Raw genomic sequence first — 55402 nt, forward strand, 5'->3', positions numbered from 1 at the left:
GTATCCGAAAATCCGTCATAGTAATATGAAAATGGACGTCGGGTGCTTAGCCTACGTGATGAACACCGTCGGTAATATCTTCTCCGGGCAGGTGGTAGGTGAAACGGCAAAGACACTATCGGAACGGTTCGGTAAGGTGTTGCAGAAACGGCAGTCTATCTCCATCAACCGGCAGGATGTGTCCACGTCCATCAACACGCAGATGGACGCGCTTATCCCGCCCAGCAAGATTTCAGGGCTTACGCAGGGTATGTTTGTCGGTTCGGTGTCCGACAACTTCAACGAGCGCATCGAGCAGAAGATTTTCCACTGCGAGATTGTGGTGGATGCCGAGAAGGTGAAGCGGGAGGAAAGTGCCTACAAGAAAATACCTGTCATTACTGACTTCACGGACGAGGACGGAAACGACCGCATGAAGGATACGGTGCAGGCGAACTACCGGCGCATCAAGGAAGAGGTGAAGCAGATTGTGCAGGAGGAATTGGAGCGCATCGCGGGTGACGACAACCTGAAGCATTTGTTGCAGCAGAAGTAAATAAAAAAATGAAGAAAGGCTTACCATAAACCTTTCTTCATTTTTTTAGAACTTAAGCATTATCCATACTTACTAAGATTCCGTTTTCCAAAATTTTTTGCAATGGAATTTTCTTTAAGATTTCTTGATAAGTGCTATAGAAGTCATTATCAAGTCCTATATAAACAATATTGTCATGTAATTCTTCTATAACACTAATATGTGAATGCAATTTGCACTTTTTATCAGAACAATCTGATACGATACTTTTAATTCGTTCCAACTTATTTAATAAATCATCATATTGAGATAACCCTTTTGTAGTTGGTTGTATTTGATAATTAGTTTTCTTTGCCGGTTGTATATTATGTTCAGGATCTAATAATACTATGTGAAATATAGAAGAATCCCGATCAAAATAACCTACAATACGCCCCGTACTTTTTGTTATCGAAAATTGCATTATTGGAAAATCTGTCTCATTGTCCAATATTTCTTTTGGTAGCCAATCTAAATCTTTTCGTTGAATAGGAATGTTTTTAGCACTCCAATCTATTGGATGACATCTTAATGCAATACTACCTCTATTTTCTTCTAATACTTCTTGCGGTGTCATAGTACCCAAAGCACCTAATCTTTCAAGAAGCCCAATATGCCATCCCTTAGAACACTCTCCAATCTGAAAATTAGGTATCTGCTTAAAGTAAGAGAAGGAAAAAGTTATCTTCCTTCTCTTTAACTCATTTTCTTGTTCTTTGGTAACTAATGATTTGTTTCCGTATTTAGGAGAATCTGAATTAAGATTTAATAGTTTCCCATTTTTTCCCATAATACTCAATCATTAGTTCTGGAGTAATAACCTTGTCACAACGCTCATTTACATTTAAATCTCCACGTGTTTCAATCCAAGGCATCTCATTGTGGGACAATCGTTCTAATTCAGCACCGCTATATTTAAGATAATTCTCCAATATAAAGTCAATAAATTCAGCGTCTTCTGATGATAAACTCACATTGTGATTCATGCAATCATCAATATTGATTTCTGAATAGAGATATTTTGTAGAATTAAATCGATTGTAGATTTCTCGATTTACCGGACCATGAATCCATGCTTCAAACTCGCCGTCAAACATAGGTTTTTTATTGATACCATAAGACCATGCTTGAACATAATACAATAACTTCTGCAACTTTAAATTTATTAAAGACGCAAATCTATCTTCCGATTTTACTCGTAAGATAATGTAGTCTGTTATATCGTGTATTGAGTTCATCTGAATTATGACTATATCAATTTCAATGCAAAGTTAATATCTTTTTCTAATATAACAAAATAATGAATTGAATTGATGTGATTTATTCTAATGAATTTGTTTTTTATCTCCTCATACGATCCAACTCATCATCGCGCAGCATCCTCTCGTTCAATTTCTCCTGCATTCTGTCAAGGAAGTAGGTGCGGCTTTCGTTCTTCCGGCGTTTGATGTCGGTGTAGAAACGGTAGCAGTCCTTCGACTCAACCCCGAATATCTTGTAAAGGAGCGGGGCAAGCTGTTTGAGCGGCATGTTGCCGTTGTTGATGCAGCCCATCTCGTCGATGCCGTAGATAAGTTCCACGAGGTCGATGGCATTGCCCGTCCATTGCAGGAGGCTGGTGGCGGTTTCTGTTGTGTTGTTGGCGGATATCAGTGGCGGCACTTGGGGCGTGGCAAGGAATTTCTGCATCTTCCTCACGAAAGACAGAGCCTTGCTGACGTAGGCGGCAATCTCTCTCTTTTCTTCTGACAGGTTGCGCACGGGGTGGTGCTGCAACTCGATTTCGATGTAGGCAAGCGCGATGACGGTAAGGTTCGCGTCCATACTGCCGTTACACAGTTCAATCACTTGGGTGGCGAAAGCCGTATATGCCGTTTCCATATTGCAGTCACCGGCTTCGTTTATCAGGCGGAAGAAGTCGGTTTCCGCCAGCAAGAAATAATTCATGGTTCTGTCAATTTTGAAAATTACACTTTGTTTTCTGCGTGCGCACATAAATATAATTGGCAAAACATGTGTCAGAAAGCAAAAAATCCGGCACCGGCTTTTTCAAGGTGCTGGATTTCAGTGGTATAAAATTCAATATTTTTCCAAAGGAATGAATTTATACGGGATTAAATTGTTCATAATCAGAACATTTCTTCTATTTCCGAAAACAAAATTGTATGACTGCCGTACATTTTGGCTGTCTTGCTTATTTGTCAAGGGTGTAGATACTTCGGCATACACCGTTAGGATAGCTTTTCACAGAGGAAAGCGTCCAGTGTTGCTTTGGCAGAGCCGATTTGAAAAAATGCCGCCCACTTCCTAAAATGAAAGGAACGGTGTATAGTATGATTTCATCCACAGCGTGCATACGCAGTAGTCCGTTTATATAATCTGCCGTATCCGGTGTGGCTTCCGCGAGGTAACGGATGTTTGTGCCGTCTTTTCTCCATTCGTGCAGCATTGAAATGGAATAGTCCGGTGTCACACGGTAAAGGGCTTTCTTCCTGATTTCATCAAGACCGCAACGGTCAAGGCACAAATCCTGATGTGCTTTATCATATAACTCTGAAGAAAGACATCCGTCCATCGTCAGTACAGCGAGAATCTGAACTTTACCCATAATCGTTTCTTTTCGTTAGGCAAGGGTAAAAAAGTAGCGTGCAATTCACACTACCTTCAAGCGATGGCTCTGGTAAAGCCTTTACGGAGAGTACGTGAATGCACGCTATGCGTAAGCATAGCATAAGCATCACGCAATCGTCTCCGTAGTTCCAATTTACCAGATTTTCGCTTGAAACGCCTTGCGGTCTTATCCTATATGTTGGCGGCGAAAAGCTCCTGCCAATCGCCGTTTTTCTCAAATGTTATGCAAAGATAGCCAAATTCAGTGAATTACAGGCTATGATTGCTTGAATTTATATTTAAGTCCATACTCTTCAAGTTTGCTGTATAGTGTTGTCCTGCCTATTCCGAGCAGTTCGGCGGCGACACTCCGGTTGCCGTTTGCCTGTTTCAACGCACGCAATATCCGCTCCTTATCCTCCGCGTCATTGCGCAGGGCGAAGTTGACAGTAGAGGTCGGTTTCGTCACGGCAAGTTCCAGATGCTCTTTCATGACAACACCTTCCTGCGCCTGCAATACAGCACCCATAACTTTCTGCCGAAGTTCCCGCACGTTGCCCGGCCATGCGTGTGTCAGCAACGCTTTACGTGCTTCGGAACTGAACCCGCTCACGCTACACTCCAGCTCTCTGTTTGCCATATCACGGAAGAACTCTGCCAGCGGCATGATGTCTTCCTGACAGTCACGCAACGGAGGAACGGTTATCCCGAAGTCGTGCAGGCGGTACAGAAGATCCTGCCGAAAACGCTTTTCACTCACTGCCGCTTCCAGATCCTCGTTGGTGGCGGCGATGATGCGGACATTGAAACTCCTGTCTGCCTTGTCTCCGACCGGGCGATACCGCCTCTCCTGTATGGCGCGGAGCAACATCTGTTGGGTTTCCAACGCGAGGTTTCCTACCTCGTCCAGAAACAGCGTGCCGCCTTCCGCCTCATGGAAATATCCTTTCTTGGCACAGTCTGCTCCTGTAAACGCTCCCTTGACGTGTCCGAAGAAGGCCGAGGGCGCAAGCTCTTTGGTGAGTGAACCGCAGTCCACCGCCACGAATGGCTTGACTGCCCGCTTGCTCTTGTCGTGCAGGTGGTGGGCAATATGTTCCTTACCCGTGCCGTTCTCTCCGAATATCATCACGCTCATATCGGTAGCGGCTACCAGCCTTATACGGTGCATGATTTTCTGAAATGCGGAACCGTCACGGGCGAACACAGGCATACGGCGTTGTCCTGCCTGACGTTCTTTCAGTATGGAACGGATCAGGGGGACAAGTTTATCCTCCACAAGCTGTTTGGGAATATAGTCTATCGAGCCGAGTTTCATGCTTTCCACGGCGGTATTAACTTCGGCGTAGTCGGTCATAATGATGAAGGGCTGCATCTTTCCCTCCTTTCGCATCCAGCGCAAAAGGTCAATGCCGTTACCGTCAGGCAGGCGCAGGTCGGCAACCACGATGTCATTATCTGTCGCCTGTTGTAGATGTTTCTTCGCGGTTGAGAGGTGGTAAGCCTTCACGGTGCGGTAGCCCTCCCGCGCCAGCATGTTGCAGACAAACTCGCAGTACACGATATTGTCTTCTACCACAATTATTGTTGTCTTATCCATCTTCGTATTTTCTCCTTTCCTCTTCTGCCAACCGGATTATTTCCGCTCCCTTATCCAGCACGGCAGTCACGGCATGGCTTAACGCTTCACCATCCGGGAGTACATCGCCATGAAGCAATCTGTAAAGTACATTTAGCGGTTGGTCGGCACGTAGCACCTCCCACGAGCTGCGCAGGTGGTGTGTCAGGGAATCCAGCTTTTGCAGGTCTTTTTCTGTTGCCGCTTCCCGTATTGTCTGCATCTCTTTTTCAGTTTCCGTCATCAACTTTTCCAGCATAACGGCTTCATTGCCGTAAGACAGCAAAGCTGAAAAATCCGGTTTCCCGTCCGGTGTTTCTTTTATGGCACACCTGTCGGAAACCTCCATCAACTCCGATATGGAGAACGGCTTGAACAGGCATCCGGCAAAGCCTTTTGCCAATAGTTCCCCTTTGTTACAACTGCCCGAAGCGGTTGCCACAACCACCGGGATTGTTGGTGAATTGCCCACGTTGGACGAACGCAACAGTTCCAGTAATTCGAAACCGTTTATACCGGGCATATTCAAGTCTGTCAGCAACAGGCTGTATTCTTTCTGGCGTATCATTTCCATCAGTTCCGCAGCATCGGTGCAAGTGTCGCAGTGTATTCCTTCTTGGGAGTACATCTCTTTCAGCATCAGAAGTAATACCTCATCATTGTCAATGGCGACAACATCATGGAATTTATTGTTATGATAAACAGGTGTATTGCTTGTATATCCAAGCTGTTCTTCAGCTTCCTGCATAGAAATTTCAACTGTGAAACGACTGCCTTTCCCTTTCTTGCTGTCCAACCGGATTGTTCCGCCAAGCATCGACACAATATTACGCATTATGGCAAGCCCAAGCCCGAAACCCTCCTTTGCGGCGGCATTTGATAGACGTTCAAACGCACCGAACGCTTGTTTCTGTTCCTCTTCTGTCATGCCTGTACCTGTATCTTCAACGACCAGTGTCAGAACTCCATTATCATATTCAGTAATCAAAGAAACACCGCCTTCTTCTGTGAACTTGACTGCGTTTGACAGCAGGTTATTCCCGATTTGTATTATTCGCTCTTTGTCGGTCAATACAATGGCATCGTGTCCAGTCTTCACGGACAAGGACAACCCTTTGTTCACTGCAACAGGAATGAACTCCGTTTCAAGTGTGTGCGTGATTGCAGAAATCCGGCAGGGTGACAGACGGGGCTGTTCCTTGCCGTTGTCCAGGCGGAAGAAGTCAAGCAAAGTGTTGAGCATATCCCGCATACGGTCGGAGGATTGCAGTATATTTTGGATATATTGCCCATTATTACCGCTATTGCATTCTTTCCGCAAAAGTTCGGTATAGCCAGTTATTGCCGTCAGTGGTGTACGCAACTCATGGGTAATAGTATGTACCGCTTTCTTTCGGGAGGTTATGAGTACCTCATTTTGTTGCACGGACTGTTCCAATTGCTCGATCAAATCCGTTGTCTTGCGTTTGTATCGTTTAATGTTCTTTGCATCACGGTGTATGATGATATAGGAAATGACCAACAGCAAAAGAACAAATCCCATCAAGCCGCCTATCTGCATAAATGATTTTTTACGCATCGCTGTTATCTCGCTTTCTCTATTTTGTAAATCAGATTGTACCTTCTTTTCGATTTGGCAAATCAATCCTTGCAGTTGTCTGTTAAGTTCTGCATTACGGGCAGCAAGACTATCGGCTTGTTCTGACAATCGACGGCTCTGCGCTTTCTGTTCGTTGACCATGTTTCTATTGGATGAACGGAGCGTAGTCGTTGTTGTCGTTGGCTTCGTTCCCTCTTTTTTGCCAAAGATGCCCAAGAAACCTTTTCGTTTTGGCTTTTTGGACTGTTCCTGCACACTTTTCTGCACAATAACCGGAATTTGATTGGCTATCTTCTTGTTAATAGATTGTTGTTCATCCATTAACCGGACTATCTGGAACATCTGTCGTTCCTTATCCTCTAAAAGACTGCGCACACTATCGATGCGCTCTGCTGGATAGGTGGCCTTGAAACGGCAGAGCATACTGTCCATTGCCATACGCCGTGCATGGTAATGCTCGATATCTTTATCGTTCCATTCCAGTATTGTTTCACCCAATAGAGAAAATTTTATCATTTGAATATTGATATTGTTTATTTCTTTTCGGAGCTCGTCTATTTTTTTATTGCCAAGTTCTAATGCTTCTATCTCCTGCCATTCATAGAGGCTATTATATGCCATACATCCGATAAGAATGGAGATAAGTATATATCCCAACCGTATTGCCTTATAGAAATTTCCTGACCGCTCCATTATTTTGATGACATTGATTTTTGGAACATGAATAAAAGTTTATCGTTTTCGTTCATACGGATATTATCAGAATAACCGCCTTTTGTTATTTGATACCCGCATGGCTTAACCATAAAAACACCTAAGCCCTTAGTGTATGAACTTACTTCTGAGGCATAGTCTTTACTTGTATTTAATGGAACTTTCCCTTTAATACGACACCACTCATTATTGCAACTGATGTCTTCAATCTCAGACATCATTTTTTGCAAATCTGTAATAGCTTTGGAACTCGCCTCCTGGGGTATCTGCAACTCAAAACAGAGCATCGGTTCGAGAATGTCCACACCTGACTGTTGCAAAGCTAACCTGAAGACATAAGGGGTCAGCTGTCTGAAATCAGCAGGTGTACTTACCGGGCTATAATACTCGGCTTGAGTAAAAGTTACTTTCAGATCAGTCACTTCCCATCCATGCAACCCGGATTGACAAGACATACGAATCCCTTCAAAAACGGCGTTTTGAAAAGAATGGTTCAGATAACCATAGGAGATGTCACTTTCGATCTGCAACCCTGTTCCTAACGGTAAGGGTTCAAGTGTCAACCCTATTGTGGCCCAGTAAGGGTTGGGTGGCACTTCGATCTGAATAATCTTATTAACCTTTTTTACAGGTCGTTCTTTGTAGATAGTCTTGATCTCATCAAAATGAACCTTTACGGAAAATCGTTCTTCCAGCAATGTCTGTATGATTTCCTTTTGGGTCAAACCATATAACGAGATTTCCAATTCATCACTATAAGAGTTTATGGAAAAGGACAAAGACGGGTCTTCAATCCACAATGTATTCAGAGCGGATATCACCTTGCTTCTCTCTTCGGGCTTGTCCGGTCGGACGGAGGATTTGAGAGCGGGATGCTGATGAGATAACCCTTGAATCAAACAAGGTTCAGCACCTAAATAATCTCCGATTCGAAAATCTTCTATATCCTCTACAATCGCAATATCGTTGGCACCAACTTCATCAACATTTATCTCTCTGCCCTGATAAATAGTTTTCAGATTTTTAATCTTGATGAATTTTTCCGAATCGTTGATTCTTACAACGTCTCGAAGCCTCAGACTTCCGTCAATTATTTTTAGAAAACTTCTTTTATGTCCTTTGGGGTCATGCTCTATCTTATATAAATAAGCTGAAAGTCTGTTTGAGACTGATGCCGGAGGAAGTATAAAAGAAGAGATGGCGTCCAACAACTCATTGATACCGATATTGAACATTGCTGATCCATGTAGCACCGGATAGACTTTGGCTTTTGCCACAAGACCGATTATCGTATTCCAGTAATCAGCCGGTGAAATTTCGCTATCCGCCAAATATCGTTCTAATATATCGTCGTCATGGTTGCATACAAATTCTTTGTATTCTTCCTTTATATATGTTTGGGAGCAAACCGGATAAACCGATTCATCTACAACAGTTTGCATAAACAGGACATCTTGAGACAGATTTGTTTTTATATCCAGATACAAACGCTCTAAATTCACACCGGCACGGTCAATTTTATTGATAAATATAATTGTCGGGATTTGCAGTTTTTGTAAAGTGTTGAACAGCAACTTTGTCTGCGCTTGTATGCCTTCCTTTGCGGATAAGATGAGGACTGCTCCATCAAGCATTTTGAATGTCCGCTCCACTTCCGCAATAAAATCCATGTGTCCCGGAGTGTCAATGATATTGCATTTCACCCCATTCCAAATAATAGATGTCGTAGAAGCCCGGACAGTAATTCCTCTACGTTTCTCTATATCCATAGAGTCTGTTATGGTGTCACCATTATCCACACGGCCGCACTTTTCCGTTGCTCCACTGGCAAACAGCAGATTTTCGGTTACGGAAGTTTTTCCTGCATCAATGTGAGCAAGAATTCCTAAATTTATAATATTCATTTGGATTAAGCAATAATATACTACAATAGATGCATTGTCGAAACGCACCTTTTAATACCTCCTCGTAGCATGTGAGAACTACAGGATTACTAACTCGTATTAATATGTATATTATTACTGCCGCATAACGATTACAAAATTACACAAAAAAATATATCTAACAAAAGTGGGAGGATTTTTTAACTTTTTACCATAGACATTTTATTAGGGAAGCGTAGGTTCAACTGGTAAGTACAAATAAGTAGAAATGTTTGAGCAACAACGTTTTAGGAAGTTGAAAAAATCAAGTTTCTCTCTCGGTATAACGTTTATTTTGGCCAATATCTTCTTTAGTTTGGCATTTGAGTATTTCCCATTCGTGTTCTATTTAGCTCCTTATTATGAGTATGTAGCAAGTTGCTTATCAAATTCAGCCTCTTTGAGGGTCAAATATGGTTTTGCAAATGGTGACTGACAAGACATAAACAAGGTCAGCAGGATTTTTTACATAAATGGACATGAATGTATATACCTAAAATAAGAATAAATTTTAATAAGGGCTGCCCAAAAAGAAAAAAATGCAGTTGCCATCCTACAGATACTTGCAGAAAGGATAAAATTTACTTTTAGACCTTTTGGGATAGCCCTTATTAATACTTCAGATAAAATTCCTAAGGTTATATTTTCAATCCTTTGGACCGGGTTTCCTCCTTGGCATACAGCCCCGGATGCCCAGTTATGGTGTGATTGGCGATAATACTTTCCGATGGATTGCGTATTTGCGGTGATGTATCTTCGGGATATTGCCTGATACCGTTTCGCACACCTTTCGCTTCCGGTTTGACCTGTTGCCCTTCATGCTCCTTTTCGGTGATTTCGGGTGTAGGCGGCGCAAGTTCCAGCTGTATCTTGCGGTCAAGGGCGGCAAGTTCGGACTTCAACTGTTTCAGTTCTTCCTCCTTCTTCCACACCTTGCCTGCTATCTCCTGCAACTGCGGTATCTCACGTTCCAAGACCTCATTCTTCGCTTTATACTGGTCGATGATGGAGGGTATCCTCTCAATCGCATTCAGGAAGTTGCGGGCGGCGGCCAACGGGTCAGCCATTGCCAGATGTCCGTTGTTGTAGGTGTACTTGTAGTTTCCCTCTATCACGAAACGGTTGTCGGTAAACTCCAATCCCTCTTTGAGTATCCTTTCGCTCACCACCTTTATCGGAAAACCGTAAAGCTCTCCGACCTGCGTGTAAAGCCCGCCCGTAGTGGCGTTTTTCGCTATCTCCTGCAAACGCTTTCCGATAACCTTCTCATCGGCGGAATCCACACCGTCCACCTTAATTATATTAAGGCGGTTGCCCTCCTTGTCGGTATGCACCACCGAAAGAAAGCGGTTCCAGTCCTCCGTCATGGCATCTATGAAAGCCGTGTTGTTGCGCAACTCGCCGGTCTTTGACTCCAGCTTGAACTCCGAATCACGCTTGCCCTTGTTGAACGACTTGCGTTCCCCTTCGAGCGATGCGATACGCTTTTCAAGTTTCGCCTTGTCCAACAGGTCGGTGTTACCGGAGAGCAACGCCATATATTCCGAAAAGTTCATGCCCGATTTCTCGTCCATCGCCCCCTCGTCAATGGTACGTGCGCCCATCGCCCCGCTTTTGAGCTGTGAAATGAATGTCTGCTTGCAATGCAGGAGGTTGAATTTGTAGCTGTCGAGCGACTTCTCCACGGCGTAGATAATCACATCCACGTTGTTTCCGGCGAAATGCTTGGCAATCTCGTTTCCGGCTCTCACACCTCGTCCGTCACGCTGTTGCAGGTCGGAGGGGCGCCACGGTGTGTCCAAATGATGGATTGCGACACATCTTTTTTGTGCGTTCACGCCCGTCCCGAGCATGGAGGTGGAACCGAACAGCACCCGTACCGTTCCGGCGTTCATGGCGTCTATCACCGCCTTCCGCGCCTTGTCGGTCTTGCACTCTTGAATGAAGCGCACCTCGCTTGGCGGTATGCCGTAATCCTCCGTCAGTTTGCGCTTGATTTCCGAATAGACGTTCCACCCGTCTCCCGGCTGGTAAGTGCCCAAGTCAGAGAAAACGAACTGCGTTCCCTTTTGTGCATCGTACTTTTGATAATACTCCGCAATCATCTTGGCGCAGTGGCTCGCCTTGTTGTCCGGATGGTCTTCATAATGCGGGTCTATCATGCGCATGTCGAGAGCCATTTTGCGGGCGTAGTCCGTGGCGATAAGCATCTTCGCCTTCTCCTCCGTTTCCGAAAGCGGCAGTCTGCCCAACAGGGTGGCATCGCCCGTCTTGGCGAACTGCATCAGCTTCTGTATGAAGTCCTCCTGCTCCGGAGTGGGCGGTATGTTATGGAGTATCTCGTTCATGTGCGGACGGTCAACGCCCACATCCTCCGCCGTGCGGTAGTCCGTTATCTCGTTATAGAAGGCGGCAAGCTCCGGCACTTTGATGAAGTAGCGGAAACGCTCCTTCTGGACCACATTGTTCGTCACGTTAAATTCAAAATCCGTCGTCTTTTTGGCGAATATCGCCGCCCAAGCGTCGAAACACCGGATGTCCTGCCGTTCCAATTCTTTCGGGCGCAAATACTTGAACAACAGATACAACTCCGTCAGCGAATTGCTGATGGTAGTGCCGGAAAGGAAAGTCGCCCCCAAGTCCTTGCCCGTGCGCTCCTGTATGGTGCGGATGGCAAAGAGCATGTTCAGTGCCTTCTGGCTTCCCTCGCTGTTTCCTAATCCCGCAACACGGTCGTGGCGCGTGTTGAAAGTCAGATTCTTGAACTGGTGGCTCTCATCTATGAAGATATGGTCGATGCCCATCTGCTTGAAATCCACCACGTCGTCCGTGCGTGACTTTATGGCGTGTTCCACCTTCTCCAGCTTCGCTTCAAGGTTGTGCTTGCGCTTCTCCAGACCTTTCAGCATCGCCCGCGACACGTTCTTTCCCTGCTGGCGCAGCACTTCGAGGTTTTCTTCCACCGTGTCAAGCTCCGCTTGCAGGATGCGCTGCTGCAACTCCGGCGACTGCGGTATCTTGCCGAACTGGTCGTGCGACATGATGACGCAATCGTAGTCGTTGTTCTTTATATTATTGAAGAAGCGCACACGGTTGGCGGTCGAAAAGTCCTTCTCCGAAGCGTACAGAATACGCGCGTTGGGATATGCCGCCTGATAGGTGGCTGCAATCTCCGCGACATTGGCTTTCAGCCCGATAATCATCGGTTTGTGTGCCAAGTTCAGACGCTTCATCTCATGTGCGGCGATACACATTATCAGCGTTTTACCGGTTCCCACCTCGTGGTCGCAAATTCCGCCGCCGTTCTGTTTCAGCATCCAGACGCAATCCATCTGCGAGGGATAGACGCTCTTGATACCCCGGCTTGCCAGCCCTTTCAGGTTGAGGTCGGGAAAAGTCTGGTGCGAGCCGTCATACTTCGGGCGCACGAAACAGTTGAACTTGCGGTTGTACATCGTCACAAGCCGCTCCTTGAACTGCGGCGACTGCTCTTCGAGCCATTCGGAGAAGCCGTTTCGTATTTCGTCAATCTTGGCGTTGGCGAGCTGTATGCCCTCGCTGTCGCGTACCTTGATGTCGTTGCCATGCTCGTCCTTGCCGATGGACTTCATCATGTCAGGGCAGGTGTTGTGCAGGGCGTGTTTTAGGAGGTGCATACCGTCATAGTTCCGGTAATACCCCTTCACCAGAAACTCGTCCGTGATTTTCATGGTGCGGTAGCCGCAAGCTACCGAAAACTCGTCCATGCTGGTGGAGTAGGCGATTTTCACCTCCGTGTCGAACAGCCGGCTCATGTAGGCGGCATAGACACCCGTCGGAATCCAGCGTTCCCCGAAATTGAAGTCCAGATCCTCGAAGGCGATGCGCGGCGGTTCGGCTTCTTTCAGAGCCTTCAACGCCTGCTTCACCTCCGGCATACGCTCATTTTCGGGATTGTCGCCCATCCAAGCCTCTATGCGTTCCGCCTTCTCTATCACGTTTCCTGCGATGAAGCGGTCTTTGATTTCGTAACCGGTCACGAGCGGATTATAATAGATGCGCCCTTGCAGGGTTGTGAGCAATTCCTCCGCCGTGCTGTCGGTTATCGTTCTCATATAGTCAATATCGACTGTGCCGAACTTGTTGAGCGACGCGGACAGGGCTTCTTCGGGTGAGCCTACGTTGGCATGGCTCTCCACCGCGAAGGAAACAGGACGCTCGAAGATGTCCGCCTTGACGAACTTTCCGTTCTCCGCCCGTTCCAGCGAAAGGATGTCGCGCCCGCCCGCGTCCATCATCACTAACTTCACGTTCTGCTTGGCATTGAGATAGCCGTAACGCATGACAAACTCATCGTAACAGGTGTTCAGATGTTCACGCCACGGGACATTTGCTTCGTGCAGGTTCGATTCATAGCGGTACAGACGCTCGTAGGCGTCACGCAGCGACACATACAACAACGCCTTTTCCTTCTGGTATCCTTTCAGGTCGAGCGGCTGGAATGTCGCCCCGTATGGCGTGATGTCCTTCAGGTAGCCGATGTTATGACGCCCCCGGTCAGCCACCAGCGACCCTTCGCGCAGGTGCATCTCCGGCGTGCGGTGGTAGGCACGCGGAGAAAGGTCCACGACTGCCTCCTTCGGCTTTTCCGCTTCGATGTCGGGGAAAAGGGAAGTTACCACCGCTTCCGATGGGGTATCTGTAACGGCAGGTGTGGCGGCGACCTCCGGCTGTGTTTCCTCCTGTCGAGGTTGCTCACGGGGAGTTTCCGGCATAGCTTTCGCTTCCGTCTTTTCCGCCGTCGCTTGTTTCTCGTTATGCTGCCTTGCCAGCTCCCGAAGTTCCTTCCTGCGCTCCGGTGTCAAACCCATCATCATCTCATAGAAGCCGTTGATGGGAGGATTGGTATCCCAGTCCAGCGTGGCATAGATGTCGTCCGGGTCGGCAGGCTTGGCGGTGTTTTCCGCTTTCGCCTCCTTGTTTTCCGTGATGGTCTTAGGGGTGGTAGCCATCGGCACAGCCGTAACATTCTGTGTGGTCTGCACCTGCGACTTGGGCGTAACGCGTCTTGCCAGGCTTTCCTTTTTCGCCGTTTTTTTCTTTTTGGCGGTTTTCGGTTGGCTGACTTCTTCCGTCATGCCCCAAAGGTCAAGCAAAGATAGCTGCACCCCGTCAGAATATTTCGGACGCGGTTCTATCTCCGGCTTTTCCTCTGCGCGTTGCTGTTTTTCCGTCGGAGTTTCCACCGTCTGCGCCGAAGATACCGTTTCCAATTTTATAGCAGGACGCTCTACCTCTTTTTGAACGGTAACCTTTTCTTCCGTTCCCGACTGCCGGATTGTTCCCGAATACAGACGCATGGCGAGCCTGTAATGGAAATCCTCGTTGAGCATTCGGCGCAAGTCCCCGGCGATACCTGCAGTCTTGCCCTCGTGCAGATAAACCATAGCGGGCTTCCCGTAGGGGTCAGTGTCAAGTTTCGCCGTCGTATGCACTATACGTTCCGGGTGATGGATGAAATAGGCGTTGTCGGTCAGGCCGGTTTTCGTGTCCGTCTGTATCACGGTCATCAGCCGCTCGTCCTGCGACATTTCCTTCTTGCTGAGGTTCTTTTGCAGGATAATCAGGTCACTGCCCACCTCCGTGCCCGCGTTGTCCGTGAACAGGTTGTTGGGCAGGCGTATCGCAGATACCAGATCAGCCTGACTGAACAGCTCGTTACGCACGGAGGTCTTGGTGTTGTTCAATACCCCTTGCGAGGTGATGAACGCCACGATACCGCCGTCACGCACGGCATCCAGTCCTTTGAGAAAGAAATAGTTGTGGATGGCTTTCTGGGCGGAGCGTCTGCCGAATGAGTCGCTCCGCTGAAACTCCGCATCGAACACGGCGATGTCACCGAACGGAATGTTGGACACCGCCAAGTCGAAGTAATTGTTGAAAGGCTTTTCGATTTTCTCAAAACCGCAGGTACGCGTTTTCTTGTCAGGATAAAGGTGCCGCAGGATTGTACCCGTGAGCAGATCCTTCTCGAAAGCCATCACGTCCGCATCCGGGCTGTGCCGCAGCATGGAATCCACGAACACGCCGACACCTGCCGAAGGTTCGAGCATACGGGCGGGGCGGACGCTGTAATCCGCCAGCACGTCCGCGAGGGTGTCGGTTATCTCTTTGGGTGTGTAGAAAGCGGTCAGCACGGACGCTTTCAGCGAATCCACAAACCGCTTGTATTCCGTTTCGTCCTTGCTGTTCTCACGGATGAGCCTGTGCAGCTCCACCGTCAGGGCGAACAGTTCGAGGTCGGATTTCGCCCATCGGACGGCATCCGTCAGTTCCTTTGCAGGGTTCAGGATACATTTCAGACCGCCGAAACCGCAGTACCTTTGGAGTATGGCACGCTCTTCGGTTGTCGCCGTTCTCTGCTCCCTGTCAAGGATGAATGCCGTCCGTATCGCCTCGATGTTGTCCCGCAGTTTCTGTTTGCGGTTAAACGCCATATTCGTCCAGGTAAAGGACGGTTGCCCCCGTCAGCTCCGTGTAGAGCAGGTCGTAATCGGAAGACAGGGCGAAGTTGTCGTCCGAGAGGTCATAGACGGAGAACACGTTGCCGACAAGCGGCAGGAGTTTATGGATAAAGGCTTTACGCTTCTCTTCCGGCACTTCATCGGAAAACTCGTTCTCCACGACTTCGCGGAGGATGGCGTACCGGGAATAGCGCAGCCCGCGCAGTAGCGTGTCCATCGCCAGCTCCTGCGCACCGTCGGTGGGATAGCCTTCGAGCCACGCCTTTTCATACGTTTCGGCGGCACGATCGGCCCGTTCCCGTATGAAAGCGGTGTCAGTCTCCTGTTCAAACTTGTTCGTGCGGAGGTAGTCCAGCAGGTACAGACCGTAATAGGAAAAGTCGGTCTGACCCTCGTTTTTCTTCTTGTTGTTCATTACTTTGGAGTTTAGTGGATTGATATTTAACGGGATAATCAGTTGGGAAAAGGAAGAAAAAGGCACCCGGTATCCCTCCGAGTGCCACCACTAAATCCAAAGTATGAGTGTAATCCGGTATCGAAGAACAATTCATTACTCTGAACAAGTGGCAAAGTTAGTGATTATTTCCTTTTTTTCGGATAGGAAGACTTGCATTTCTTTTCCGGGAACACGAACGTTGTGTTATATTCCCCGTCAAAGGCGACTATGGCATCGAAACTCTTGCCCTGCTTGCTCTTGAAGCCTTTGAGCAGCTTGGTGTGCCCGTCGGTGAGCAGGTCTTTTATTTCATCATCGGACAGGGTGCGTCCCGCTTTCTGCCGGAACACGGGCAGTCCGCACTCCGTGTTGTCGCAGCGTACTACCTTGCCGTAGAACCGCATCCTGCCCGTGCCGCACTTGGGACACGCGCAGCCGGAGTCACGGCTGCCGAAGAGCTTGTCGCACGAGAGCAGTTCGGAGGTTATCTCACGTGTGTACGCCTCTATCTCCTTGCGGAAGGTGTCGGCGGACAGTTCCCCGCGCTCGATACGCGCCAGCTCCTTTTCCCATTCGCCCGTCATGGCGACATCGGCGATACGCATCGTCTTGACGACGGAATTGAGGGCAAGTCCTTTTTCGGTGGGAACAAGCGACTTCTTGCAGCGTTCCATGTATCCGCGCTTGAAGAGCGTTTCGATGATGGAGGCGCGTGTGGCGGGAGTGCCGATGCCGCAGTCCTTCATCGCCTGCCGCAGTGCGTCATCCTCGATTTCCTTGCCCGCCGTTTCCATTGCCGAGAGCAGGGTGGCTTCGGTATGCAGCGGCTTGGGCTTGGTCTTTCCTTCGGTGATGGAGGTGGCTTTCAGCGTGAGCGTGTCGCCTTCCTGCCAGCCGGGGATGGTGGTTTCCTCCTTGTTTTCCTCGCCATAGACGGCACGCCATCCGGCTTGCCTGATGACGCTGCCTTTCACGGTGAACTCCACTCCGGCACATTCCGCCGTGACAGCGGTCACGTCCTTGACGCATTTTTCGGAGAATGCCTCGACCATGCGTCCGGCAATCATGTGGTAGATGATGCCGTCCTCTTTGGAAAGGAACAGCGGTTTCTCGCCCGTGACGAGCAGGGCATGGTGGTCTGTCACCTTGCCGCCGTCCACGCTGCGGCGTGTCGGGGCGGCTTTCGCCCGCACCTTGTCTTTCCATTCGGGCTGCGTGCCGATAAAGGCGAGCAGCTTGGGGATTTCGGCGAACACGTCTTCGGGGATGTAGCGGCTACCCGTTCTCGGATAGGTTATCAGCTTCTTCTCGTAAAGTTTCTGCGCGGTTTCAAGCGTCTGTTCCGCCGTGAAACCGTGCTTGGCGTTGGCTTCCTTCTGGAGCGTGGTCAGGTCGTACAGCAGCGGTGTGTCCTCCGTCTTCTCCTTGCGCTCGGCTTTCGTGACGGTGGCGCAACCTGCCGCCTTTACCTTATTGTATAGCTCCGTTGCCGGTTCTTTCGACTTCCATTTTTCGGAGGATGAGAATTTCACGACCTCGCCGTCGCAACCGTCCGTCGCGATATGGAGCTGCCAGAAGGCTTCGGGCGTGAAACGGCGGTTCTCCCAGTAGCGTTCACACACCATCGCCAGCGTGGGTGTCTGCACCCGTCCGACTGAATATGTGCCGTGTCCGGCGGCGATGGATAACGCCTGCGTGCCGTTGATGCCCACGAGCCAGTCGGATTCGCTCCGCGCTTTGGCGGCGAGGTAGAGGTTGTCGTATTTGCTGCCGTCTTCGAGTTTACGCAATCCCTCGCGGATAGCCTTGTCGGTGAGCGAGCTTATCCACAGGCGCACGAACGGGGTGGTACTGCCCGTGTAGTGGTAGAGATAGCGGAAGATAAGTTCACCCTCGCGTCCGGCATCGGTTGCAACAATGATTTGGTCGCTGGTGTCGAACAGCCTTTTGATGACTTTTATCTGCGACACCACGCCGTTGTCGGGCTTGTAGCCCTTCTCCGTCCTGACCTGACGGGGGACGAGCGTGAAGGTGTCGGGGATAATCGGGAGGTTGTCACGGACGAACCCGCGCACGCCGTAGCCGTCGGGCATGGCAAGTTGGACGAGGTGTCCGAATGCCCATGTCACGGCATAGCCGCCTCCCTCGAAATATCCTTCCTCTCTCTTTGTCGCGCCCACTATGCGGGCGATTTCACGTGCCACGGAGGGCTTTTCTGCAATGATTGTCTTCATGTCTTCTTCTTTTTTGTTGATACTTTGGATTTTATTTTGGATTCAGTGGCGGACATCGGTCTATACTTTCATGCCCTTGCCCGTTTTCTTCTGCGGCTTGTCCTGCTGCTGTTGCTGGCGGGCGTCCTTCGGGGCGGTCTGACCTTTCTGCAAAGGCTCTTTCAGGTTCTTTGTCGCCTCGTTGGTCTTGCCCTCGTTGTTCACCGCCACCTGCGTGCGGCTCTCGTTGGACGGGGCGACCTGCTGCCCAATGTCGGGATTTGTTTCGTAGCGGTACGGGCGACCCTTCTCCGGGTTGAACTTGATATACATCGTGGCATGGAAGCCCTGCTTGTCGGTCACGTTCTCCAGTTTCACGGCTTTGCCCGCCACATAGTCGGCTTTCTGCTGTTCGGTGAAGTTCGCGTCGCTCCATTTGCTGATGGGGCGGATGCTGCCGTCCTCGTTCGTCCACGTGTTGCGGCGTTGCTCCTTTTTGGTCTGGGCGGCATTTTCCCCGCCTTGCGCTTGACTTTTCGATGTGTCGCCTTTGGTTTCCTGTGTCTGTGCGGTACGGGGCGACTTGCCGGTTCCCGGCACGAACTCCACGCCGCGCTGCTCCACGTTCACTTGCAGGGTGGTGACGAACTTCCTGCCGTCGTTGCGCTCGATGAGCTTGTCGCGTACGGGCAGCCCGGCGCGGAGCATGTCCCGCTCCTGCGCGGTGATTTCCGTCTTGCCGATGCGCTCCGGGATGCGCACCCTGCTTGCCGGAATGTCCGTGATTTCATTCGTCTTGCGGTCGATGCTGATGTAGGAGGGGATGATCTCGCCCGTTTCCCTGTCCACGATGTCCACGACCCTGCCGAGGTTGCCCATTTCGCGCAGGTTCTTCCGGTCGTCGTCGGAGAATTTGTGTTCCTTGTATTCATCCAGTTTCTGCTCCTTGCGGATGAAGTGCGGCACGAGGCTTACATTCCCCTCGCCGTCCTTCTTGAAGGAAAGGCGGGCGTCCAGCTCGAATGATTCACCGCCGAAGGTGGGCTTGACCTTCACCAAGTCGGACTTGCCGTAGTGGAGCATCTTAGTAAGGTCGCCGGATTTTTCAAGGTCGTCACGCTTCACGCCCCATCTGTCCTCCAGTTCCTGCCAGTTGATTTTACCCTCGTCGATGGGCTGGTAGCCCCGTTTGCCCTGCGACTGTTCGGGATTGTCCTGTTGCTGTTCTTTCTGTTGCTCCATGTTCTCCTGTTTTTGAGGTTCTTGTTTCGCTGTCTGTTGTGCCGCCATCTCTTCCTGCACCTTCTTCTCATAACCGGAGGTGTCCACCTTGTGAGGAGCAAGCAGTTCCTTGTTCGCTTCCGGGTCTTTCAGCAGTTGCTTCATCACCTCCAAGAGATTTTCGGCTTGGTCCGCCGCGATACGGTAGAAACCGAAGCGGCTGGGTTCCTTGCACTGCCGGAAGAAGTTCTTGAAGAAGTTGTCCAGCACGTCGCCATGTCTGTCGAATTGCAGGAAACTCTGCGCGTTCTCCGCTTTTGCAGGGGTGCGCTTGGGTGTGCCGTCCGCGTTCATCCCGGCTACCACGCTGATCTCGCCCGTCTTCTCGTCACGGACTACCAGCACGTCCTTTTCGTCTTTTTTCTTTGCCATCTGAAAAATGTTTTAATGGGTTATTTATGAAAGAAATTATGGATACGAGCCTTGTAGAAGGCTATATCTTCCTTTTTGAAGTCCTTGATATGGTTGGAAAGGAATGTCAGTACGTCCTCCTCGCTGTAATAGGTTTTCTTGCCCAGTGTCTTGTAGGGCAATGCGCCGACGCTGCGGTAACGTTGCAGTGTGCGCTTGCTTATCTGGAGCAGCATGCACAAGTCCTGATTGTCGAAAAGGCGGATGCTTTCCGTGAGGGCGGGCTGTCGTTCCTCCGCCTTCATCGCCAGCAGCAGTTCGTCCTGACGGTCGAGCCGTTCCATCAGCTTCTGCATCCAGCCCTCGAAGTTGTTCCGTGTGAGCAGTTCCATAGTTATGTCCTCCTTCCTTTGTGGCTGCCTCCCGTTCGTAGCGTGTGGTTGCGTTTCAGCTCCTGCGGTGTCGCGGCGTCCTCGTTGACGGTACACTCATCAAGCAGGCGGTTGATTTCAGACTGCCGGTAGCGGCATTTGCCGCGAAGCACGACATAGCCGATGCGTTGCTCGCTGCGCATACGCTGGAGGGTGCGGGTACTCACGTTAAGCAGGTGCGCAGCCTCGCGTGTGGTGAGCAACCTGTCGGGCGATGCCGCTCTCTTGTCGCCGGAGACGGCACGGACGTGTGCCGCAATCTCCGCTATCTGTTCCGTCAATGACCGGAAGACGGAACTTTCCATCGTTATCACTTTCATATTCAGTCCTTTCTTTTTATATCTGCGGCAAAATTCGGCAATAAACAAAAGGGGCTTTAACAACTCACTACGTGACTCACGTAAGATTTTTGCGGAAGATGGCTCCGTAACCCGGTCAAACGGCGCAACAGGCAGCCTTTCAGCGGAAAACGACACGTATTCGGGACCGTACCGTTACCTTTGCGGGCAACCGATAATTGCATGAATATGGAAATAGTATCTATCGAGAAAAAGACTTTCGAGATGATGGTGGCGGCATTCGGCGCACTCTCGGAGAAGGTCGCCGCCCTGAGGCGCAAAAGCGACACGGGGCGCATGGAAAGATGGCTCACGGGCGAGGAGGTCTGCGGGCAGTTGAGAATAAGCCCGCGCACGTTGCAGACGCTGCGTGACAGGCGGCTTATCGGCTACTCGCAGATAAACCGCAGGTTCTATTACAAGCCGGAGGAGGTGAAGCGGCTGATACCGCTTGTCGGCACGCTCTATCCGCACAGCAGATGATTTGATTTATTCACCCACTGAATCCGAAGTTATGATGAACGAAAACGACAACGTTTTTACGATGGAAGACGAGCCGATAGCCTCTGTGGTGCAGGATATGCGCAAAGGCTCGAAATGGCTGTCCGCCTTTATGGAAAGCTACCGTCCCCCGCTGGACGGGGAACGTTACCTGACGGACGGCGAGGTGGCGGAACTGCTCCGCGTGAGCCGACGCACCTTGCAGGAATACCGCAACAACCGCATGTTGCCCTTTATCCTTTTGGGAGGGAAGGTGCTTTACCCGGAAACGGGGCTGCGCGAGGTACTGGAAGCGAACTACCGCAAGCCGCTGGAGTGACGCTGGCATGAAAAAGGAAACGGGCGACACCTTTTGTGGTGCTGCCCGTTTCCTTTTCTTATGGGGTATGTGCAATCAGCAATACCCGGCTTTTCCGTTTTGAATGAACATCACGTATGCCTGCCGTTTATCTTTTGTGATAGCCTTTCCCACCAGCCATGTACGAAACAGGTGGGTGTTGTAGGTGTTCAGCCGGAAGGCGACCGGGATGATGATTTCAAGGGCGTACACGTCCGCGTACAGCCTGTTTTCAAGCTGCATGTAGCGGCACACCTCGCAGTCGTTCAGCACGTCCGACTTGCGGACGGCTCTGATGGCGGCGTTCACTGCCGGGACGCCCGCATGGAACAGTCCGGCTATTTCGGTGGCGGTCATCCACACGTCGTTACCGGTTACGCTGACCGCCTTGTCTTCTATGATGATTATGTCACGTTTCATGGCTTTTCTTTTTAGATGGTGCAACCTGCAAATTCCTCGACGCCGTTCAACCTTGCGGCAAGGTTCTCCATGTCCTGATTGAGTTTCTCTTTGGTTATCTTCGCGTAAATTTGCGTCGTCTTTATACTCTTGTGTCCGAGCATGGAGCTGACCGTTTCGATGGGGACACCGTTGGAGAGGAATACCGTCGTGGCTGCCGTGTGGCGGCTCTGATGCCACGTGATATGCTTGGTGATACCGCAACGCTTGGCGACAGCACGGATACCGGCAAGGCACGTGTTGTAATGCGGGACGGGAAATATCCTGCCGTCACTGCACAGCCCCCGATATTTGCCGATTATGCGGTTGGCGATGTCAAGCAGGCGGATGTTGGACACCACGCCCGTTTTCTGGCGGTTGATGTTTATCCACTCGTGTTCGTCGAAGTAGGTGCGGATATTCTCTTCCGTGAGGTTGCGCATATCCGAGAACGACAGCCCGGTGAACGCGCAGAACAGGTAGAGGTCGCGGTACAGTTCCTGTTTGGCGTTTTTCAGTTTCCCGTCCATAAACAGGCGGATTTCCTCTTTGGTTAGGAAACTGCGTGTCGTTTCTTCCTTCTTGATTTCATACTCGCGGAACGGGTCGCGTGTCAGCCACTCGTTGTTGATGGCGATGAACACCATCGTCCTTAGAGGGCAGACGTACAGCCACACGGTATTGGTGCAGCAGTGTTTGTCCGTGCGCAGGAACATCTCGAAGTCGGAGATGAAAGCCGGGGTAAGCTCTTTCAGTGCGATGTCCTTCAAATGGTAGCGGATGTCGAGGAACTCTTGCAGGTGCTTGTAAACGATACGGTACTTCAGCAGCGTGCCTTTTGCCTTCATGCCTGCCTCCACCTGTTTCTCGTAGTCCTCGTTGTGTTGGCGGAATACCTGCATCAGCGTGTGGTAGCGGTGTTCCAGTCCGAGAAAGGCGTTCTTCACCTTCTCCGCCGTGACGAAGTTGTCACGCTCCATGATTTCCTGATAGTGCCTGTTGATGCGTACCCGCATCTTGTCAAGCATACGGTTCGTTTCGAGTGCCGCCGCGCTTCTGCCCGTGACACGTCCTCCTTTGGTGTCCCATAGCTTCGGATCGACTGTCAGCTTGCAGCTGAACTGCGTCTGGCTGCCGTCCACCGTGATGCGTCCCATGACGGGAACTGTCCCGTCCTTTTTCACTACCTGACGCTTGAGGTAGTAGATGACTGAAAATGTACTCTTCATCGTCCTTAATTTTTTTGGTTTCAAAATTAGTTGGTGAAGAGTCCGATGTCGGTACGCAAAACGGGGAGGATCGGCGCAATCTTTTTCTGTAACCAAATTTTTTGCGTGAGTTGTAGGTAACTCACTATTCCTTAGTGTCTTGTTTCGCTATTCGTACCCGTTTGTCGTATTATCGGGCATGGTTACGAACAAGTAACGTTGCGGCGTCAGGATTTGGCTTCGGCAAGGATTGTAATGGCTTCACGAATTATCGCCACTTCAACTAAAACCCTTGTAACTCAATCCTATCACTATATTTTTCCGCATTTCACTTTTTTGTAGTAACTTTGTAGTATTGAAATACCTTTTGTGGGTCCTGGTGGATATAATGATAAAGGTTTTGTGGATTTACCTGCTTTCCGTGCCAACGGAAAAGAGCAGCTCAAAGAACTGATTCGTCAACATTATAATCATCCTTCTATTTGTGTATGGGGGCTGTTTAATGAGTTGACGGAGTTGGGAGATAATCCGGTTGAGTACATCAAAGAATTAAATGTGCTGGCACATCAGGAAGATACTACCCGGCCTACGACCTCCGCAAGTAATCAAATGGGAGATTTGAATTTCATAACGGATGCTATTGCTTGGAACCGTTATGATGGATGGTATGGTGGCACTCCCGCTGATTTGGGGAAATGGTTGGATCGAATGCATAAGGATCATCCGGAAATATGTATTGCTATCAGTGAATATGGTGCCGGCGCAAGTATTTACCATCAACAAGATTCGTTGGTTAAAACTGTACCAACCAGTTGGTGGCATCCTGAAAACTGGCAGACGTATTATCACATTGAAAACTGGAAAACAATCTCTTCCCGTCCTTATGTATGGGGGAGCTTTGTCTGGAATATGTTTGATTTTGGCGCTGCACATCGCACTGAAGGAGACCGTCCCGGAATTAATGATAAAGGTTTGGTTACCTTCGACCGGAAAGTTCGTAAAGATGCTTTCTACTTCTATAAGGCCAACTGGAATAGGGAAGAACCAATGCTTTATTTAACAGGCAAACGTAACACAGTACGTACACAACGTTTGCAAACAATTACTGCTTTCACGAATCTGTCAGGAGCCGAATTGTTTGTAAACGGTAAGAGTTATGGTAAAGCAATACCGGATTCGTATGCTATTCTGGAATGGAAAAATGTGGAACTAGAACCTGGTGAAAATGAAATAAAGGTTGTTTCCACTAATAAGAAGTTACCTTTGAGCGATAGTTTTCATTGTAGATTGTGATAGGTAGTTTAAATGATAATCGGAAAGAGCACTGTAAACAAAGTAGGTTTGCAGTGCTTTTTTTCTAGGGGTTTCTCTTTTGGGAGATAATAATCCTTCCTGAATCTATAACAGCGGATAATGATACTCCAACAGTATAACAGATCATATCTGACCATAGAAAACCATGTCCAAAGATTAATGCTCCAAGTGTGGTGTTTCGTACAGTATTTGCCCAGTCTGCTTGGTATAGTTGGCTAATTTCTATACAATAAGAAAATAATAAGGAAATAACAATGGTCTTGAGTATAGATAATGACGGGAAAAGAAAGCGTATTCCACAATACACCATGGCTGCCCAAAGCGTATCGCCTGAATACTCTGCGATAAATTCGGGCAATATATCACCATGTTTTCGGGAAGCCAATCCTAACACTATAATTGCGGAAGTAATTGCTAAATAAATCCAACGTTTGTTTTTCACGCAGTAATGTTTTAGTATGGTGCAAATTTATAAAATTAAGTTGGATAACTTGGCAGGATGGATCAAACTCTGATAAAAACAGATTTTATTTACATACTAAACTTTTCGTTCTTTTGAAATGTTATAAGGTCGTTCGAGCTTTATCTCGATAAATGTGTTCATAACCAACCGATTTACGCAATTGTTGTGGAAACGGCTGCAGTTGGTCACTTAAAAAGTTAGTAATTAAAATAATAGAGTTATGAAGAATCTTTTTCGACCGTTGTTAGTACTGACAGGATGTATAGTATTGGCGAGTTGTGTAAGTCAGAAGCAATTTAAAGGTTTAAAAACTGATTATACAAAGTTGCAAAAAGAATATCAGGAAAGTCAATTGCAGCTAAGAGAAAATCAGGCACGTTCAACAAGTCTTGAGGAGAGACTTGCCGAAGCGCAGCGGAATAATAGTGAGTTACGCAAGAGCTTGTCCGATATGCAAAGCATCTTGAATAAGAGTCTTACACAGAGCTCTCAAGGGAATATGAATATGGGTAAGTTAATAGATGAGATCAATGCTTCAAACCGTTTCATCCAGCATTTGGTTAAAGAAAAGAATAGATCAGACTCTTTGAATCTCGTAATGGTCAATAAACTTACCCGTTCGCTTACCCGTGAAGAGATGCGTGACTTGGATATTAAGGTATTGAAAGGTGTTGTATATATTTCCTTAGCAGATAACATGCTTTATAAATCAGGAAGTTATGAAATTAGCAATAAAGCAGAGGCTGTGCTTAGTAAAATAGCCAAAATCATTCAGGACTACAAAGATTATGATGTTCTGGTAGAAGGAAATACAGATACCGATCCGATATCTCGTACGAATATACGTAATAATTGGGATTTGAGTGCGTTGCGTGCTTCATCTGTTGTTCAGGCATTACAGAATATTTATGGTATAAATCCCAAACGCCTGACTGCTGCCGGTCGAGGTGAATTTAATCCGGTAGCCGGTAATGATACGGCAGAAGGAAAAGCTCGTAACCGCCGGACCGAGATTATTATAACTCCTAAACTGGATCAGTTTATGGATTTGATAGATCAGGCTCCTGATAATTCTTCATCAGGTATAATGGGGGATGAGAATACAAAAGAGTAAAGGAAATATTTCCATCTAGGGCTAATAATAAAGCGATGAATTTGAATTCATCGCTTTATTATTAGCAATTTGAAACAGATACAGTAAAGTGTTAGAGGTATCTATATTTTATTTTCAGAGCTTGAGAAATTGCTCTATTTTATAGAGAGTCCGATTTGAAATGAGTATTGCTGATTTTAAATGTTTTCGGCAGATGGACCTATTTTGAAAATTCAAACTCATATGGATAAGGAGTTTGATTCCATGAAACCCATTCTATCTTTCCATAATTATGCAAATCACATGGGAAAACCACAGAATAGTCCCATGGATTATATCGATATGGTATGTCAACATATTGACAAGCATATTTATTTGAATATAGCCAATGATATCCTGTTTTAGAGTCGCTATATATTGCTACCATAAAATATTTACCAATCTTTACTTTAGCGGAAGTATATGTTTCCTTTATTGACGAGGCAAATATAGAATAAGTAGCATCAACTATGCTACCATCTTTCTTTTTAATTTTTGATTTTGACAGCAAATTCCAAGTTTCATCTTGTATTTTTTGATAATCAAGTATATTCCCTGAAAAAGTTTGCTTTTTCACATCAAATTCCTCATTGTTGTCAGCCTTAAATAATAAAAATGTGGTGGAAATATTTTCGTAATCAGACTCTGGAGTAAGAGCTTTGTATCCATTTAGCCAAATTTCCTGAATGTCACTTTTTTCTTCATCACTTTTACTACATCCAACTACTATCAGTGCAGTCATAATTAAAAATAGAAGTTTTTTCGGGCTGACCCCAAAGGAACCCTGAATGCATTTGATGCTGTCAAGTTTCTCTTGGTATTCATTGAGTATATTACGTAGTTTGGTATTGATTAGTGCTGCGTCTGGACGTTTGACTACTTGCCCGTTTTTGAATTGTGAAAGACTGTCGACTTTGAATCGAGTGACAATGTACTTTGTTTCTTCTTTGTGATGGATGGCTATACAAATTTTGTGAGATCCATCACTTAACACCTTTGCTGGGATTAGAGCTAATCTGATTGTTGCCATAGTTTCAAAATTTAGAGAAAACACTCGGACAAGATTTCGACAAGGTAAATTGCTCAAAAGTGAGAGTTTTCTCGTTTTTTTTTAATCAATAGCAGCTAATTAGAAAAGTAAAAAGGCTGATTAACCATTTGATAATCAGCCTTTCTGCTAAGTGATTCCGAAGCGATTCGAACGCTTGACCCACGCCTTAGAAGGGCGTTGCTCTATCCAGCTGAGCTACGGAACCAGCCTTATTTGCGGATGCAAAGGTAGTGCTTTTTATGAAAATTCAAAAACTTTCCGGCACTTTTTTATTCATATTTTTCTTTATGGCTATGAATCAGTAATTTATAAAAGAGAAATATTTTGTTTAGTTATATGGTTTGGGATGAATAAATAGGAAAACGTCATTTTTACGAAGAATAACGAAAGTTATATAGGTTTCAAAAAGGTCAAAAAAATAAAATACGGTTGTGTTTTTCTATTATAACTTCTACTTTTGGACGATAAACAACTAAAAAACACATAAAGTTATGAAGAAATTGATTTTTTTATTTGCATTTTGTATTGTAGTGACTAATGTTTTTGCACAAACCGCCCCAGAGCAATTGAAAAAAGAAGGAAATGATGCATTTAATGCTAAAAATTATCCAGTAGCGTATGCGAAGTTCAGCGAATATCTGAAACAGACTAATAATCAAGATTCTGCAACAGCTTACTATTGTGGTATAGCAGCAGACGAAGTGAAAAAGTATGCGGAAGCCGTGACCTTTTTCGATATTGCTATTCAGAAAAAATTTAATATAGGAAATGCGTATGCTCGTAAAGCTTTGGCTTTAGATGCACAAAAGAAGACTGCTGAATATGTAGCTACATTAGAAGAAGGGCTGAAAGTCGATCCTAAGAATAAGACAATGGTGAAGAATTATGGTCTTCATTATTTGAAAGCAGGACTTGCAGCACAGAAAGCTGGAAAAGCAGAAGAAGCAGAAGATTGTTTCAAGAAAGTAATTCCGTTGGATCACAAGCAGTATAAAACAAATGCATTGTACAGTTTAGGAGTTTTGTGTTATAATGACGGAGCTAATATCCTGAAGAAAGCTGCTCCTTTAGCAAATTCAGACGCAGACAAATATGCTGCAGAAAAAGCAAAAGCGGATGGAAGATTTAAAGAAGCATTAGACTATTTGGAAGAGGCTGCTAAGATCTCTCCGGAAAATGAAAATGTGAAAAAGATGCTTCCTCAAGTGAAAGCTGTTATGAAGTAATTTGACCAATCTTGTAAATGATAGAGGGTTGCCGGTATGATACGTCGGGCAACCCTTTTTTATTGCTATCTTTTTCTAATCTATACTTTTTGTGTACATTTGCCGTTCCTAAACGCTGAAATATTTTATGCACTTATATAATAAGGAACAGGCCATCAAACGGATGAATCAGTTTGGACAACACCATCGTCCTTTTGTTTTTATTATCAATTATCTGCAGGATGCATCTTATATAGAAGAGGTTGCTGCTGTTGATTCTACTGAACTTTTGTATAATTTGAATGGATTTACCAATCAAGCTACGTCAACTGAAAAGTATACACCTTCTTTTTCTGCTAAACCAGCGAACTCTATCCATTGGCAGCCTTCTGCAGAATCTTTCTATTCCTATCAACGCTCGTTTAATATTGTCCGACAGAATATCTTGGCTGGAAATAGTTTTCTCACAAATCTGACTTGTCGCACTCCGGTAGATACCAATCTCACTCTGGAAGATATTTATTATCACTCTAAAGCGATTTATAAGCTATGGGTTAAAGACACTTTTACTGTTTTTTCTCCAGAAATATTTGTGAGAATTCATCAGGGGAAAATTAGCTCATACCCGATGAAAGGGACTATTGACGCTTCCATTCCTTCTGCTGCCCAATTATTGATGAACGATCCTAAAGAGGCGGCAGAACACGCTACTATCGTAGACTTGATTCGTAATGATTTAAGCATGGTTGCCAATCAAGTGTCCGTTTCCCGGTATCGGTATATTGATACATTGCAGACTAATCAGGGAGCGATTCTTCAGACAAGCTCTGAAATTCAAGGCGTATTGCCGGAAAACTATCCGGAACATTTAGGAGAACTTATTTTCCGACTTTTGCCAGCCGGTTCCATTACCGGTGCCCCCAAGAAAAAAACGATGCAGATTATTCGGGAAGCTGAAACCTACAACAGAGGATTTTATACAGGAATTATGGGCTATTCGGATGGGATTAATTTGGGTAGTGCCGTTATGATACGTTTTGTAGAACAGGAAGGAGAAAAAATGTATTTTAAAAGTGGAGGTGGAATAACCTGTCAGAGCGATGCGGAAAGTGAGTATAACGAAATGAAACAAAAAGTATATGTACCCATTTATTGAGACTATCCGGATAGAGGATGGACAGATTTATAATCTTGATTATCACACAGAGCGTTTCAATAGAACCCGTGCGGTCTTTTGGAAAAATAGTGTTCCGCTTGATTTGCGTGAGTATATATCGCCACCAGTTTTAAACGGGATTCATAAATGTCGGATTGTGTATGGAAAAGAAGTAGGAGAAGTCACGTATGCTCCTTATCAGATGCGAAAAGTGTCCTCTTTGCATCTGATAGAATCCGATACCATTAATTACACTTACAAAAGCACACATCGGGAAGAACTGAACGCTTTGTATGCCCAAAGAGGAATGGCAGATGATATTTTAATCGTGAAAGACGGCTATCTGACAGATACTTCTATTGCCAATATCGCCCTCTACGATGGGCACACATGGTTTACTCCGGCTCATCCGTTACTCCGGGGAACGAAGCGGGCGGAACTTCTGAATAAGCAATTCATTGTTGAGAAAGACATCGCGCAAGTGCATTTAAACGACTATTCACATATCATGTTATTCAACGCCATGATTGACTGGGAACGTATTGTATTGCCTATAAATGAGAAACATTTCATTCTATAAACGATAATTAACTGAAATATACAGAGTATTGCTGAACAAATGTCACTTTTGTACTGTTATATTTATGTGTTTTTCATAGTATTAGATATAAGATTAATTAAAGAGATTGTACTCCACTTGTGAAAGCTAAAGTACGTCAGAGACAGAAGAGTCTGTTTTTTTGATAAATGTGTTAAAGCATCGGTTTTACCAGGCCGATGCTTTTTTTTATGTCCTTTTACCCCCTTTTGTAGTTTATATGAAATAAAATTTGTACGTTTGTAGAGTAATAATAGAAAATGATAAAGATGAACATACCCGTTATCTTTCAGTTTTTAAAAGATCTTTCCGCGAATAATAATCGTGAGTGGTTTAATGAGCACAAGGCAGAATATGAAACAGCCCGTGCCGAGTTCGACAACTTTTTGGCAACAGTGATTGCCCGTATTTCCCTGTTTGATGAAACTATCCGGGGAATTCAACCCAAAGACTGTACTTATCGCATTTACCGGGATACCCGCTTCTCTGCGGATAAAACACCTTATAAAATACATTTCGGTGGTTATATCAATGCCAAAGGGAAGAAATCCGACCATTGTGGATATTATGTACACTTGCAGCCGGATGGTTCGATGCTTGCCGGAGGAAGCTTGTGTCTGCCTTCCAATATCCTGAAAGCAGTGCGTCAGTCTATTTATGACAATATCGAAGAATTTGTTGCAATTGTAGAAGATCCGGAGTTTAAGAAATACTTTCCGGTGATAGGGGAGGATTTTCTAAAAACAGCTCCGAAAGGTTTCCCGAAAGACTTCAAGTACGTTGATTATTTGAAATGTAAAGAGTATGTTTGCTCTTATAATGTTCCTGATGACTTCTTTACCCGGCCGGATATGTTGGAACAGATGGACAAAGCGTTCCGCCAGTTCAAGCGGTTTGCTGATTTTATAAATTATACGATTGATGATTTTGAATAAATAATGCCTGGAATATAAACTTTAAAATTTAACTTATATGGTAGTAGATACTTTAGAAAATCTGGAGAAATATGCGTCTTTAAATCCTTTGTTTGCACAAGCCATTGACTTCTTGAAGTCTCATGACCTCCAAGCCATGGAAATTGGTAAGACAGAACTGAAAGGGAAAGATCTGTTCGTGAATATCGCACAAACCAAGCCTAAAACAAAAGAGGAAGCCAAACTGGAAACTCATAACGAATTTATTGATATTCAAATCCCGTTGTCGGGAACAGAAATTATGGGGTATACTGCTGCTAAAGATTGTGTTCCGGCAGATGCACCTTATAACGCAGAAAAAGACATTACTTTTTTTGAAGGATTGGCAGAAACATACGTTACCGTAAAACCGGGAATGTTTGCTATCTTCTTCCCGCAAGACGGTCATGCTCCCGGCATCACTCCGGATGGTGTGAAAAAAGTAATCGTAAAAGTAAAAGCATAATCCTAATTCAATTCTGATATGGAAAAGACACTTAATCTCATAAAAAACGATCCCTGGCTGGAACCTTTTGCCGGTGCTATCACCGGGCGTCATCAGCATGTATTAGACAAGGAAGCTGAATTGACGAATAAAGGCAAACAAACCCTTTCAGATTTTGCATCGGGGTATCTTTATTTTGGATTGCATCGCACCGATAAGGGATGGACTTTCCGTGAATGGGCGCCCAATGCTACTCATATTTATATGGTGGGTACATTTAATAATTGGGAGGAAAAAGCAGCCTATAAGCTGAAAAAACTAAAGAATGGCAATTGGGAAATTAACCTGCCGGCGGATGCCATTCATCATGGCGATCTCTACAAATTGAATGTATACTGGGAAGGCGGACAAGGCGAGCGTATTCCTGCATGGGCTACCCGTGTGGTACAGGATGAACAGACCAAGATATTTAGTGCACAAGTCTGGGCTCCGGAGAAACCCTATAAATTCAAAAAGAAAACATTTAAGCCCGACACGAATCCACTGTTGATTTATGAATGTCATATCGGAATGGCACAACGGGAGGAAAAAGTGGGCACTTATAACGAATTCCGCGAGAAAATACTTCCCCGTATCGCTGAAGAAGGGTATAACTGTATCCAGATTATGGCCATTCAGGAACATCCTTATTATGGAAGTTTCGGCTATCATGTATCCAGCTTTTTTGCTGCCTCTTCCCGTTTTGGTACTCCCGACGAATTGAAAGCATTGATCGATGCCGCTCATGAGATGGGAATTGCTGTGATTATGGACATTGTTCATTCACATGCAGTGAAGAATGAAGTAGAAGGATTAGGAAACTTTGCCGGTGATCCGAATCAGTATTTCTATCCGGGCGTTCGTCGCGAACATCCGGCTTGGGATTCTCTATGCTTCGATTATGGCAAGAACGAAGTGATTCACTTCCTGTTGTCTAACTGCAAGTACTGGCTGGAAGAATATAAATTTGACGGCTTCCGTTTTGACGGAGTCACTTCTATGCTATATTATAGTCATGGTTTGGGTGAAGCCTTCTGTAACTATGGAGATTATTTCAACGGTCATCAGGATGATAATGCGATTTGTTACCTGACATTGGCTAATGAAGTGATTCATCAGGTAAATCCGAAAGCGATAACCATTGCGGAAGAAGTTTCCGGTATGCCGGGGCTGGCTGCAAAAATAGAAGATGGCGGTTACGGCTTCGATTATCGTATGGCCATGAACATTCCGGACTATTGGATCAAGACAATCAAAGAAAAGATTGATGAAGACTGGAAACCTTCCAGCATGTTCTGGGAAGTAACCAACCGTCGTCAGGATGAAAAGACCATTTCGTATGCAGAAAGCCACGACCAGGCATTAGTGGGAGACAAGACAATTATCTTCCGTCTGATTGATGCTGATATGTACTGGCATATGCAAAAGGGAGATGAAAATTATGTTGTCAACCGTGGTATCGCTTTGCACAAGATGATTCGTTTATTGACCTCTTCAACCATCAACGGAGGTTATCTGAACTTCATGGGAAATGAATTCGGTCATCCCGAATGGATTGACTTCCCGCGTGAAGGTAACGGATGGTCATGTAAGTATGCCCGTCGCCAATGGGATTTGGTAGACAACAAGAATCTGACCTATCATTATATGGGTGATTTTGATAAGAATATGCTGAAAGTTCTGAAGTGCGTGAAAAACTTTCAAACGACACCTGTTCAGGAAATATGGCATAATGATGGCGATCAGGTATTGGCATACGGCCGTAAAGACCTTATATTTGTCTTTAACTTTAATCCAAAACAGTCATTTACCGACTATGGATTCTTGGTAACTCCGGGAGCTTATGAAGTAATATTGAATACGGACGACGTTGCATTTGGAGGAAACGGTTTGGCAGATGATTCTGTAGTGCACTTTACTATTGCCGATCCGCTGTACAGTAAAGAAAAGAAAGAGTGGTTGAAACTCTACATTCCTGCCCGTACCGCCGTAGTGCTTAGAAAGAAGAAATAATTTTATCTTTAAATAAGAAGCCCCTGCAACTATCATTGTATATCTGCAGGGGCTTTCTCGTATATTGTGTTATTGAATGATTTAGTTCTAGTTTACCAAAAAGGTACTTGGTCCGAGAATATCATACATATCACTCACGTTGCGTGTTTTCAGTAATACTCCTTGTGGAGTATAGAATAACTGATATTTGATGTCAACGTTATCTTGGCCTACTTTAATTACAATAATAGCTTGCCATTTGGGAAACTCTACCATTGTCACATTATCTACCACCCAACTTGCGTATGGCCCGGATACAAAAGCATTATAGACTGCCGGTGACAGACGATCAAGGCTAACAAGGTCAGTCTGTGTCATCACCCATTGCCCCCGGACGTTAAACCACACATTTTTAGTAAATCCGTTCATTACAAAATTGGCGCAATAATATCCGTCATCTTGTGACCAGGCAATGCCGTTTGCTTTGGGATACATTTTCTTGAAAGTTGCCTGTACATTGCCGGGAGGGGTATCTCCAAAAACAGATGTAGATAATAGCAAAAACAGTGTGATCGCACAAATCATAAATTTCTTCATAAGCTTTGAGTTTAGAGAATTAGTTATAACTAAACAGCCTTTGCGAATATTTGTTTGAGCGATGTACATAAAATAATCCTCCGGGCATTTATAAGTGAAATGCCGGGAGGATAAGGAGTATGCGGTTCTTACTCTTTTTGCTTAAAAAGTAATCTTTAAAATTTTTCCGTTATAACCTCCGACCGAAACATCTGTCGGTTTATAAGGTAATAAGCAGATTTCTTCTTTAGCACCGGTCATCAAATCGATAGCCTGATAAGACTCCATTTGAGGAATCTGCAAAAAGTCGAAGGCATGTGAAGGTACGTTGATGGCAACATCTACCAGTTGACTATCGAAATTAATAACGAAAAACAGAATCTCGTTTTTGTATTTCCGCATAAAAGTATATTGTTTATGCTCATTGAAACGCCATCCGTTTATATTGGCATACATCAAGTCAAAGAATACCCCCTTTTTGATTGCCTGCTCTTCGTTGCAAAGCGTCAGTACTTTTTGATAGATAGAGTAGAGGTGCTTATGTTCTTCAGTAAGCATTTTCCCGTCAAATTTTCCTCCGTTGCGCCAACGACGTATAGTATCTACACTCCAATAATCGAATATGGTAGTCCGTCCGTCTCTTCCGCTGAATCCTTCGCTATCCATGCCCAGCTCTCCGAACTCCTGACCGAAATAGATCATCATAGGATTGGTGTTCATACAAGCAGAAACAATTAGTGCAGGAATCCCTTTACGCGGATTACCGGCAAAGAAATCAGATGCGATACGTTGCTCATCGTGATTCTCCAAAAAGTTGAGCATTTTTTTCTCTATTCCATTCAGGCTTTGCCAGCAATGAGTGATTGCAGTGGCAGATTCATATCCGCAGGCTACGTTCCGTAATGTATCGTACAATCCTACCTTATCATATAGATAATCAAACTTGCCACGGAACAGATAGTTACGATATTCACTGGGATTATAGACTTCTGCGATAAAAAGTATTTCAGGATAAACCTCTTTTACTTGAGGAATAGCCCATTCCCAAAATTCAACGGGAACCATTTCTACCATGTCACAACGGAAACCGTCAATGTTCTTTGACGCCCAGAAAAGAAGAATGTCCAGCATCTTTATCCAAGTGTCCGGAGTCGGGGAGAAGTGGCAGGTACCGCCATTCTGATAATCCACTCCATAGTTTAATTTCACCGTTTCATACCAGTCGGTGATATTAGGCGTAGCATCAAAACGATTGTTACCGGTAGCTTTAGCCGGAAATTCCCGGTAAGGCTCTGCTGCACCGTCTTTCATATCGAACTGGGCACGAAGTTCCGCTTGCGGGATATAATAGAAATTATTGTATGGACTGAAAGATTGGCTGGGGTCATCGTTAGCCCCCAATTCCGTCGTACCGTCGGGCTGTGCGTCCGAATGGTACTGGCGTGCTACGTGATTAGGTACAAAATCTATAATCACTTTCAAACCTGTGCGATGTGTACGGTGTACCAGGTTCTCAAATTCTTTCATACGTCCCTGTACATCGTTGGCCAGGTCAGGATCTACATCATAATAATCCTTGATGGCATAGGGAGAGCCAGCTTTTCCTTTCACAATGGCAGGATGATCCGGACTGATGTTATAACGACGATAATCCGTTTGAGTGGCATGTTCGATGATGCCTGTATACCATATATGTGTAGTACCTAATTTTTTGATTTCACCAAGTGCCTTGAGCGTGAAATCAGCCATTTTTCCACAACCGTTGGTGGCAATGTCTCCATTGTAGACACAGTGGTTGTTGTTATTTCCAAACAGACGGGTGAACACTTGATAGATAATTATTTTATTTTCGTCATTCATATAGAGTAGATTATTAATATTCGTATTCATTCTTTTTTTCGATGGATAGGAGGTTACTTCCATATTTTCCCTTTTTCTTCCAACAGTTGATTAAGCACTTCATTGGCTGTATTATATCCCTGTCCGAAGATTTCTTCTGCTTTCTCCAGTTCGGTATTGCTATATCCGTATAGATTGTATGGTTCGATTAATAAATCACACTTTTCCCTTTCTGGAAAAGTATTGGCGCGGAACATAAAATGGAATGAACGCATAGCAATGCTTACAATATTCATTTTGTAGTCCTCTGCCATGATGGGGCTTACGTTGACAGCCACCACCTTATCACACACTCTACGCAGGGTAGAGACAGGAAGATTCATCATCAATCCTCCGTCTACATAGTTAGTGCCATCTATATTGACTGGTGCGAACATAACAGGCATACAGCAGGAAGCTGCGACCCGTTCAGCAATACTGCCGCGGTGAAAATGAACCATGCGTCCATGATCGAGGTCGGTTGCTGTGATAATCAGAGGAAGTTGTAAATCTTCCAAGTTTTTGGCTTTTACGTTGGTTCGGAGAAAGTCTATAAATTCACAAAGGTCAAATAATCCTTTTTTAGGAATTACCAGTTTGGTTAAATCCTGGAATTTATGTCCGGAGAAATAATCAAGAACTTTGTGGGGTTCGTTGCCATCTGCATAAAAGACACCGGCAAGTGCTCCTGCGCTTACTCCGGAGATGATTTCCGGTTTAATATCATGCTCTAAAAGAGCTTGCATAGCTCCCAGATGGGCAAATCCTTTAATAAATCCTCCGCTTAGTGCATAGCCAATCTGATATTTCCGGCTATTCCTGTTATTTGTGAATACCTCCATGAGTTGCTTTCTTTAGTTCGCCACGAATTTAGTGAATTTATTGAAAGTAGGAGGAATATAATGAATAGTTTTTTTAAGAGAACGTTATAAGTAGTTTTTTGTTATCCATAGAACACAATAAATGCGGATAACATGGAACTTTAATTGCGTAAATATAAAGTTTTGTTATCCGCATTTAAATATATCACAATAGAGCACAAATATACGGATGGAATCTTTTGCACCGGCACTGTGTGCTGATTAGAATCCGAAATCGTCTATCTCTACTTTATGTTCTTCGTTTTCTTTAAAAGGTTTTGCTTCTTTTTGTACTGGATTTCCTTCGATATAGATAGCGCGGAATGGACGGGCAGGGCAAACATATTCGCATCCTCCACAACCTACGCATATTTCTTTGTTTACATGAGGGATCGTTAATCCGTCTTTATATGGTACCATTGCCACAGCCTGTGTAGGACAGTGCTCGGAACACGCTCCGCAACTGGTTCCATCAGTATAAACGATGCAATTTTCTTCGATAAAAACAACATATCCCATTTGTGTAAGATGTTTTTGCTCTACACTTATGGGAAGAATTGCTCCATTGGGACAAACGTCTCCGCAAACAGTACAGTCAAAGTTGCAAAATCCTTTCTCAAAACTAACGGTCGGCTGCATTATGCCTGCCAAACCATACTCCATAAAAGCAGGTTTCAGGACATGAGAAGGGCATTTGCTGACACAAAGATGACAGGATGTACATTGCTGTTGAAAGTGTTCCCGACTGATAGATCCCGGAGGAGTGATTGGATTTTCCTTTTTGTATGCCTTTTTGCCTTCCAGTCTAGCAACGGATTCTTTGGCTTGGGACAGGAGTTTGGGAGCAGCTCCGGCAGTAACAAGACCGGCAACCAAAAAGCGGCGTTTGGATGAATCCGTGTCCGGTGATGATGGCACAGGGGCTTCTACGTTTGCTTGTTGTTTCTTTAAAGAAGGGTTGTAGACCAATGCCTTTTGCTTGCATGCTCCCAGGCAGTCGAAACAATCTACGCAGCGGCTATAATCAATGGCATGTTCTTTACTATTGATGCAGGAGGCTTTGCATTTGGTAGCACAAAGCCCGCATCCATTACATTTCGCAGTATCGATACGGACCTTAAATAATGAAAAGCGGCTCAATAATCCCAATACTGTTCCTACGGGACAAACCGTATTGCACCATGTCCGCCCGTGTTTCCATGCCATTACAAAAATAACTGCCAGAGTGATAATAGCAATGAGAAGAGAAGAAATGCTTAAAACAGAGGTATCTACCTGATAAAACGTATAATTGTCAAACTTGGAAAAGACGGATTCCAACAGATTATTCCCCAACATGTAGATAGGTTTGAATATATGCACTACCACACGTCCATACGCGCTGTATGGATCGAGCAGGCCTACAATAAATGTAAATCCGCATAGAAATCCGATTACTGTCAGTCCGAGTACGCCCCAACGCAATTTGTTTTTCGTGGGACTGTAACTATATCTTTTTTTCTTTTTCCCTGTTGATTTTGAAATGCGTGCAATGACATCCTGCAAAATACCCATAGGGCAAATTGTAGAACAATAAACGCGTCCAAACAAGAGCGTTAACACAATGAGAAATAATAAGATACCTATACTTAGTGAAAGGACAGCTGGAATAAATTGCAAATGTGCCAGCCGATGAAAACTGTTCGGTAATATTTCTGCGAAATCGAGAAAAAAGAAAGAAATCAGCACAAATAAAAGTGCTGATATTCCAATACGTAGCTTTCTTAACATTGTTATTTTACATCTTAATTCGCTTGACATTCAGCTTGTCAATGTTCATAGTTCCTATTTTCAGTGCTTCTCCTTTAGCGAGGTGTCCCACAGTATCTAGTGGCATCTCACGTACTTGATTGAAGAATTTGGCAGCAGCCGTGTCCACTGCTACAATATCCGGTGAAATGAACAGTCCTTTTGCTAATACGACATCCGAGGCAGAACGTCCTCGCGGGCCATTGGTTTTCATGATACGATAAGCGTCCACTACGTTAAGCACAGCTTTCTTTTGCAGTGTGCAGATATCGGCAATACATTGCTGCAAGTCATTCTGGTGGAAAAATCCACGGTCCCAGACAATTCCCATGTGATTTTTCATTGAGATAGTCAGATTGGCACCCCCGTGATTTTTCAGGATGGGAACATTGATCCATACATCGCAATTCAGGATGGCTTCATGTATCTTTGCTTTCTTCATCTTCTGACCGTTGGGTAAGTTTACCGGCTTGTAATAAGACTCCAAATGAGCAGGCATTACTTTTGCTCCGGCAGCTTTTGCCGCCGCTTCGATGCCGCTGTTTTTGTAGCACTTCTGCCAATCGTCACACGTATGGTCGAATACGGTCACTTCTTTAGCTCCGGCAGCAAAGCATTGTTTCACGATTTCAGCAATCAGTTGCGGGTTGGTGTTTCCTGCCAGTTCCGGCACTTTATCCCAACCGATATTAGGTTTTACGACCACCTTCTGTCCCGGTTTGACGAATTGTTTCATACCGCCCAGTTCGCTGATAGCACGGCGGAACATAGCTTCCGGTTCTCCACCCATGACGGCTACCAAGTCCGGATTGCCTCCGTTCGTATTATTAATAGTCTGGGTTAATATCTCCATTGCCTCCGAATGCTGAATACTCAATGCGGCACCGGTTATGGCTACTGTTTTTAAAAAGTCCCTTCTGTCCATTTTTGTTTTTACTTTAGAGTTTTGCAATCGCTTTCAGTAGGGCGTAGCCGCCAAACCATTGAATTAACATACCGGGAATACCAATGCGGAAGTCTTGCACTGCTACATGGAAATTTCCGATGAATGCCCATTCAAAAGCAGTTCCTATAATCTGATAGGAGAGAACGACACCGAGAATAGCCCATAAAGAAACGGATTTCAGTGTTCGTGCAGTCAAGGCGGAAGTACCGGCAAGTAAAGCGGATTTTATCAATATAATGGGGAGTGCAGCTCCCGATGGCATTGCAAATAACAGGTGATTGATGACAGGAGAAAGAATTGCTGTCAGTAATCCCACACGAAAGCCATATTTATAAGCTGCGATCAACGTGAAAAAATAGATCGGCAATAAAGTAGGGCCACCGTATGGTACAAGATGACAGATTTGTGGAAGTGCAATGTTGCCTACCACAAATAGCAGGGCAAAGAGGTAAGTCCTTACATTGCTGTAATTCAGTGAATAGAGTTTAGCAGATGTTTCCATTTTCGTTGATAACTTTAAAGTTTAATAGAACAATAATATATAAAAAAGTAGACTTCTTTCTGCAGAAAAGGTTTAATCCTGGCAAAGAACTATTTGCTTAAGTAACTGTCTAAAATTAGTTAATAGAAAAAAGGAGGCTTCGTTGCGTTTTGAATAACAACTTATAATACGAACTAATTTAAGCATTTACTTTATGATATTAAAAATGGGACAGAAAAGTTTCAAGCCAATTTGAAACACTTTGTTTCACTATGGGAAACAAACAGTTTCAAGGCTTGAAACATATTTTGAAACTATTTGGTTTGTACTTTTGCCTTATTCGGTGCCCATTCTTTCCCGGATCTTTCCCCATGCATGCGTATCAAACAGGCAACTTTGGCGCATAGTCCCACACATTTCTCTGAATCTGGACATAGGTATCGTATAACTCAACTTATCCGCTTCAAAGTACGGACGCACCGACGGATCGAAGAAACCGATAAAGGTCCGCTTGCCTCCTTTGCGGTTTTCAAGAGTGGCTTGTGTCACTATGGAACTGCAACCGGAACCGAATAAAGAGACGACACCATCTTCGGCATTATTATCATAGTAAGCCCATGTAGTCAGTCCGGAAAGCATATCAGGATTGGCGATAAACATGACACCTTCCACTTGTTCCAGATTAGCCACTTTGTCTATACGTGCAAAATGAAGGTATTTCTTTTCTGCCCTCGGAACTCCGAGTTGCCGGATAAATTCAATGACCATTTCCGGAGTCTGTTTATATCGTTCTTTTAGTGAGACAAAAGTCGGTACGCGTTCAGGCATTTCTGTAAAACCTGTGTAGAATTTGCCGCCACCGCAACCGATATTTTCTGCATTCAAGCTGATAGTACCACCTTCTCTGACAGTCTTCATGCCTTTAAAGAAGCAACCGTTAATTTTCTCTGCTGTTCCTTCCAGTATATCTGAATACCAAAATACAAGAGGTAATTCGGCATTCTCTCCGAATGCCTCTTTGAAGTTCTGAATAAATGTTTGGATGTCCATAGCTTATCAATTTTAGTTATGTATGTAGGTCTTTGTACAAAGTTAAAATAAAAATAGACATTCATCCTCTTTTTAAACAATAATTACTTATATTTGTCCGGAACAGAATATAAAGAGAAGCGTTATGAAGTATTTACTAATATATATAGGGTTACTTTGTACATCCCTGCAATTGTGGGGACAAGAAACGGTTGCTACAAGAATCGCTCCTCCGACGGGATATGTCAGGGAGGCTTGTGCCGATCATTCGTTTACAGGTTACTTACGTAATTTGCCTTTGATGCCGAAAGGTAGTAAAGTGATGCTTTATAATGGAAAAGAAAAATCGAATCAGTCTGCAGCTTACGCTGTAATTGATATGGAGATAGGTAACCGTGATTTGCAACAGTGTGCCGATGCGGTAATGCGTTTGCGAGCGGAATTTCTGTGGAAACATAAACGATATGGAGAAATAAAATTCAACTTCACCAATGGTTTCCTTGCCGGGTACAAGAAATGGGCGGAGGGAAATCGGATAAAAGTCAGCGGCAATCAAGTGCAATGGTATGCTGCGGGCAAAGGAGTGGATTATTCCTATAAAACTTTCCGTAACTATCTCGATATGGTCTTTATGTATGCCGGAACGGCTTCTTTATCCCGCGAGCTTCAGGCTGTGTCTTATACTTCTTTGCAACCCGGTGATGTATTTATTAAAGGAGGCTCACCCGGACATGCGGTCATTGTTGTAGATGTTGCTGTTCATCCGACTACCAAAAAGAAAGTATTCCTGTTGGCGCAGAGCTATATGCCTGCACAACAGATTCATATTCTTGTAAATCCTGTCAGTCGCAGCCTTTCCCCCTGGTATGAATTGGCGGAAACGGATGCGGGGAAACTATATACTCCGGAATGGATTTTTAGCCGGAAAGATTTAAAACGCTTTAAGGAGTAGAATCTTTTCGTTATCTTTGGCATTTAACAAACCGTTTTAATCATACAACAACGAAAAACAACCGATTATGAATCAAGATTTGTCAATGAATGCTAACCAGTTGGTAGCATTCCTTCAAAAGCCAACTTCAGAGTTTACCAAAGCCGACATTATCTCATTTATCCAGCAAAAAGATATCCGCATGGTCAATTTCATGTATCCGGCGGGAGACGGTCGTCTGAAAACCCTGAACTTTGTCATCAACAATCAAGCCTATCTGGAAGCTATTCTTACTTGTGGAGAACGGGTAGACGGCTCCAGTCTTTTTTCTTTCATAGAAGCGGGCAGTAGTGACCTTTATGTGATTCCCCGTTTCTGCACTGCATTCGTTGATCCGTTTGCCGAGATTCCGACGCTGTCTATGCTTTGCTCTTTCTTCAACAAAGATGGCGAACCCCTCGAAAGTGCACCAGAACACACCCTTTACAAAGCAAGCAAAACTTTTACAGAAGTTACCGGAATGGAATTTCAGGCAATGGGCGAATTGGAATATTATGTAATAGCCCCGGATACAGGTATGTTTCAAGCAACCGACCAACGTGGTTATCACGAATCGGGTCCATACGCTAAATTTAATGAGTTCCGTACTCAATGTATGTCTTATATCGCACAGACAGGCGGGCAAATAAAGTATGGACACTCCGAAGTGGGTAATTTTACGTTGGATGGCTATATTTATGAGCAGAATGAGATTGAGTTTCTGCCGGTTCCCGTATCGCAGGCGGCAGATCAGTTGATGATTGCCAAATGGGTGATTCGTAATCTGGGATACAGATATGGATATAATGTGACCTTTGCTCCTAAAATTACAGCCGGTAAGGCAGGGTCGGGCTTGCACGTACACATGCGTATCATGAAAGACGGAAAGAACCAAATGTTGAAAGACGGCGTTTTGTCGGAAACAGCGCGTAAAGCAATTGCCGGAATGATGGTGCTTGCTCCTTCAATCACTGCCTTTGGAAATACCAATCCTACTTCTTATTTCCGTCTTGTTCCTCATCAGGAGGCACCTACCAATGTTTGCTGGGGAGATCGTAACCGTTCCGTATTAGTACGTGTGCCATTGGGATGGGCTGCAAAAACAGATATGTGTACATTAGCTAATCCGTTGGAAGCCGAAAGCCATTTTGACACCAGCCAGAAGCAGACTGTAGAAATGCGTTCTCCGGATGGTTCGGCAGATTTATATCAACTGTTGGCCGGTTTGGCTGTTGCCTGCCGTCATGGCTTTGAAATTGAAAATGCGCTGGATATCGCTCAAAAGACGTATGTGAATGTGAATATCCATCAGAAAGAGAATGAAGATAAACTAAATTCACTGGCACAACTGCCAGATAGCTGTGAGGCTTCTGCTGATTGCCTGCAGCAACAACGGGCAATCTTTGAACAATATAATGTCTTTAGTCCGGCAATGATTGATGGTATCATCCGCAGACTTCGCAGTTACGAAGATAAAACGTTGCGTGCGGATTTGGAAGGAAAGCCGATGGAGATGTTAGATCTCGTACATAAGTATTTCCATTGTGGATAATCTGCAAACGTAAATTGGTATATAATAAAGGCTATCTTCTGTTTCAAAGAAGGTAGCCTTTAATTTTCTGATGCAGAATTTAACTATAAGTATTTGTTTTTCAAAGAGCTTATAACAAAGAAACTATAGAAGGCTAATCAGATAATTGGTGGCAGATAGTTTGATATAATAGAGTTTAAACGTTAAGTATTGGCCTATTTTCATAAAAAAGATGTTTTGAGAAAAGAAAAAGGAGGGAGTATAGTGCATTATCTCCAAATAATGCTTTCCTTTGTACCAACAACAATAAAGAGGTTTATTACGATTTGATTTTTTTACGTGTATCTTCTCATTTATTTGAGCATATCCATTTCTAATTAAGATCTTCCTAAAACTTTCTTATTGAATTATTAATTTTTTATATTTGTATTTTATGAATTTGTACATTGGAAATCTTAGCTATAATGTTAAGGAATCGGATTTGAGAAATGTAATGGAAGAGTATGGAACAGTTGCTTCAGTAAAGTTAATCACAGATCGTGAAACTAGAAGATCAAAAGGCTTTGCGTTTATCGAAATGCCGGATGATACAGAAGCTAACAACGCTATCAAACAATTGAACGGTGCAGAATATGTAGGTCGTTCAATGGTAGTGAAAGAAGCATTGCCAAAGAACTAATACTGAATAAATAGACAGTAATAGAGAAGGGCGCACTAGGAAACTAGCGCGCCCTTCTTCTGTTAATCCTCATTATTATCTTCTTCATCATCCACCATATTATTGAGTTCCAATTCCAGGTCTACCAGCTCTTGTTCCCATAATTTCAGGATATTCTTCGGTGTATCTTTTGCGGCTTTCTTTATTCTTTCTTGAGCAACAGATACTTCATGCTCTAATTGTCTACGTCTGCTCATATTTTTATTGTTTTGATTATGAAATGATAACAACTCGTGTGTGGAATAGTTCGACAGGCAAAATTAAAAAGTAGTGGACTGAACTATTCGCAAATAAAGTATGTTTTGTAGTCTGAATCTTTTAAAACATACAATCATGCTCAATTTAATAGCCGTATTCTTAGTCTGTTCAGGTATCGGAATAGCAGTACATATTGCCATAGACTTGACACATCGTCCGCAATCAATGAAAATAATGAATGCAGTTTGGATATTATCTGCATTGTGGGGAAGTTATTTAGCTTTATGGGCGTATAATAAGTTCGGACGGAGCAGTCCGATGAAGATGGAGGATGACGGGATGAAAGGGATGGGCATGTCTGACATGAAAGATATGAATATGCCTGATATGAAGGGGATGGATATGGGGATGTCAATGGGAGAGATGAGGCGTCCTTATTGGCAATCGGTAGCTTTGTCGGCTCTTCATTGTGGCGCAGGCTGCACATTGGCAGATATCATAGGAGAGTGGTTTACGAATTATGTTCCTGTAACTGTTGCAGGCAGTCAACTTGTAGGGAATTGGGTACTCGATTTTGTATTAGCTTTGATTATTGGCGTTTATTTTCAGTTTTATGCGATTCGGGAAATGGAAAAAATCTCTGTGGGGAACGCGCTGACACGCGCTTTCAAAGCAGATTTCTTTTCTCTTTTATCCTGGCAGGTAGGAATGTACGGTTGGATGGCAATTGTTTATTTTGTGCTGTTCATCAATGAGCCATTGCCCAAAGATACATGGATATTCTGGTTTATGATGCAGTTGGCTATGCTTTTCGGTTTCTTCTGCGCTTATCCGATGAATGCTCTTCTTATAAAATTAGGTATAAAGAAAGGTATGTAAAATAAATGCAGATTCACTTAAAATGATAAGTATGAAATTACTTATTTTGAGTGAATCTGCATCTGTAATATTACTACTTCTGTTTTTTATTTCTCTTTTGGAGGTTACTTTTTCAATAGTTTGGGTATATCCGAAGGCTCTTGTGCCACTCGGATACCAGCTGCTTCCAAAGATTCAATTTTCTCTTTTGCCGAACCGGAACTTCCCGAAATAATAGCGCCTGCATGCCCCATTTGTTTTCCCGGAGGAGCTGATTGTCCGGCAATAAATGCTACCACAGGTTTAGTTACATTATTACGAATATATTCGGCCGCTTGTTCTTCCGCATTTCCTCCAATCTCTCCAATCAGGACGATTGCTTCTGTTTCCGGATCATTCTGAAACATTTCCAGCAGTTGGCGGAAGTGAAGCCCTACAACAGGATCGCCCCCGATGCCGATAGCGGTAGATTGTCCCATTCCATTTGCTGTTAAGTGATATACAATCTCGTAAGTAAGTGTTCCGCTACGGCTGATGACACCTACATTTCCTTCTAAAAAGACTTGTCCCGGTAAGATGCCAACCATGCTTTTTCCCGGAGAGATAAGTCCCGGACAGTTAGGCCCGATCAACATGGCGCCTTTTTGTTCGGCAAACCGATGCGCCTTAATCACGTCCAGTGTGGGAATTCCTTCTGCAATGCAGACTATGATACGGATGCCTGCGTCCGCTGCCTCCATGATAGCATCTGCCGCAAAACGTGCTGGAACGAAAATGATGGAGGTATTAGCCTTTGTCTGCTCGACAGCGTCATACATGGTGTTGAATACGGGGATTCCGTCCACATCTGTTCCTCCTTTGCCCGGAGAAGTACCCCCGACCACTTTGGTTCCATATTCTTTCATCTTCTTGGCATGGAAAAGCCCGTCTCTGCCAGTGATTCCTTGCACAATCAAACGGGTGGATTTATCTATTAGTATGCTCATAATTGCTTTATTTTTTTAGTGATTTGGTACGTATTATGCTTTCAGAGCCATAAGAGCAGCCTCTTTCATCGTTGTGGCTATTTGGAAGCGGCTGTGATTTCGTAACAGTTCCCGTCCGATATGTTCATTGGTGCCTGTAAGCCGGACGATGACGGGGACATTGCTGTTTATCTGCTCGAATGCCTGAAGAAGTCCCATTGCCACATCATCGCAACGAGTGATCCCACCGAAAATATTAATCAGGACCACTTTTACTTTCTCATCCTGCAATAAGAGTTTCATAGCTTCAATAACCTTGACAGGATTGGAGCTGCCACCGATGTCGAGAAAATTAGCAGGCTGACCGCCGTAAAGTTTAATCATGTCCATAGTAGCCATGGCAAGTCCGGCGCCATTTACCATACAACCGATATTGCCGTCCATGTGGACATAACTGAATCCTTTATCTTTGGCATCTGTTTCCACTTTTTCTTCTTCCGTCGGATCAAACAAAGCATGAATCTCCGGATGCCGATAGAGCGCATTGTCATCAAAAACGATCTTTGCGTCAATGGCCATTAATGTACCTTTCTTTGTAAGTGCCAGCGGATTTACTTCCACTAACGACGCGTCATTCTCCACAAAGATTTTATAAAGTTCCTGAAGGATGGCAGCCATTTTACCTGCCTGTTCCATTTGTGGGAAGAGAGCGAAAGCGAAACGCCTTGCCAGATAGTCGGGAAGGCCAATGAATGGATTGATTGAATATCGGATGATTTTCTCCGGTGTCTGACGGGCTACCTCTTCAATATCCATACCACCGGATGCACTCATCATCAGAACGACAGAACGTGTATTCCGGTCGATGGTATAACTGACGTAATATTCTGCAGCAATATCAACCGCTTCGCTGACCAGAACTTGATTGACTGGAAGACCTTTAATGCTCATTCCGAGAATGTTCTTGGCTTCCTGATAAACATCTTCCGTATTGTTTACCAGTTTCACTCCTCCGGCTTTTCCCCGGCCTCCGGTTAGTACTTGTGCTTTTATAACCACTCTGTCTGTTCCCATCCTCCGGTATGCAGCCAGGACGCCTGCGGCAGTACGGCATAAAGTGTGCCTCTCGACAGGTATTCCGTACTTGGAGAAAATCTCTTTCGCTTGATATTCATGTATTTTCATGGCTCATAAATTTGAGTAAATGATTCCTATAATAAAAACAAAAGAAAGATTCGGAAAGTTTGCCGGAAAAGAAAAGTATCAGGGTGTTTTACAACATGTTCGTTTGTATTCCATTTATGGTTTTCATATAAAAAAAAACGTGTTGGCAATAGTTACCAACACGCTCTATATCACTTAAAGATAAAGTCTGCTTACGGATATTTATGCAATACCGTGAGCATTGACAGTACCGTCAATCTTTTTAATCAATCCTTGAAGTACGGCACCCGGGCCACATTCTGTAAAATCAGTAGCACCGTCAGCAACCATATTCTTTACTGATTGTGTCCAACGTACGGAAGCAGTCAATTGGGCAACCAGATTCTTTTTGATTTCTGCAGGGTCAGTGTGAGGAAGCGCATCCACATTCTGATATACCGGACATTTAGGAGTATGTATTTCGGTAGCTTTAATAGCAGCTTCCAGTTCTATTTTAGCAGGATCCATTAATGGAGAATGGAAAGCACCACCCACTTTCAGCGGAAGAGCACGTTTTGCTCCGGCAGCTTTCATCAGTTCGCAAGCCTTTTCGATACCCGGTACAGAGCCGGAGATAACGATTTGTCCCGGGCAGTTGTAGTTGGCCGGTACGCAAACTTCACCTTCTGCATTTACTGCTGCGCAGATCTCTTCTACTTTTTCATCCGGCAATGCGATAATGGCAGCCATGGTGGAAGGAGTAGCTTCGCAAGCTTTCTGCATAGCCATTGCACGTGCATACACAAGCTTCAATCCATCTTCAAAACTCAATGCACCGGCAGCAACCAATGCAGAGAACTCACCAAGTGAGTGGCCGGCAGTCATTTCCGGTTTGAAGTCGTCGCCCATGCAAAGAGCAGAAATAACAGAGTGAAGGAAAACGGCAGGTTGAGTAACCTTTGTCTGACGAAGATCTTCGTCTGTGCCGTCGAACATGATATCTGTAATGCGATATCCGAGGATATCATTTGCTTTTTCAAACAATTCTTTTGCTAAAGCTGAGTTTTCATACAGGTCTTTACCCATTCCTACAAATTGAGCGCCTTGACCGGGAAATACAAATGCTTTCATATTTTTATTATTTAATTGATTTTTAATTGCGGGTGCAAAGTTACGTATTTTTATGATACAACCGCACAAAAAGTACACATTTGTGCAACGGTGTCCGGAAAATGCCATAAAGGGCCGTTACCATGGCCGATATTCAATTCTTTTCCTGCGATAATGGCTTGAGTGATATATGTTTTCGCATGCTGGATGGATTCTCGCATGGGGTAGCCTTTGGCAAGATAGGTGGCAATAGCGGAAGAGAGGGTGCATCCCGTTCCATGCAGATTATGGCTTTCTATTTTTTTCTCCTCATATATATGGTAGATAAATTCGGACGTATGCAAAAGGTCGCACATATTGTCTCCTTCCAGATGTCCGCCTTTTAGTAAGATATTAGTCTGATAATCATCCGTCAGCATTTTGGCAGCGGTCTGCATATCCTGAATGTTGTGAATACTTTTACCTGTAAGTACTTTTGCTTCGTCAATATTAGGGGTGATTAATGTGACAAGCGGTAAAAGTTCTTTTTTGATTTCTTCTATCGCTTCATCTGTCATAAGTTTCTTTCCGCTGGTAGACACCATTACCGGATCGTAAACGACGTATGCAGGCGAATATTTTTGTAGACAGTCGGAAATTACACGAACGATCTGAATGTCATTTATCATTCCTATTTTGATGGCAACCGGTTGCAGGTCGTCCATCACGGCTTCTATTTGCCCACGAACCATATCCGGAGAAATGGACTGTACGGCACGTACCCCCAGTGTGTTTTGTACGGTGATGGCAGTAATAGCCGATGCTGCATAGCCTCCTAAAGCCGAGATTGTTTTTATGTCTGCCTGAATACCTGCGCCTCCCGAACAATCGGAGCCGGCAATGGATAAAATGACTGGATGACGTTCCATTTTAGATTTTTTAATATTTACCCGACAAAGATAGAATAAAAAACGATAAGGTACAAAATGACATATCGTTTAAAATACAATAAGTACCTTTCCGGGCATCTGTTGGAAAAGATATGAAAAGTACTGATAATAAAGCGTCCATCTAGTTTTTGTACTTTATACAATTACTCACCCGTGGAAATACTAAAATACATATTGTAATTCGTAAGATAACACTAACTATTCATATTGTAGAATGTATGATATGTATTTATATGAAAAACAATGTTTTATAGCATAGTTCTTATTTTTGTTTTGATGGTTTTTAGCCTCTATATTTGCATCGTCTTAAAGAAATAGATATGCAAAATTTACAGAAAAATACACCTTTAGCAAACAATCATATATCAGTGGACTGTGTAGTGATTGGTTTTGACGGAGAACAACTGAAAGTGTTGCTTGTAAAACGTGCAGGTGAGGATAATGGAGAAGTATATCATGATATGAAACTTCCCGGAAGTCTTATCTATATGGATGAAGCCCTGGATGAAGCTGCACAACGAGTTTTGTATGAACTGACAGGACTTAAAAATGTGAATCTGATGCAGTTTAAAGCATTTGGTTCTAAAAACAGAACGAGTAATCCGAAAGATGTACGTTGGTTGGAAAGAGCTATGCAGTCAAAAGTGGAGCGTATTGTTACCATTGCATATTTGTCGATGGTGAAGATAGACCGTACATTGGATAAGAATCTGGACGATCACCAGGCTTGCTGGGTCGCTTTGAAAGACGTGAAAACACTGGCTTTCGACCATAATCTGATTATAAAGGAGGCAATGACTTATATTCGTCAGTTCGTAGAATTTAATCCTTCCATGTTGTTCGAACTGCTTCCGCGTAAATTTACAGCCGCACAATTAAGGACTCTTTTTGAATTAGTATACGACAAAGCCGTGGATGTGCGTAACTTCCATAAGAAAATAGCAATGATGGAATATGTAGTTCCTTTGGAAGAAAAACAACAAGGAGTGGCTCACCGTGCTGCCCGTTATTATAAATTTGATAAGAAGATATATAATAAGGTAAGAAGGTAGACCCTGTTCAAGTATTAAGTATCAAGTATTAAGTATTAGGCGTTGGATGTTAAAGCATTAATTGTCGGACATTGAGCGTAAATCGTAAATAGTAAATCGTTTAATCGTAAATAAAATTATGTTTCTATTAGGTTATGACATAGGTAGCTCGTCTGTAAAAGCGAGTTTGGTAAATGCGGAGACTGGTAAATGTGTATCCTCGGCATTTTTTCCGAAAACAGAAGCGAATATTATTGCAGTGAATCCCGGATGGGCGGAACAAGATCCTGAAAGTTGGTGGGAAAACTTAAAGTTGTCCACGCAGGCTATTATGACCGAATCCGGAGTTAGTGCCGCTGAAATTAAAGCCATCGGCATCTCTTATCAGATGCACGGATTGGTTTGTGTTGATAAGAATCAGCATGTATTGCGTCCTGCTATCATCTGGTGTGACTCCCGTGCGGTGCCATACGGTCAGAAAGCGTTTGAGACAATCGGGGAGGAGAGATGTCTTTCTCATTTGTTGAACTCACCGGGAAATTTTACCGCTTCCAAGTTGGCGTGGATTAAAGAAAACGAACCTGCCATCTATGAGCAGATTGATAAGATAATGCTGCCGGGCGATTATATTGCCATGAAGTTGAGTGGAGAAATCTGCACAACTGTTTCCGGACTTTCGGAAGGTATGTTCTGGGATTTCAAGAACAACCGGGTGGCTGATTTCTTAATGGATTATTACGGGTTTGATTCTTCTTTGATTGCAGATATTAAACCGACCTTTGCAGAGCAGGGACGTGTAAATGCAATAGCTGCCAAAGAGCTTGGACTGAAAGAAGGAACACCGATTACTTATCGTGCAGGCGACCAGCCTAACAATGCCCTTTCTTTGAATGTGTTTAATCCGGGAGAGATTGCTTCTACGGCAGGAACATCGGGAGTGGTTTATGGCGTGAACGGTGAAGTGAACTATGATCCGCAGTCACGCGTCAATACCTTTGCGCATGTCAATCATACCATAGATCAGACACGTTTGGGAGTATTGCTTTGCATCAACGGAACGGGTATTCTTAACTCATGGGTAAAACGCAACATTGCTCCCGAAGGAATATCTTATAATGAAATGAATGTGTTGGCTTCCAAAGCTCCTATCGGCAGTGCGGGAATCAGTATTCTGCCCTTTGGTAACGGTGCCGAACGTATGTTGAATAATAAAGAAATCGGTTGCAGCATCCGTGGACTGGACTTCAATGCACATGGCAAACATCATATTATTCGTGCCGCTCAAGAAGGTATTGTATTCTCTTTTAAATATGGCATTGATATCATGGAGCAAATGGGAATTCCTGTGAAGATGATCCATGCCGGACACGCTAATATGTTCTTGAGTTCTATCTTCCGCGATACTTTGGCGGGAGTCACAGGAGCTACTATCGAGCTTTACGATACGGATGGTTCCGTAGGCGCTGCGAAAGGTGCGGGTATCGGTGCAGGTATCTACAAGGATAACAATGAGGCATTTGCTACGCTTGACAAACTGGATGTGATTGAGCCTAATGTGGCAAAACGCCAGGAATATGCTGACGCGTACGCAAAATGGAAATACCGTCTTGAAAAGTCGATGACCGGTAACATACCGGCTCCGGTTCTGTCTTCAGATAAATAATTAACAATTTAAATAATAACCATTTTAAAAAATAAAAGAATTATGGCAACAAAAGAATTTTTCCCGGGAATTGAAAAGATTAAGTTCGAAGGTAAAGATAGTAAGAATCCGATGGCATTCCGTTACTACGATGCTGAAAAGGTTATCAACGGTAAGAAGATGAAAGATTGGTTGAGATTCGCTATGGCATGGTGGCATACTTTGTGTGCTGAAGGTGGCGACCAATTCGGTGGCGGAACAAAACAATTCCCTTGGAATAGTAATGCTGACGCTATACAAGCTGCAAAAGATAAAATGGACGCAGGTTTCGAATTCATGCAGAAAATGGGTATCGAATACTACTGTTTCCACGATGTAGACTTGGTTTCTGAAGGTGCAAGCATCGAAGAATACGAAGCTAACTTGAAAGCAATCGTAGCTTATGCAAAACAGAAACAAGCTGAAACAGGCATCAAACTGTTGTGGGGTACTGCCAACGTATTTGGCCATGCACGTTATATGAACGGTGCTGCTACTAACCCTGATTTTGACGTAGTAGCTCGTGCTGCTGTTCAGATTAAGAATGCAATCGATGCAACGATCGAACTGGGTGGTCAGAACTATGTATTCTGGGGTGGCCGTGAAGGCTATATGTCTCTTCTGAATACAGACCAGAAACGTGAAAAAGAACACTTGGCAAAAATGCTGACCATCGCTCGTGATTATGCTCGTGCCCGTGGTTTCAAAGGTACTTTCCTGATTGAGCCGAAACCGATGGAACCGACAAAACATCAGTATGATGTAGATACAGAAACAGTAATCGGATTCCTGAAAGCTCATGGCTTGGATAAAGATTTCAAAGTGAACATTGAAGTAAACCACGCAACTTTGGCTGGTCACACTTTCGAACACGAATTGGCAGTAGCAGTAGACAACGGCATGTTGGGTTCTATCGATGCTAACCGTGGTGATTATCAAAATGGTTGGGATACAGACCAATTCCCGATTGACAACTACGAACTGACACAAGCTATGATGCAAATAATCCGTAACGGTGGCTTGGGTAACGGTGGAACAAACTTCGACGCTAAGACTCGTCGTAACTCTACTGACCTGGAAGATATCTTCATCGCTCACATCGCAGGTATGGACGCTATGGCTCGTGCATTGGAAAGCGCAGCTGCTCTGCTGAACGAATCTCCCTATAAGAAAATGTTGGCTGACCGTTACGCTTCATTTGATGGCGGTAAAGGTAAGGAGTTTGAAGATGGCAAGTTGACTTTGGAAGATGTAGTTGCTTATGCAAAAGCAAATGGTGAACCGAAGCAGACTAGCGGTAAACAAGAACTTTATGAAGCAATTCTGAATATGTATTGCTAATTAACCCCACCACAGATTACACGGATTGTTACAGATTAATTTTCTTCTCTCTTATTTTGAATTTTATCTGTGTCAATCTGTGAAATCTGTGGTGATATAAATCCAACTACTACAACACTACTTTATCTACTTATAACCATGATTAATACAACGAACGAGGGTAGTAAACTCTACCTATATTCGATAACCTCTGTCGCCATTTTGGGAGGACTGCTTTTCGGATACGATACAGCGGTTATTTCCGGTGCAGAGAAAGGCTTGGAGGCTTTTTTCCTTTCGGCCTCTGATTTTCAATACAATAAAGTAATGCATGGAATCACATCTTCCAGTGCATTGATTGGCTGTGTACTGGGTGGTGCGATCTCCGGTATATTTGCTTCCCGTTTGGGACGTCGTAATTCTCTAAGGCTTGCTGCCGTACTTTTTTTCCTTTCAGCATTAGGTTCCTATTATCCGGAAGTCTTGTTTTTCGAATATGGAAAGCCGAACATGGATTTGCTGATTGCTTTTAATTTGTATCGTGTTTTGGGCGGTATCGGTGTTGGACTGGCTTCTGCAGTCTGTCCGATGTATATTGCTGAAATTGCTCCTTCTAATATTCGTGGAACGCTTGTATCGTGTAACCAGTTTGCTATCATCTTCGGTATGTTGGTAGTATACTTCGTGAATTTCCTGATTATGGGCGATCATCAAAATCCTATTATTTTGAAAGATGTAGCCGGTGTACTGTCTGTTAGTGCTGAATCTGATATGTGGACCGTTTATGAAGGATGGCGTTACATGTTCGGTTCGGAAGCTTTCCCTGCCGCTTTCTTCGGTTTGTTGTTGTTCTTTGTTCCCAAGACTCCTCGTTATCTTGTATTGATACAGCAGGATGAAAAGGCTTATTCGATCCTTGAAAAGATCAATGGTAAGACAAAAGCACAGGAAATTCTTAATGATATTAAAGCTACTGCTCATGAAAAGACAGAGAAAATCTTTACTTATGGAGTGGCAGTAATTGTGATCGGTATTTTACTTTCTGTATTCCAACAGGCTATCGGTATTAATGCAGTACTTTATTATGCTCCTCGTATTTTCGAAAATGCAGGTGCAGAAGGAGGTGGCATGATGCAGACAGTTATTATGGGTATTGTAAACATTGTCTTTACATTGGTTGCAATCTTCACTGTAGACCGCTTCGGACGTAAACCACTATTGATAATCGGTTCTATTGGTATGGCTGTAGGTGCATTTGCGGTAGCAATGTGTGATAGCATGGCAATAAAGGGTGTTCTCCCGGTACTTTCAGTGATTGTGTATGCAGCATTCTTTATGATGTCTTGGGGACCGATTTGCTGGGTGTTGATCTCGGAAATATTCCCGAACACCATCCGTGGTAAAGCGGTAGCAATCGCCGTAGCATTCCAATGGATATTCAATTACATTGTATCTTCTACTTTCCCGGCACTGTACGACTTCAGCCCGATGTTTGCATATAGTTTATATGGCATAATCTGTGTGGCTGCTGCTATCTTCGTTTGGCGTTGGGTGCCTGAAACGAAAGGTAAGACACTGGAAGATATGAGCAAACTTTGGAAGAAAAATAAATAAATTAGGTTAGTGTAACCTCATCATGCCATTATGACTTCGGTTTCTTGGCATGGTTCTACTAAGATTATGACATCGTACCAATGGTAGGGTGTCATAATTGTTTTTATTTGAAACTTTTGGGAACTACTATAAAGTTGAAAAAACATGAAAACATCTGCCACCTGCAACCAAACGCGTGTAATGCACTAATTGATAAATAGTTGGAGCGTTGCAGATACTGTTGCAGATAGGTTGCAGATCAAAGTATCTGCAACACAGTATAAACCTTACATAAGCCAATTCTCCAGGAGGGCAAAAGTTTATTGTATACATTAACTTCCCGTTTCCAGGCGGGGAACTGTCGTTTCCGGCATTAGAAATTACAGTTTCCACGG

General features: G+C 44.4%; 47 protein-coding genes, 1 tRNA gene and 1 pseudogene. 19 read left to right on the forward strand and 30 right to left on the reverse strand.

What is annotated here, in order from left to right:
- A partial coding sequence (locus tag KTR06_RS18560; RefSeq protein ID WP_217290697.1) for a hypothetical protein occupies window positions 1-535 on the forward strand: 535 nt, incomplete at its 5' end.
- Between the two features lie 52 nt (window positions 536-587).
- Here KTR06_RS18560 and KTR06_RS18565 read toward each other — a convergent pair.
- From KTR06_RS18565 to KTR06_RS18625, 13 genes are all read right to left on the reverse strand, one after another.
- Window positions 588-1343 carry a hypothetical protein gene (locus tag KTR06_RS18565; protein ID WP_004293874.1) on the reverse strand — a complete coding sequence of 252 codons (756 nt, stop codon included), beginning with the start codon at window positions 1341-1343 and terminating at the stop codon, window positions 588-590.
- Window positions 1312-1791 carry a Panacea domain-containing protein gene (locus KTR06_RS18570; RefSeq protein WP_004293873.1) on the reverse strand — a complete coding sequence of 160 codons (480 nt, stop codon included), beginning with the start codon at window positions 1789-1791 and terminating at the stop codon, window positions 1312-1314. Before KTR06_RS18570 ends, KTR06_RS18565 begins: the two co-directional genes overlap by 32 nt.
- 103 nt (window positions 1792-1894) lie before the next feature.
- Window positions 1895-2500 (reverse strand): RteC domain-containing protein, encoded by a 606-nt coding sequence (locus KTR06_RS18575; protein WP_004293872.1) that lies wholly within the window; start codon window positions 2498-2500, stop codon window positions 1895-1897.
- 247 nt (window positions 2501-2747) lie between these two features.
- Window positions 2748-3161 (reverse strand): dihydrofolate reductase family protein, encoded by a 414-nt coding sequence (locus KTR06_RS18580; protein WP_005816794.1) that lies wholly within the window; start codon window positions 3159-3161, stop codon window positions 2748-2750.
- A 279-nt stretch (window positions 3162-3440) separates the two neighbouring features.
- Window positions 3441-4763, reverse strand: coding sequence for a sigma-54 dependent transcriptional regulator (locus KTR06_RS18585; RefSeq protein WP_002560996.1), 1323 nt, complete (start codon window positions 4761-4763; stop codon window positions 3441-3443).
- Window positions 4756-7074, reverse strand: coding sequence for an ATP-binding protein (locus KTR06_RS18590; RefSeq protein WP_005816791.1), 2319 nt, complete (start codon window positions 7072-7074; stop codon window positions 4756-4758). The genes KTR06_RS18585 and KTR06_RS18590 overlap by 8 nt, the downstream gene beginning before the upstream one ends.
- Complete coding sequence (gene tet(Q), locus KTR06_RS18595; RefSeq protein ID WP_005816789.1) at window positions 7074-8999, reverse strand: tetracycline resistance ribosomal protection protein Tet(Q); 1926 nt, start codon at window positions 8997-8999, stop codon at window positions 7074-7076. Before tet(Q) ends, KTR06_RS18590 begins: the two co-directional genes overlap by 1 nt.
- 656 nt (window positions 9000-9655) lie before the next feature.
- Window positions 9656-15493: an N-6 DNA methylase gene (locus KTR06_RS18600; protein ID WP_005816785.1), complete on the reverse strand. Its 5838-nt coding sequence runs from the start codon at window positions 15491-15493 to the stop codon at window positions 9656-9658.
- Window positions 15483-15935 carry a DUF1896 family protein gene (locus KTR06_RS18605; RefSeq protein ID WP_005816783.1) on the reverse strand — a complete coding sequence of 151 codons (453 nt, stop codon included), beginning with the start codon at window positions 15933-15935 and terminating at the stop codon, window positions 15483-15485. Before KTR06_RS18605 ends, KTR06_RS18600 begins: the two co-directional genes overlap by 11 nt.
- Window positions 15936-16099: 164 nt before the next feature.
- Window positions 16100-18190, reverse strand: a complete 2091-nt coding sequence (locus KTR06_RS18610) for a type IA DNA topoisomerase (RefSeq protein ID WP_005816781.1) — start codon at window positions 18188-18190, stop codon at window positions 16100-16102.
- A 60-nt stretch (window positions 18191-18250) separates the two neighbouring features.
- On the reverse strand, window positions 18251-19822 hold the full coding sequence (locus KTR06_RS18615) for a DUF3945 domain-containing protein (RefSeq protein WP_005816780.1): 1572 nt from the start codon (window positions 19820-19822) through the stop codon (window positions 18251-18253).
- Between the two features lie 20 nt (window positions 19823-19842).
- Window positions 19843-20193, reverse strand: coding sequence for a helix-turn-helix domain-containing protein (locus KTR06_RS18620; protein ID WP_008759617.1), 351 nt, complete (start codon window positions 20191-20193; stop codon window positions 19843-19845).
- Between the two features lie 2 nt (window positions 20194-20195).
- Window positions 20196-20552, reverse strand: coding sequence for a helix-turn-helix domain-containing protein (locus KTR06_RS18625; RefSeq protein ID WP_005816776.1), 357 nt, complete (start codon window positions 20550-20552; stop codon window positions 20196-20198).
- A gap of 201 nt (window positions 20553-20753) precedes the next feature.
- On the opposite strand from KTR06_RS18625, the gene KTR06_RS18630 reads away from it, so the two are divergent.
- Together KTR06_RS18630 and KTR06_RS18635 are read left to right on the forward strand one after the other, a co-directional pair.
- Window positions 20754-21053, forward strand: a complete 300-nt coding sequence (locus KTR06_RS18630; protein ID WP_005816773.1) for a helix-turn-helix domain-containing protein — start codon at window positions 20754-20756, stop codon at window positions 21051-21053.
- A 31-nt stretch (window positions 21054-21084) separates the two neighbouring features.
- Window positions 21085-21390: a helix-turn-helix domain-containing protein gene (locus KTR06_RS18635; RefSeq protein WP_005816771.1), complete on the forward strand. Its 306-nt coding sequence runs from the start codon at window positions 21085-21087 to the stop codon at window positions 21388-21390.
- Between the two features lie 75 nt (window positions 21391-21465).
- Here the strand turns inward: KTR06_RS18635 and KTR06_RS18640 are convergent, their stop codons facing one another.
- On the reverse strand, window positions 21466-21828 hold the full coding sequence (locus tag KTR06_RS18640; protein WP_005816769.1) for a hypothetical protein: 363 nt from the start codon (window positions 21826-21828) through the stop codon (window positions 21466-21468).
- Between the two features lie 11 nt (window positions 21829-21839).
- Complete coding sequence (locus KTR06_RS18645; protein ID WP_005816767.1) at window positions 21840-23075, reverse strand: site-specific integrase; 1236 nt, start codon at window positions 23073-23075, stop codon at window positions 21840-21842.
- 336 nt (window positions 23076-23411) lie between these two features.
- Here KTR06_RS18645 and KTR06_RS18650 point away from each other — a divergent pair.
- Window positions 23412-24347, forward strand: a pseudogene (locus KTR06_RS18650) (glycoside hydrolase family 2 TIM barrel-domain containing protein); the annotation flags it as partial.
- A gap of 64 nt (window positions 24348-24411) precedes the next feature.
- Here KTR06_RS18650 and KTR06_RS18655 read toward each other — a convergent pair.
- Complete coding sequence (locus KTR06_RS18655) at window positions 24412-24810, reverse strand: DUF2809 domain-containing protein (protein WP_004295836.1); 399 nt, start codon at window positions 24808-24810, stop codon at window positions 24412-24414.
- 241 nt (window positions 24811-25051) lie between these two features.
- On the opposite strand from KTR06_RS18655, the gene KTR06_RS18660 reads away from it, so the two are divergent.
- Complete coding sequence (locus tag KTR06_RS18660; protein WP_004295837.1) at window positions 25052-25945, forward strand: OmpA family protein; 894 nt, start codon at window positions 25052-25054, stop codon at window positions 25943-25945.
- A gap of 199 nt (window positions 25946-26144) precedes the next feature.
- Here the strand turns inward: KTR06_RS18660 and KTR06_RS18665 are convergent, their stop codons facing one another.
- On the reverse strand, window positions 26145-26993 hold the full coding sequence (locus KTR06_RS18665) for an Arm DNA-binding domain-containing protein (RefSeq protein ID WP_004295838.1): 849 nt from the start codon (window positions 26991-26993) through the stop codon (window positions 26145-26147).
- 152 nt (window positions 26994-27145) lie between these two features.
- Window positions 27146-27219: transfer RNA gene (locus KTR06_RS18670), tRNA-Arg, on the reverse strand.
- Window positions 27220-27505: 286 nt separating this feature from the next.
- On the opposite strand from KTR06_RS18670, the gene KTR06_RS18675 reads away from it, so the two are divergent.
- From KTR06_RS18675 to KTR06_RS18700, 6 genes are all read left to right on the forward strand, one after another.
- Complete coding sequence (locus KTR06_RS18675) at window positions 27506-28240, forward strand: hypothetical protein (RefSeq protein ID WP_008022494.1); 735 nt, start codon at window positions 27506-27508, stop codon at window positions 28238-28240.
- Window positions 28241-28367: 127 nt separating this feature from the next.
- A complete protein-coding gene (locus KTR06_RS18680; RefSeq protein WP_217290698.1) occupies window positions 28368-29375 on the forward strand; it encodes an aminodeoxychorismate synthase component I in 1008 nt (335 codons plus the stop codon).
- Window positions 29359-29955, forward strand: coding sequence for an aminotransferase class IV family protein (locus KTR06_RS18685; protein ID WP_074911181.1), 597 nt, complete (start codon window positions 29359-29361; stop codon window positions 29953-29955). The genes KTR06_RS18680 and KTR06_RS18685 overlap by 17 nt, the downstream gene beginning before the upstream one ends.
- A gap of 278 nt (window positions 29956-30233) precedes the next feature.
- Window positions 30234-30908, forward strand: coding sequence for a DUF2461 domain-containing protein (locus KTR06_RS18690; protein WP_008770653.1), 675 nt, complete (start codon window positions 30234-30236; stop codon window positions 30906-30908).
- A gap of 37 nt (window positions 30909-30945) precedes the next feature.
- Window positions 30946-31392: a YhcH/YjgK/YiaL family protein gene (locus tag KTR06_RS18695; protein WP_008019991.1), complete on the forward strand. Its 447-nt coding sequence runs from the start codon at window positions 30946-30948 to the stop codon at window positions 31390-31392.
- An 18-nt stretch (window positions 31393-31410) separates the two neighbouring features.
- Window positions 31411-33423, forward strand: coding sequence for an alpha amylase C-terminal domain-containing protein (locus KTR06_RS18700; RefSeq protein WP_074911184.1), 2013 nt, complete (start codon window positions 31411-31413; stop codon window positions 33421-33423).
- 87 nt (window positions 33424-33510) lie between these two features.
- On the opposite strand, the gene KTR06_RS18705 is transcribed toward KTR06_RS18700, so the two are convergent.
- The 7 genes from KTR06_RS18705 to KTR06_RS18735 form a co-directional block, all read right to left on the reverse strand.
- Window positions 33511-33999 carry a PepSY-like domain-containing protein gene (locus KTR06_RS18705; protein WP_008640124.1) on the reverse strand — a complete coding sequence of 163 codons (489 nt, stop codon included), beginning with the start codon at window positions 33997-33999 and terminating at the stop codon, window positions 33511-33513.
- Window positions 34000-34140: 141 nt separating this feature from the next.
- Window positions 34141-35838, reverse strand: coding sequence for an alpha-amylase family protein (locus tag KTR06_RS18710; protein ID WP_195564744.1), 1698 nt, complete (start codon window positions 35836-35838; stop codon window positions 34141-34143).
- A 53-nt stretch (window positions 35839-35891) separates the two neighbouring features.
- Window positions 35892-36698 carry a patatin-like phospholipase family protein gene (locus KTR06_RS18715; RefSeq protein ID WP_217290699.1) on the reverse strand — a complete coding sequence of 269 codons (807 nt, stop codon included), beginning with the start codon at window positions 36696-36698 and terminating at the stop codon, window positions 35892-35894.
- A gap of 240 nt (window positions 36699-36938) precedes the next feature.
- On the reverse strand, window positions 36939-38486 hold the full coding sequence (locus KTR06_RS18720; RefSeq protein WP_195564743.1) for a 4Fe-4S binding protein: 1548 nt from the start codon (window positions 38484-38486) through the stop codon (window positions 36939-36941).
- Between the two features lie 7 nt (window positions 38487-38493).
- Window positions 38494-39429 carry a DUF362 domain-containing protein gene (locus KTR06_RS18725; RefSeq protein WP_004316874.1) on the reverse strand — a complete coding sequence of 312 codons (936 nt, stop codon included), beginning with the start codon at window positions 39427-39429 and terminating at the stop codon, window positions 38494-38496.
- Between the two features lie 13 nt (window positions 39430-39442).
- Complete coding sequence (locus tag KTR06_RS18730) at window positions 39443-39952, reverse strand: ECF transporter S component (RefSeq protein ID WP_151923542.1); 510 nt, start codon at window positions 39950-39952, stop codon at window positions 39443-39445.
- A 315-nt stretch (window positions 39953-40267) separates the two neighbouring features.
- Window positions 40268-40981, reverse strand: coding sequence for a DUF169 domain-containing protein (locus tag KTR06_RS18735; protein WP_151923541.1), 714 nt, complete (start codon window positions 40979-40981; stop codon window positions 40268-40270).
- A 124-nt stretch (window positions 40982-41105) separates the two neighbouring features.
- Here KTR06_RS18735 and KTR06_RS18740 point away from each other — a divergent pair, with 124 nt between their 5' ends.
- From KTR06_RS18740 to KTR06_RS18750, 3 genes are all read left to right on the forward strand, one after another.
- Entirely contained in the window at window positions 41106-41912 is an 807-nt protein-coding gene (locus KTR06_RS18740) for a DUF4846 domain-containing protein (RefSeq protein WP_195564742.1), read from the forward strand.
- A 67-nt stretch (window positions 41913-41979) separates the two neighbouring features.
- A complete protein-coding gene (locus KTR06_RS18745; protein ID WP_008022468.1) occupies window positions 41980-43482 on the forward strand; it encodes a glutamine synthetase family protein in 1503 nt (500 codons plus the stop codon).
- A 412-nt stretch (window positions 43483-43894) separates the two neighbouring features.
- Entirely contained in the window at window positions 43895-44140 is a 246-nt protein-coding gene (locus KTR06_RS18750; protein ID WP_008640136.1) for an RNA-binding protein, read from the forward strand.
- A 62-nt stretch (window positions 44141-44202) separates the two neighbouring features.
- Here KTR06_RS18750 and KTR06_RS18755 read toward each other — a convergent pair whose 3' ends face one another.
- A complete protein-coding gene (locus KTR06_RS18755) occupies window positions 44203-44376 on the reverse strand; it encodes a hypothetical protein (RefSeq protein ID WP_004316403.1) in 174 nt (57 codons plus the stop codon).
- 136 nt (window positions 44377-44512) lie between these two features.
- On the opposite strand from KTR06_RS18755, the gene KTR06_RS18760 reads away from it, so the two are divergent.
- Window positions 44513-45256, forward strand: a complete 744-nt coding sequence (locus tag KTR06_RS18760) for a DUF4396 domain-containing protein (protein ID WP_074708788.1) — start codon at window positions 44513-44515, stop codon at window positions 45254-45256.
- A 104-nt stretch (window positions 45257-45360) separates the two neighbouring features.
- Here KTR06_RS18760 and sucD read toward each other — a convergent pair whose 3' ends face one another.
- The 4 genes from sucD to thiD form a co-directional block, all read right to left on the reverse strand.
- The gene (sucD, locus tag KTR06_RS18765; RefSeq protein ID WP_009041291.1) at window positions 45361-46221 is read right to left on the reverse strand and encodes a succinate--CoA ligase subunit alpha; all 861 of its coding nucleotides are present in this window, start codon (window positions 46219-46221) and stop codon (window positions 45361-45363) included.
- Window positions 46222-46254: 33 nt separating this feature from the next.
- Complete coding sequence (sucC, locus tag KTR06_RS18770) at window positions 46255-47385, reverse strand: ADP-forming succinate--CoA ligase subunit beta (protein WP_008777000.1); 1131 nt, start codon at window positions 47383-47385, stop codon at window positions 46255-46257.
- 201 nt (window positions 47386-47586) lie between these two features.
- Window positions 47587-48474, reverse strand: a complete 888-nt coding sequence (fabD, locus tag KTR06_RS18775) for an ACP S-malonyltransferase (protein WP_004316407.1) — start codon at window positions 48472-48474, stop codon at window positions 47587-47589.
- Window positions 48475-48524: 50 nt separating this feature from the next.
- Complete coding sequence (gene thiD, locus KTR06_RS18780) at window positions 48525-49361, reverse strand: bifunctional hydroxymethylpyrimidine kinase/phosphomethylpyrimidine kinase (RefSeq protein ID WP_004316408.1); 837 nt, start codon at window positions 49359-49361, stop codon at window positions 48525-48527.
- 341 nt (window positions 49362-49702) lie between these two features.
- Between thiD and KTR06_RS18785 the strand changes: the two genes are divergently transcribed.
- From KTR06_RS18785 to xylE, 4 genes are all read left to right on the forward strand, one after another.
- Window positions 49703-50434: an NUDIX domain-containing protein gene (locus tag KTR06_RS18785; RefSeq protein WP_004295874.1), complete on the forward strand. Its 732-nt coding sequence runs from the start codon at window positions 49703-49705 to the stop codon at window positions 50432-50434.
- 118 nt (window positions 50435-50552) lie between these two features.
- A complete protein-coding gene (locus KTR06_RS18790; protein WP_004295875.1) occupies window positions 50553-52076 on the forward strand; it encodes a xylulokinase in 1524 nt (507 codons plus the stop codon).
- 42 nt (window positions 52077-52118) lie between these two features.
- The gene (xylA, locus tag KTR06_RS18795; RefSeq protein ID WP_004295876.1) at window positions 52119-53435 is read left to right on the forward strand and encodes a xylose isomerase; all 1317 of its coding nucleotides are present in this window, start codon (window positions 52119-52121) and stop codon (window positions 53433-53435) included.
- Between the two features lie 138 nt (window positions 53436-53573).
- Window positions 53574-55028: a D-xylose transporter XylE gene (gene xylE, locus KTR06_RS18800; protein WP_195564741.1), complete on the forward strand. Its 1455-nt coding sequence runs from the start codon at window positions 53574-53576 to the stop codon at window positions 55026-55028.
- Window positions 55029-55402 lie beyond the last annotated feature (374 nt).

It is taken from the genome of Bacteroides sp. MSK.20.12 (genome assembly GCF_019052435.1).
Lineage (GTDB): Bacteria > Bacteroidota > Bacteroidia > Bacteroidales > Bacteroidaceae > Bacteroides > Bacteroides xylanisolvens.

Excerpts from the sequence above, each read along its gene's own strand:
- KTR06_RS18715 (WP_217290699.1), bottom strand. The coding sequence starts at position 36,698 with ATGGAGGTATTCACAAATAACAGGAATAGCCGGAAATATCAGATTGGC.
- KTR06_RS18590 (WP_005816791.1), bottom strand. The coding sequence starts at position 7,074 with ATGGAGCGGTCAGGAAATTTCTATAAGGCAATACGGTTGGGATATATA.
- KTR06_RS18585 (WP_002560996.1), bottom strand. The coding sequence starts at position 4,763 with ATGGATAAGACAACAATAATTGTGGTAGAAGACAATATCGTGTACTGC.
- KTR06_RS18735 (WP_151923541.1), bottom strand. The coding sequence starts at position 40,981 with ATGGACATCCAAACATTTATTCAGAACTTCAAAGAGGCATTCGGAGAG.
- KTR06_RS18760 (WP_074708788.1), top strand. The coding sequence starts at position 44,513 with ATGCTCAATTTAATAGCCGTATTCTTAGTCTGTTCAGGTATCGGAATA.
- thiD (WP_004316408.1), bottom strand. The coding sequence starts at position 49,361 with ATGGAACGTCATCCAGTCATTTTATCCATTGCCGGCTCCGATTGTTCG.
- KTR06_RS18725 (WP_004316874.1), bottom strand. The coding sequence starts at position 39,429 with ATGGACAGAAGGGACTTTTTAAAAACAGTAGCCATAACCGGTGCCGCA.
- KTR06_RS18755 (WP_004316403.1), bottom strand. The coding sequence starts at position 44,376 with ATGAGCAGACGTAGACAATTAGAGCATGAAGTATCTGTTGCTCAAGAA.
- xylA (WP_004295876.1), top strand. The coding sequence starts at position 52,119 with ATGGCAACAAAAGAATTTTTCCCGGGAATTGAAAAGATTAAGTTCGAA.
- KTR06_RS18565 (WP_004293874.1), bottom strand. The coding sequence starts at position 1,343 with ATGGGAAAAAATGGGAAACTATTAAATCTTAATTCAGATTCTCCTAAA.
- KTR06_RS18680 (WP_217290698.1), top strand. The coding sequence starts at position 28,368 with ATGCACTTATATAATAAGGAACAGGCCATCAAACGGATGAATCAGTTT.
- KTR06_RS18720 (WP_195564743.1), bottom strand. The coding sequence starts at position 38,486 with ATGTTAAGAAAGCTACGTATTGGAATATCAGCACTTTTATTTGTGCTG.
- xylE (WP_195564741.1), top strand. The coding sequence starts at position 53,574 with ATGATTAATACAACGAACGAGGGTAGTAAACTCTACCTATATTCGATA.
- KTR06_RS18620 (WP_008759617.1), bottom strand. The coding sequence starts at position 20,193 with ATGGAACTGCTCACACGGAACAACTTCGAGGGCTGGATGCAGAAGCTG.
- KTR06_RS18640 (WP_005816769.1), bottom strand. The coding sequence starts at position 21,828 with ATGAAACGTGACATAATCATCATAGAAGACAAGGCGGTCAGCGTAACC.
- KTR06_RS18685 (WP_074911181.1), top strand. The coding sequence starts at position 29,359 with ATGTACCCATTTATTGAGACTATCCGGATAGAGGATGGACAGATTTAT.
- KTR06_RS18610 (WP_005816781.1), bottom strand. The coding sequence starts at position 18,190 with ATGAAGACAATCATTGCAGAAAAGCCCTCCGTGGCACGTGAAATCGCC.
- KTR06_RS18695 (WP_008019991.1), top strand. The coding sequence starts at position 30,946 with ATGGTAGTAGATACTTTAGAAAATCTGGAGAAATATGCGTCTTTAAAT.
- KTR06_RS18745 (WP_008022468.1), top strand. The coding sequence starts at position 41,980 with ATGAATCAAGATTTGTCAATGAATGCTAACCAGTTGGTAGCATTCCTT.
- KTR06_RS18625 (WP_005816776.1), bottom strand. The coding sequence starts at position 20,552 with ATGAAAGTGATAACGATGGAAAGTTCCGTCTTCCGGTCATTGACGGAA.
- KTR06_RS18710 (WP_195564744.1), bottom strand. The coding sequence starts at position 35,838 with ATGAATGACGAAAATAAAATAATTATCTATCAAGTGTTCACCCGTCTG.
- KTR06_RS18690 (WP_008770653.1), top strand. The coding sequence starts at position 30,234 with ATGATAAAGATGAACATACCCGTTATCTTTCAGTTTTTAAAAGATCTT.
- KTR06_RS18700 (WP_074911184.1), top strand. The coding sequence starts at position 31,411 with ATGGAAAAGACACTTAATCTCATAAAAAACGATCCCTGGCTGGAACCT.
- sucD (WP_009041291.1), bottom strand. The coding sequence starts at position 46,221 with ATGAGCATACTAATAGATAAATCCACCCGTTTGATTGTGCAAGGAATC.
- KTR06_RS18645 (WP_005816767.1), bottom strand. The coding sequence starts at position 23,075 with ATGAAGAGTACATTTTCAGTCATCTACTACCTCAAGCGTCAGGTAGTG.
- KTR06_RS18575 (WP_004293872.1), bottom strand. The coding sequence starts at position 2,500 with ATGAATTATTTCTTGCTGGCGGAAACCGACTTCTTCCGCCTGATAAAC.
- KTR06_RS18615 (WP_005816780.1), bottom strand. The coding sequence starts at position 19,822 with ATGGCAAAGAAAAAAGACGAAAAGGACGTGCTGGTAGTCCGTGACGAG.
- KTR06_RS18665 (WP_004295838.1), bottom strand. The coding sequence starts at position 26,993 with ATGGCAACAATCAGATTAGCTCTAATCCCAGCAAAGGTGTTAAGTGAT.
- KTR06_RS18630 (WP_005816773.1), top strand. The coding sequence starts at position 20,754 with ATGAATATGGAAATAGTATCTATCGAGAAAAAGACTTTCGAGATGATG.
- KTR06_RS18790 (WP_004295875.1), top strand. The coding sequence starts at position 50,553 with ATGTTTCTATTAGGTTATGACATAGGTAGCTCGTCTGTAAAAGCGAGT.
- KTR06_RS18750 (WP_008640136.1), top strand. The coding sequence starts at position 43,895 with ATGAATTTGTACATTGGAAATCTTAGCTATAATGTTAAGGAATCGGAT.
- KTR06_RS18660 (WP_004295837.1), top strand. The coding sequence starts at position 25,052 with ATGAAGAATCTTTTTCGACCGTTGTTAGTACTGACAGGATGTATAGTA.
- KTR06_RS18600 (WP_005816785.1), bottom strand. The coding sequence starts at position 15,493 with ATGGCGTTTAACCGCAAACAGAAACTGCGGGACAACATCGAGGCGATA.
- KTR06_RS18730 (WP_151923542.1), bottom strand. The coding sequence starts at position 39,952 with ATGGAAACATCTGCTAAACTCTATTCACTGAATTACAGCAATGTAAGG.
- KTR06_RS18675 (WP_008022494.1), top strand. The coding sequence starts at position 27,506 with ATGAAGAAATTGATTTTTTTATTTGCATTTTGTATTGTAGTGACTAAT.
- KTR06_RS18785 (WP_004295874.1), top strand. The coding sequence starts at position 49,703 with ATGCAAAATTTACAGAAAAATACACCTTTAGCAAACAATCATATATCA.
- KTR06_RS18705 (WP_008640124.1), bottom strand. The coding sequence starts at position 33,999 with ATGAAGAAATTTATGATTTGTGCGATCACACTGTTTTTGCTATTATCT.
- sucC (WP_008777000.1), bottom strand. The coding sequence starts at position 47,385 with ATGAAAATACATGAATATCAAGCGAAAGAGATTTTCTCCAAGTACGGA.
- fabD (WP_004316407.1), bottom strand. The coding sequence starts at position 48,474 with ATGAAAGCATTTGTATTTCCCGGTCAAGGCGCTCAATTTGTAGGAATG.
- KTR06_RS18580 (WP_005816794.1), bottom strand. The coding sequence starts at position 3,161 with ATGGGTAAAGTTCAGATTCTCGCTGTACTGACGATGGACGGATGTCTT.
- KTR06_RS18740 (WP_195564742.1), top strand. The coding sequence starts at position 41,106 with ATGAAGTATTTACTAATATATATAGGGTTACTTTGTACATCCCTGCAA.
- KTR06_RS18570 (WP_004293873.1), bottom strand. The coding sequence starts at position 1,791 with ATGAACTCAATACACGATATAACAGACTACATTATCTTACGAGTAAAA.
- KTR06_RS18605 (WP_005816783.1), bottom strand. The coding sequence starts at position 15,935 with ATGAACAACAAGAAGAAAAACGAGGGTCAGACCGACTTTTCCTATTAC.
- KTR06_RS18635 (WP_005816771.1), top strand. The coding sequence starts at position 21,085 with ATGATGAACGAAAACGACAACGTTTTTACGATGGAAGACGAGCCGATA.